Source organism: Streptomyces sp. NPDC001153, assembly GCF_053598315.1.
The window spans coordinates 1-56,495 of sequence record NZ_JBSFJZ010000054.1; the positions used below are offsets into that span (position 1 = coordinate 1).

Annotated in this window: 52 protein-coding genes, 1 pseudogene and 1 riboswitch; of the genes and pseudogenes, 32 read left to right on the forward strand and 21 right to left on the reverse strand. The window is 70.8% G+C overall.

Annotated elements, in window-relative coordinates; all coding sequences use genetic code 11:
- Positions 1 to 96 precede the first annotated feature (96 nt).
- Positions 97 to 411, reverse strand: a complete 315-nt coding sequence (locus ACWDEN_RS40830; RefSeq protein ID WP_450863030.1) for an AzlD domain-containing protein — start codon at positions 409 to 411, stop codon at positions 97 to 99.
- Positions 408 to 1,097, reverse strand: a complete 690-nt coding sequence (locus ACWDEN_RS40835; protein ID WP_450863032.1) for an AzlC family ABC transporter permease — start codon at positions 1,095 to 1,097, stop codon at positions 408 to 410. The genes ACWDEN_RS40830 and ACWDEN_RS40835 overlap by 4 nt, the downstream gene beginning before the upstream one ends.
- Positions 1,098 to 1,151: 54 nt before the next feature.
- Here ACWDEN_RS40835 and ACWDEN_RS40840 point away from each other — a divergent pair, with 54 nt between their 5' ends.
- A complete protein-coding gene (locus tag ACWDEN_RS40840) occupies positions 1,152 to 1,742 on the forward strand; it encodes a helix-turn-helix domain-containing protein (protein WP_351610150.1) in 591 nt (196 codons plus the stop codon).
- 131 nt (positions 1,743 to 1,873) lie between these two features.
- Here the strand turns inward: ACWDEN_RS40840 and ACWDEN_RS40845 are convergent, their stop codons facing one another.
- Positions 1,874 to 2,077, reverse strand: coding sequence for a cold-shock protein (locus ACWDEN_RS40845; RefSeq protein ID WP_003992177.1), 204 nt, complete (start codon positions 2,075 to 2,077; stop codon positions 1,874 to 1,876).
- A gap of 298 nt (positions 2,078 to 2,375) precedes the next feature.
- On the opposite strand from ACWDEN_RS40845, the gene ACWDEN_RS40850 reads away from it, so the two are divergent.
- The 6 genes from ACWDEN_RS40850 (at position 2,376) to ACWDEN_RS40875 (ending at position 8,568) form a co-directional block, all read left to right on the forward strand.
- Positions 2,376 to 3,224 carry a menaquinone biosynthetic enzyme MqnA/MqnD family protein gene (locus ACWDEN_RS40850; RefSeq protein WP_351610153.1) on the forward strand — a complete coding sequence of 283 codons (849 nt, stop codon included), beginning with the start codon at positions 2,376 to 2,378 and terminating at the stop codon, positions 3,222 to 3,224.
- 52 nt (positions 3,225 to 3,276) lie between these two features.
- Positions 3,277 to 5,094, forward strand: a complete 1,818-nt coding sequence (locus ACWDEN_RS40855) for a protein kinase domain-containing protein (RefSeq protein ID WP_450863034.1) — start codon at positions 3,277 to 3,279, stop codon at positions 5,092 to 5,094.
- Positions 5,095 to 5,128: 34 nt separating this feature from the next.
- Positions 5,129 to 5,872, forward strand: coding sequence for a prepilin peptidase (locus ACWDEN_RS40860; protein ID WP_351610157.1), 744 nt, complete (start codon positions 5,129 to 5,131; stop codon positions 5,870 to 5,872).
- Between the two features lie 70 nt (positions 5,873 to 5,942).
- Positions 5,943 to 7,142, forward strand: coding sequence for a cyclic dehypoxanthinyl futalosine synthase (gene mqnC / locus ACWDEN_RS40865; protein WP_351610160.1), 1,200 nt, complete (start codon positions 5,943 to 5,945; stop codon positions 7,140 to 7,142).
- 7 nt (positions 7,143 to 7,149) lie between these two features.
- The gene (locus ACWDEN_RS40870; protein WP_351610163.1) at positions 7,150 to 7,749 is read left to right on the forward strand and encodes a hypothetical protein; all 600 of its coding nucleotides are present in this window, start codon (positions 7,150 to 7,152) and stop codon (positions 7,747 to 7,749) included.
- 123 nt (positions 7,750 to 7,872) lie between these two features.
- Positions 7,873 to 8,568: a demethylmenaquinone methyltransferase gene (locus ACWDEN_RS40875; protein WP_351610166.1), complete on the forward strand. Its 696-nt coding sequence runs from the start codon at positions 7,873 to 7,875 to the stop codon at positions 8,566 to 8,568.
- 106 nt (positions 8,569 to 8,674) lie between these two features.
- On the opposite strand, the gene ACWDEN_RS40880 is transcribed toward ACWDEN_RS40875, so the two are convergent.
- Positions 8,675 to 8,983, reverse strand: a complete 309-nt coding sequence (locus ACWDEN_RS40880) for a PASTA domain-containing protein (protein WP_228625056.1) — start codon at positions 8,981 to 8,983, stop codon at positions 8,675 to 8,677.
- Positions 8,984 to 9,092: 109 nt separating this feature from the next.
- Complete coding sequence (locus ACWDEN_RS40885; protein ID WP_351610168.1) at positions 9,093 to 9,611, reverse strand: GNAT family N-acetyltransferase; 519 nt, start codon at positions 9,609 to 9,611, stop codon at positions 9,093 to 9,095.
- A gap of 97 nt (positions 9,612 to 9,708) precedes the next feature.
- Here ACWDEN_RS40885 and ACWDEN_RS40890 point away from each other — a divergent pair, with 97 nt between their 5' ends.
- Complete coding sequence (locus tag ACWDEN_RS40890; protein WP_351610170.1) at positions 9,709 to 11,001, forward strand: geranylgeranyl reductase family protein; 1,293 nt, start codon at positions 9,709 to 9,711, stop codon at positions 10,999 to 11,001.
- Positions 11,002 to 11,005: 4 nt separating this feature from the next.
- Here ACWDEN_RS40890 and def read toward each other — a convergent pair whose 3' ends face one another.
- Positions 11,006 to 11,635 carry a peptide deformylase gene (def, locus tag ACWDEN_RS40895; RefSeq protein ID WP_351610171.1) on the reverse strand — a complete coding sequence of 210 codons (630 nt, stop codon included), beginning with the start codon at positions 11,633 to 11,635 and terminating at the stop codon, positions 11,006 to 11,008.
- 163 nt (positions 11,636 to 11,798) lie between these two features.
- A complete protein-coding gene (locus tag ACWDEN_RS40900) occupies positions 11,799 to 12,605 on the reverse strand; it encodes a C40 family peptidase (RefSeq protein ID WP_351610174.1) in 807 nt (268 codons plus the stop codon).
- 751 nt (positions 12,606 to 13,356) lie between these two features.
- Between ACWDEN_RS40900 and ACWDEN_RS40905 the strand changes: the two genes are divergently transcribed.
- The 15 genes from ACWDEN_RS40905 (at position 13,357) to recQ (ending at position 31,592) form a co-directional block, all read left to right on the forward strand.
- Positions 13,357 to 13,716: an NADH-quinone oxidoreductase subunit A gene (locus tag ACWDEN_RS40905; protein ID WP_003992243.1), complete on the forward strand. Its 360-nt coding sequence runs from the start codon at positions 13,357 to 13,359 to the stop codon at positions 13,714 to 13,716.
- Positions 13,717 to 13,729: 13 nt separating this feature from the next.
- Entirely contained in the window at positions 13,730 to 14,284 is a 555-nt protein-coding gene (locus ACWDEN_RS40910) for a NuoB/complex I 20 kDa subunit family protein (RefSeq protein WP_007383964.1), read from the forward strand.
- A complete protein-coding gene (locus tag ACWDEN_RS40915) occupies positions 14,281 to 15,051 on the forward strand; it encodes an NADH-quinone oxidoreductase subunit C (RefSeq protein ID WP_450863038.1) in 771 nt (256 codons plus the stop codon). The genes ACWDEN_RS40910 and ACWDEN_RS40915 overlap by 4 nt, the downstream gene beginning before the upstream one ends.
- Complete coding sequence (locus tag ACWDEN_RS40920; RefSeq protein WP_351610179.1) at positions 15,048 to 16,388, forward strand: NADH-quinone oxidoreductase subunit D; 1,341 nt, start codon at positions 15,048 to 15,050, stop codon at positions 16,386 to 16,388. Before ACWDEN_RS40915 ends, ACWDEN_RS40920 begins: the two co-directional genes overlap by 4 nt.
- A complete protein-coding gene (nuoE, locus tag ACWDEN_RS40925) occupies positions 16,385 to 17,251 on the forward strand; it encodes an NADH-quinone oxidoreductase subunit NuoE (RefSeq protein ID WP_351610182.1) in 867 nt (288 codons plus the stop codon). The genes ACWDEN_RS40920 and nuoE overlap by 4 nt, the downstream gene beginning before the upstream one ends.
- Positions 17,251 to 18,597, forward strand: coding sequence for an NADH-quinone oxidoreductase subunit NuoF (nuoF, locus tag ACWDEN_RS40930; protein WP_450863040.1), 1,347 nt, complete (start codon positions 17,251 to 17,253; stop codon positions 18,595 to 18,597). Before nuoE ends, nuoF begins: the two co-directional genes overlap by 1 nt.
- Positions 18,594 to 21,098: an NADH-quinone oxidoreductase subunit G gene (locus ACWDEN_RS40935; RefSeq protein WP_450863042.1), complete on the forward strand. Its 2,505-nt coding sequence runs from the start codon at positions 18,594 to 18,596 to the stop codon at positions 21,096 to 21,098. The genes nuoF and ACWDEN_RS40935 overlap by 4 nt, the downstream gene beginning before the upstream one ends.
- On the forward strand, positions 21,095 to 22,459 hold the full coding sequence (gene nuoH / locus ACWDEN_RS40940) for an NADH-quinone oxidoreductase subunit NuoH (protein WP_450863043.1): 1,365 nt from the start codon (positions 21,095 to 21,097) through the stop codon (positions 22,457 to 22,459). The genes ACWDEN_RS40935 and nuoH overlap by 4 nt, the downstream gene beginning before the upstream one ends.
- On the forward strand, positions 22,452 to 23,093 hold the full coding sequence (gene nuoI, locus ACWDEN_RS40945) for an NADH-quinone oxidoreductase subunit NuoI (RefSeq protein WP_055703804.1): 642 nt from the start codon (positions 22,452 to 22,454) through the stop codon (positions 23,091 to 23,093). The genes nuoH and nuoI overlap by 8 nt, the downstream gene beginning before the upstream one ends.
- Complete coding sequence (locus ACWDEN_RS40950) at positions 23,090 to 23,932, forward strand: NADH-quinone oxidoreductase subunit J (protein WP_450863045.1); 843 nt, start codon at positions 23,090 to 23,092, stop codon at positions 23,930 to 23,932. Before nuoI ends, ACWDEN_RS40950 begins: the two co-directional genes overlap by 4 nt.
- Positions 23,929 to 24,228, forward strand: coding sequence for an NADH-quinone oxidoreductase subunit NuoK (nuoK, locus tag ACWDEN_RS40955; protein WP_023547474.1), 300 nt, complete (start codon positions 23,929 to 23,931; stop codon positions 24,226 to 24,228). The genes ACWDEN_RS40950 and nuoK overlap by 4 nt, the downstream gene beginning before the upstream one ends.
- Positions 24,229 to 24,243: 15 nt before the next feature.
- Complete coding sequence (nuoL, locus tag ACWDEN_RS40960) at positions 24,244 to 26,190, forward strand: NADH-quinone oxidoreductase subunit L (protein WP_450863047.1); 1,947 nt, start codon at positions 24,244 to 24,246, stop codon at positions 26,188 to 26,190.
- Between the two features lie 5 nt (positions 26,191 to 26,195).
- Positions 26,196 to 27,767, forward strand: a complete 1,572-nt coding sequence (locus ACWDEN_RS40965) for an NADH-quinone oxidoreductase subunit M (protein WP_450863049.1) — start codon at positions 26,196 to 26,198, stop codon at positions 27,765 to 27,767.
- A complete protein-coding gene (gene nuoN, locus ACWDEN_RS40970) occupies positions 27,764 to 29,413 on the forward strand; it encodes an NADH-quinone oxidoreductase subunit NuoN (protein ID WP_351617434.1) in 1,650 nt (549 codons plus the stop codon). Before ACWDEN_RS40965 ends, nuoN begins: the two co-directional genes overlap by 4 nt.
- A gap of 190 nt (positions 29,414 to 29,603) precedes the next feature.
- On the forward strand, positions 29,604 to 31,592 hold the full coding sequence (gene recQ / locus ACWDEN_RS40975) for a DNA helicase RecQ (protein ID WP_450863051.1): 1,989 nt from the start codon (positions 29,604 to 29,606) through the stop codon (positions 31,590 to 31,592).
- A 36-nt stretch (positions 31,593 to 31,628) separates the two neighbouring features.
- Here recQ and ACWDEN_RS40980 read toward each other — a convergent pair whose 3' ends face one another.
- The 8 genes from ACWDEN_RS40980 to fahA all read right to left on the reverse strand — a co-directional run bounded on the left by ACWDEN_RS40980 (position 31,629) and on the right by fahA (position 41,207).
- Positions 31,629 to 34,394: a fumarate reductase/succinate dehydrogenase flavoprotein subunit gene (locus tag ACWDEN_RS40980; protein WP_450863053.1), complete on the reverse strand. Its 2,766-nt coding sequence runs from the start codon at positions 34,392 to 34,394 to the stop codon at positions 31,629 to 31,631.
- Positions 34,395 to 34,405: 11 nt separating this feature from the next.
- Entirely contained in the window at positions 34,406 to 35,194 is a 789-nt protein-coding gene (locus ACWDEN_RS40985; protein ID WP_450863055.1) for an ABC transporter ATP-binding protein, read from the reverse strand.
- Positions 35,178 to 36,095, reverse strand: a complete 918-nt coding sequence (locus tag ACWDEN_RS40990; RefSeq protein WP_450863057.1) for an ABC transporter permease — start codon at positions 36,093 to 36,095, stop codon at positions 35,178 to 35,180. The genes ACWDEN_RS40985 and ACWDEN_RS40990 overlap by 17 nt, the downstream gene beginning before the upstream one ends.
- Positions 36,092 to 37,435, reverse strand: a complete 1,344-nt coding sequence (locus tag ACWDEN_RS40995; RefSeq protein ID WP_450863059.1) for an ABC transporter substrate-binding protein — start codon at positions 37,433 to 37,435, stop codon at positions 36,092 to 36,094. Before ACWDEN_RS40995 ends, ACWDEN_RS40990 begins: the two co-directional genes overlap by 4 nt.
- A 14-nt stretch (positions 37,436 to 37,449) precedes the next feature.
- Positions 37,450 to 37,677 (reverse strand): 4Fe-4S dicluster domain-containing protein, encoded by a 228-nt coding sequence (locus ACWDEN_RS41000; RefSeq protein ID WP_031166915.1) that lies wholly within the window; start codon positions 37,675 to 37,677, stop codon positions 37,450 to 37,452.
- A 47-nt stretch (positions 37,678 to 37,724) separates the two neighbouring features.
- Entirely contained in the window at positions 37,725 to 38,513 is a 789-nt protein-coding gene (locus tag ACWDEN_RS41005; protein ID WP_351617450.1) for a GntR family transcriptional regulator, read from the reverse strand.
- A 159-nt stretch (positions 38,514 to 38,672) separates the two neighbouring features.
- Positions 38,673 to 39,611, reverse strand: coding sequence for a M56 family metallopeptidase (locus ACWDEN_RS41010; RefSeq protein WP_351617453.1), 939 nt, complete (start codon positions 39,609 to 39,611; stop codon positions 38,673 to 38,675).
- 378 nt (positions 39,612 to 39,989) lie between these two features.
- Complete coding sequence (gene fahA, locus ACWDEN_RS41015) at positions 39,990 to 41,207, reverse strand: fumarylacetoacetase (RefSeq protein ID WP_351617455.1); 1,218 nt, start codon at positions 41,205 to 41,207, stop codon at positions 39,990 to 39,992.
- Positions 41,208 to 41,512: 305 nt separating this feature from the next.
- Between fahA and ACWDEN_RS41020 the strand changes: the two genes are divergently transcribed.
- The 3 genes from ACWDEN_RS41020 to ACWDEN_RS41030 all read left to right on the forward strand — a co-directional run bounded on the left by ACWDEN_RS41020 (position 41,513) and on the right by ACWDEN_RS41030 (position 44,957).
- Positions 41,513 to 42,757, forward strand: coding sequence for a carboxylate--amine ligase (locus ACWDEN_RS41020; RefSeq protein ID WP_351617489.1), 1,245 nt, complete (start codon positions 41,513 to 41,515; stop codon positions 42,755 to 42,757).
- 47 nt (positions 42,758 to 42,804) lie between these two features.
- On the forward strand, positions 42,805 to 44,007 hold the full coding sequence (locus ACWDEN_RS41025) for an FAD-dependent oxidoreductase (protein ID WP_351617457.1): 1,203 nt from the start codon (positions 42,805 to 42,807) through the stop codon (positions 44,005 to 44,007).
- A gap of 137 nt (positions 44,008 to 44,144) precedes the next feature.
- On the forward strand, positions 44,145 to 44,957 hold the full coding sequence (locus tag ACWDEN_RS41030; protein WP_450863062.1) for an HAD family hydrolase: 813 nt from the start codon (positions 44,145 to 44,147) through the stop codon (positions 44,955 to 44,957).
- 182 nt (positions 44,958 to 45,139) lie between these two features.
- On the opposite strand, the gene ACWDEN_RS41035 is transcribed toward ACWDEN_RS41030, so the two are convergent.
- A complete protein-coding gene (locus ACWDEN_RS41035) occupies positions 45,140 to 45,631 on the reverse strand; it encodes a transglycosylase SLT domain-containing protein (protein ID WP_351617461.1) in 492 nt (163 codons plus the stop codon).
- Between the two features lie 5 nt (positions 45,632 to 45,636).
- Positions 45,637 to 45,819, reverse strand: a riboswitch (cyclic di-AMP (ydaO/yuaA leader).
- 565 nt (positions 45,820 to 46,384) lie between these two features.
- Between ACWDEN_RS41035 and ACWDEN_RS41040 the strand changes: the two genes are divergently transcribed.
- From ACWDEN_RS41040 to ACWDEN_RS41055, 4 genes are all read left to right on the forward strand, one after another.
- Positions 46,385 to 47,395, forward strand: coding sequence for a polyprenyl synthetase family protein (locus ACWDEN_RS41040; protein WP_351617464.1), 1,011 nt, complete (start codon positions 46,385 to 46,387; stop codon positions 47,393 to 47,395).
- 603 nt (positions 47,396 to 47,998) lie between these two features.
- The gene (locus tag ACWDEN_RS41045; protein WP_450863065.1) at positions 47,999 to 49,213 is read left to right on the forward strand and encodes a LolA family protein; all 1,215 of its coding nucleotides are present in this window, start codon (positions 47,999 to 48,001) and stop codon (positions 49,211 to 49,213) included.
- A gap of 70 nt (positions 49,214 to 49,283) precedes the next feature.
- Positions 49,284 to 50,315, forward strand: coding sequence for an ATP-binding cassette domain-containing protein (locus tag ACWDEN_RS41050; RefSeq protein WP_450863067.1), 1,032 nt, complete (start codon positions 49,284 to 49,286; stop codon positions 50,313 to 50,315).
- Positions 50,302 to 51,201, forward strand: coding sequence for an ABC transporter permease (locus ACWDEN_RS41055; RefSeq protein WP_450863068.1), 900 nt, complete (start codon positions 50,302 to 50,304; stop codon positions 51,199 to 51,201). Before ACWDEN_RS41050 ends, ACWDEN_RS41055 begins: the two co-directional genes overlap by 14 nt.
- Before the next feature lie 2 nt (positions 51,202 to 51,203).
- Here the strand turns inward: ACWDEN_RS41055 and ACWDEN_RS41060 are convergent, their stop codons facing one another.
- The gene (locus tag ACWDEN_RS41060; RefSeq protein ID WP_450863070.1) at positions 51,204 to 51,797 is read right to left on the reverse strand and encodes a flavodoxin family protein; all 594 of its coding nucleotides are present in this window, start codon (positions 51,795 to 51,797) and stop codon (positions 51,204 to 51,206) included.
- A gap of 293 nt (positions 51,798 to 52,090) precedes the next feature.
- On the opposite strand from ACWDEN_RS41060, the gene ACWDEN_RS41065 reads away from it, so the two are divergent.
- The gene (locus tag ACWDEN_RS41065) at positions 52,091 to 53,035 is read left to right on the forward strand and encodes a hypothetical protein (RefSeq protein WP_450863077.1); all 945 of its coding nucleotides are present in this window, start codon (positions 52,091 to 52,093) and stop codon (positions 53,033 to 53,035) included.
- Positions 53,036 to 53,047: 12 nt separating this feature from the next.
- Here the strand turns inward: ACWDEN_RS41065 and ACWDEN_RS41070 are convergent, their stop codons facing one another.
- The 3 genes from ACWDEN_RS41070 to ACWDEN_RS41080 all read right to left on the reverse strand — a co-directional run bounded on the left by ACWDEN_RS41070 (position 53,048) and on the right by ACWDEN_RS41080 (position 55,563).
- Positions 53,048 to 53,527 (reverse strand): VOC family protein, encoded by a 480-nt coding sequence (locus tag ACWDEN_RS41070; protein WP_450863071.1) that lies wholly within the window; start codon positions 53,525 to 53,527, stop codon positions 53,048 to 53,050.
- A 118-nt stretch (positions 53,528 to 53,645) separates the two neighbouring features.
- Positions 53,646 to 54,596, reverse strand: coding sequence for an EamA family transporter RarD (gene rarD / locus ACWDEN_RS41075; protein ID WP_351617482.1), 951 nt, complete (start codon positions 54,594 to 54,596; stop codon positions 53,646 to 53,648).
- Between the two features lie 112 nt (positions 54,597 to 54,708).
- Positions 54,709 to 55,563 carry an SDR family oxidoreductase gene (locus ACWDEN_RS41080; RefSeq protein WP_450863073.1) on the reverse strand — a complete coding sequence of 285 codons (855 nt, stop codon included), beginning with the start codon at positions 55,561 to 55,563 and terminating at the stop codon, positions 54,709 to 54,711.
- Between the two features lie 101 nt (positions 55,564 to 55,664).
- Between ACWDEN_RS41080 and ACWDEN_RS41085 the strand changes: the two genes are divergently transcribed.
- Positions 55,665 to 56,072 (forward strand): winged helix-turn-helix transcriptional regulator, encoded by a 408-nt coding sequence (locus ACWDEN_RS41085; protein WP_450863075.1) that lies wholly within the window; start codon positions 55,665 to 55,667, stop codon positions 56,070 to 56,072.
- Positions 56,073 to 56,092: 20 nt separating this feature from the next.
- Here the strand turns inward: ACWDEN_RS41085 and ACWDEN_RS41090 are convergent.
- Positions 56,093 to 56,495: pseudogene (locus tag ACWDEN_RS41090) on the reverse strand (2-oxoacid:ferredoxin oxidoreductase subunit beta); the annotation flags it as partial.

Below are 56,495 nucleotides of genomic sequence, written 5' to 3' on the forward strand. Positions count from 1 at the left end.
CCTCCGTGCGGTGAAGATTCGACACCTCCACCACACACGGGGGCCTTCGCCACGATCAAGACCGGCCAGCGTTAACAACGCTCGTGATCAATACACCTAGGCCACCCCGGCGAGCCGCAGCAGCGCGGTCGTCGCCGCCGCGCCGAGCACCACCACCACGAACGGCGCCCGGCGCCGGGCGAGGACGGCGCCGGCCAGGACTCCGGCGGGGCGGGCCCAGCCCGCGAAGCCGCCGGACTCCGTCAGCGCACCGGTGGCCAGCAGGGCGACGAGCAGCACGACCGCCCCGGCCGAGGCCAGCTCCTGCGCCCGGGCCGGTATCTCGACCCGCCCGTGCAGCACCGGCCCCACCAGCCGGAAGGCGTAGGTGCCCACAGCCAGCGCGAGGATCACGACGACGGCGGCGTTCATACGGCGGCCTCCACGGGCTGCCGGCGGTGCAGCAAGAGCCCCGCCAGAGCGAGCAGCACCGGCACCCCGGCAGGTACGGCGGGCGTCACCGCGAGGGCGACGACCGCGCCGAGCAGGGCACACCGCCGTACCGTCGCGTCCGCCCGCAGCTGGGGCAGCACCAGGGCCACCAGTACGGCGGGAAAGGCGGCGTCGAGGCCGTACCGGGCCGTGTCGCCCAGCGCGCCCCCGGCGAGCGCGCCCGCCAGCACGCCGGTGTTCCACACGGCGAACAGACCGACCCCGGAGATCCAGAACGCCCTCCGCTGCCGTACGGGGTCGGACTGGGCGAGGGCGAAGGCCACCGTCTCGTCGGTGACCAGGTGCGCGCCGAGCAGACGGCTCGCACGGCCGGTACCGATGATGTCCGCCACCGCCAGGCCGAACGCGGCCGTACGGGTGTTGAGCAACAGCCCCGTCGCCGCGGCGGCGACCGGCCCGCCCCCGGCGAGCAACACCGCCACCGCGCTGAACTGGGCCGAGCCCGCGTACACCACCAGGGACATCACCACGGGCACCCACACCGGAAGCCCGCCCGCGACCGAGACGGCGCCGAAGGAGACGCCGACGATGCCGCTGGCGAGCCAGACGAGCGAGCTGTCACGCACCAGGGACATGTCATCGGTTGTTCGCTGTATCGAACGCATGTTTTCTACACTGGAACAAAGATCGGCTGTCCGTCAAGCCGAACGATCGTACCGATGGAGCGAACAAACATGGCCGAGCCGTCTCCCCGGACCCCCGCCCGGCTCCCGCTGGAGTGGATCGCGGCATCGCTCAAGCGCGAGCGCGCCCGCAGCGGCCTGTCCCTGTCCGAGCTGGCCAAACGCGCCGGCATCGCGAAGTCCACGCTCTCCCAGCTGGAGGCGGCGAGCGGGAACCCGAACGTGGAGACGCTCTGGGCACTCGCGGTCGCACTGGGGGTGCCGTTCAGCGCGCTGGTCGAACCGCCCGCGCCGCAGGTCCAGGTGATCCGCGCCGGCGAGGGCCCGGAGGTCGCCTCGGAGCAGGCGAACTACGTCGCGACGCTGCTGTCCGCGAGCCCTCCCGGGGCCCGGCGGGATATCTACCGCCTGCGCGCCGAGCCCGGGGCGGCCCGCACGTCTCAGCCGCACATTCCCGGCACGGTCGAGCATCTGATCGTCGGCTCGGGCCGGGTGAAGGCGGGTCCGGCGGGGGAGGAGGCCGAACTCGGTCCCGGCGATTACATGACCTATCGGGGTGATGTTCCGCACTCGTACGAGGCGCTGGAATCGGGCACGGCCTTCGTCCTCGTCATGCAGCACACGTAACAGCGGGCGGCCCACGCCGAGAATTCGCCCAGAATTCACACGCGGCGTCGGCCGCAAAGGCAGGAGCCCCGTCGCCGGAACGGCGCGGGGCTCCTTGGGTACTTCTCTCAGGTTCTGCGATCAGGCAGAGATCAGACGGGGGTGACGTTCTCCGCCTGCGGACCCTTCGGGCCCTGCGTCACGTCAAAGCTCACCTGCTGGTTCTCCTCGAGGGAGCGGAAGCCGGAGGCGTTGATCGCGGAGTAGTGAACGAAGACGTCGGGGCCGCCGCCCTCCTGGGCGATGAAGCCAAAGCCCTTTTCGGCGTTGAACCACTTCACGGTTCCGGTAGCCATAAGCCCTCCTTGGGCTCACAAAGGGTTGCCCTGCTCCAGAACCTGCAAGTGTGAAACGGTGCTGCACAACTGCATTTGTCTGAAAACGACGAGAGCCCGCGGTCACATGCTCCGCAGGCTCTGTACTGCAAGGGAAACCAAACTGCAACTTGCGGCGAGCCTAGCACGCGGGCGCCCGAAAGCAATAGAGGTCAAGATCACGTCACCCGGATGTTTGAACATCCGCTGGGCCATTTGACGGCGTGGCGACGGTGGGGCCGGTCCCGGCACCGTAGCGCACGGGGTCTAGTGTCGCGATGTGGACAATGCTCGCACCCGGCCGCGCGTCGGCCACATCCAGTTCCTGAACTGCCTGCCCCTGTACTGGGGGCTCGCGAGAACCGGCACACTCCTCGACTTCGAGCTCACCAAGGACACCCCGGAGAAGCTCAGCGAGCAGCTCGTGCGCGGCGATCTCGACATCGGCCCCGTCACCCTGGTCGAGTTCCTGCGCAACGCCGACGACCTGGTCGCCTTCCCGGACATCGCCGTCGGCTGCGACGGCCCGGTGATGTCCTGCGTGATCGTCTCGCAGGTCCCGCTCGACCGTCTGCACGGCGCACGCGTCGCCCTCGGCTCGACCTCCCGCACCTCGGTCCGCCTCGCCCAGCTCCTGCTCGCCGAGCGCTACGACGTGGCGCCCGACTACTACACCTGCCCGCCCGACCTCAGCCTGATGATGCAGGAGGCCGAGGCCGCCGTCCTCATCGGCGACGCGGCGCTGCGCGCGAACCTGCTCGACGGCCCCCGCTACGGCCTCGAGGTGCACGACCTCGGCGCGCTCTGGAAGGAGTGGACCGGCCTGCCGTTCGTCTTCGCGGTCTGGGCGGCCCGCCGCGACTACGCCGACCGCGAGCCGGACATCACCCGCCAGGTCCACGAGGCCTTCCTCGCCTCCCGCAACCTCTCCCTGGAGGAGGTCGGCAAGGTCGCCGAACAGGCTGCCCGCTGGGAGGACTTCGACGAGGCGACCCTGGCCCAGTACTTCACCACCCTCGACTTCAGCTTCGGCACCCCGCAACTCGCGGCCGTCGCCGAGTTCGCCCGCCGCGTCGGCCCGACGACCGGCTTCCCGGCGGATGTGAAGGTGGACCTGCTGCGGCCGTGAGCAGGCGTGACTAGGCTGCTCACCACTGGATGTGGGGTGGGGGGAGCGCGTCATGCAGCCGCTGGACGGGGACGAGCCGGCCACCGTCGGGCCCTACCGGCTGCTCGGCCGGCTCGGCGCCGGTGGCATGGGCCGGGTCTACCTCGGCCGCAGCGCGGGCGGCCGTACCGTCGCCGTGAAGATCGTGCACCCGCACTTCGCGCTGGACGAGGAGTTCCGCGCCCGCTTCCGGCGCGAGGTGGCCGCCGCCCGCCGGGTCGGCGGCGCCTGGACCGCCCCGGTCCTGGACGCGGACCCGGACGCGGCCGTGCCCTGGGTCGCCACCGCCTACGCGGCCGGCCCGTCCCTCGCCGCGACCGTCACCGACACCGGCCCCCTGCCCGCGCACACCGTACGGGCCCTGGGCGCGGGCCTCGCCGAGGCGCTGACGGCCGTACACGACCTGGGCCTGGTCCACCGGGACGTGAAGCCCTCCAACGTCCTGCTGACCCTGGACGGGCCCCTGCTGATCGACTTCGGCATCGCCCGGGCCATGGACGGCACGGCGTCCCTGACGTCCACCGGCGTGTCGATCGGCTCCCCCGGCTACATGGCACCCGAGCAGATCCTCGGCAAGGGCGCCACGGGCGCGGCCGACGTCTTCTCCCTCGGCGCGGTGCTGGCCTACGCGGCCACCGGCGAGCCGCCGTTTCGGGGGGACTCGTCCGCGGCCCTCCTCTACAAGGTGGTGCACGAGGAGCCCGAACTCGACGGCATGGACGGTGAACTGAGGGAGGTGACGGCCGCCTGTCTGGCCAAGGACCCCACCTCCCGCCCCACCCCCGCCGAGGTGAGCCACCGGCTCGCCCCCGAGGGCGCCACCCGCCTGACCACCGACGGCTGGCTGCCGGGCCCCCTGGTGGAACAGGTCAGCCGCAGCGCCGTACGCCTCCTCAACCTGGACACGGGCGCCCCGGAACCGGCGTCGGGGCCGGTGGCCTTCGACAGACCGGCGGAGACGGGGCCCTCGAACTCGTTCACGGGGGCCGGGGTTTTCGGGCCTGCGCCGGTGATGAGTCCAGGGGGCCCGGCCACGCCGGTCGGCGGGCCAGGGGCTCCTGCCGCACCCCTCGGTGACCTGCAGCCCCCCTCGCTCTCAAGCCACGGCACCCCGAAGGGGGTGGAGGTCTCCTCGGGACCGGCGACCGGCGTGGCCGGGGCTTCCTCCGGGCCTCCTCCCTCCGGAGTGCCGACCGTCGTGCCCGCGCAGCGTGACGCCGCGCCGCAGGGCCGGTTCTCCGTCAGCGTGGCGGCCGCCGCCACGCCGGCCGAGGGCGGTCGTGGGCGCCGACTGAGCTGCACGGTGGTGCTGGCCGTCGCCGGTGCCCTGGCCGCAGGAGGGCTGGGGCTCGGCGTGCTGCTGCAACCGTGGGCCCAGCAGGACGGCGGCGCCAGGAGCGTGGGCGGCGGCCGCCCCTCGCTCTCCCCGGCACCGAGCCAGGCCTCCGGCGGTCCCACCGGCCGAAGTGACCAGCCCGGCGCCGTCCCGGCCCGCTACCTCGGCACCTGGGAAGGACAGGCCACCGGCCTCGGCGGCAGTCTGCCCATGGGCACCTTCCGGCTCACCGTCCATCAGGCCGGCGTGGCACAGGAGTTGGGGCAGCTGCGGCAGACCGACCAGATCGGCGGCGTGTGCACCGACGTCCTCACCCTGAAGAAGGTGACGATGACCCAGATCCTCGCGACCTCGACCGGCGCTAAGGACAACCCCGGACACTGTGTACCGACCCCGCACCAGGTCGAGTTGACCCCGGTCGGCGACGACCTGAGGTTCACGTCGGACAGCTCCGCCGAGGGCAACCCGGTGGCGCGCCTGTCGAAGGCCGGATGAGCACGGTGGGCGCGCCGGGGGGCGGGGGGACCCGATGAGCACAGGGGCGCTGACGGCCGTCGCCGCGCTGTGGGGCGCGCTCGTCGGCGCGCTGCTGCCCCGCGCCGCCTACCGCTTCGCCGTACCGGCCGGTGAACCCTGGCGGGACCGCTGCCCGGACGGTCATCCGATCCGCGGCTGGATCGGCCGGATCGCGTGCGGCGCCTGCGGGGGAGAGGCCCGCCGCACGGACGTACCTCCCACCGCGGCCCTCCCCGCTGCCCTCGCCACCGCCCTGACCTGCGCCGCCCTCGCCGCCGCCACCGGCACCCGCCCCGAGCTGGCGGTCTGGCTGCTGCTCGCGCCGGTCGGGGTGCTGCTGGCCGTGGTCGACTTCCGGGTGCAGCGGCTGCCCGACCCGCTGACCCTGCCCCTCGCCGCGTCCGCCCTCGCCCTGCTGGGTCTCACCGCGCTGCTGCCCGAGCACGCCGGCCACTGGTCCACCGCGGTGTACGGCGCTGTGGCCCTCGGCGCCGGCTATTTCGTGCTGTTCCTCATCAATCCGGGTGGCATGGGCTTCGGCGATGTGAAGCTGGCCGTCGGCATGGGTGCCGTACTCGGCTGGTACGGCTGGTCCACCGTCCTGCTCGGCGCCTTCGCCGGTTTCCTGCTCGGCGCGCTGTACGGCGGAGCCCTCGTCGTCGTACGGCGGGCGGGCCGCAGGACCGCGATCCCCTTCGGGCCGTTCCTGCTGGCCGGTGCCTTCGCCGGGCTGCTGATCGGCGCGTACGCGGCCTGACGTCCGTACGGTGAAACCGCTGGCGTAGGCTGGTTCGGTCCGTCCGCACCCCTTGACGAAAGGGCCCCTGGTGACCGAGAAGGCCGACCTCCAGTCTGTCCTCGACCGTGCCGCTGCCGGTGGGCGGATCACCCCGGAAGAGGCGCTCGACCTCTACCGGGATGCCCCGCTGCACGCGCTGGGCGCCGCGGCCGACGCGGTGCGGCGGCGGAAGTACGCCGGTGTCGAGCACATCGCGACGTACATCATCGAGCGGAACATCAACTACACGAACGTGTGCGTCACGGCGTGCAAGTTCTGCGCCTTCTACGCGGCCCCCAAGGACAAGGACAAGGGCTGGACCCGCGACCTCGACGACATCCTGCGCCGCTGCGCGGAGACGGTCGAGCTGGGCGGCACCCAGATCATGTTCCAGGGCGGCCACCACCCCGACTACGGCGTGGAGTACTACGAGAAGCACTTCAAGGCCATCAAGGACGCCTTCCCGCAGCTGGTCATCCACTCCCTCGGCGCGTCCGAGGTCGAGCACATGGCCCGGATCTCCGGTGTGTCGGTGGAGGAGGCCATCACCCGTATCCACGAGGCGGGCCTGGACTCCTTCGCCGGTGCCGGCGCGGAACTGCTCCCCGAGCGGCCCCGCAAGGCCATCGCCCCGCTGAAGGAGAGCGGTGAGCGCTGGCTGGAGATCATGGAGACCGCGCACCGGCTGGGCGTGGAGTCCACCTCGACCATGCTGATGGGCACGGGTGAGACGAACGCCGAGCGCATCGAACACCTGCGGATGATCCGGGACGTACAGGACCGCACGGGCGGCTTCCGCGCCTTCATCCCGTACACCTACCAGCCCGAGAACAACCACCTGAAGGGCCGCACCCAGGCCACCCTCTTCGAGTACCTGCGGATGATCGCGATCGCCCGCCTCTTCCTCGACAACGTCCGGCACATCCAGGGCTCGTGGCTGACCACGGGCAAGGAGGTCGGCCAGCTGTCGCTGCACTACGGCGCGGACGACCTCGGCTCGATCATGCTGGAGGAGAACGTGGTCTCCTCGGCCGGCGCCCGGCACCGCTCCAACCGCCTCGAGATCATCGACCTGATCAGGAAGGCGGGGCGGGTCCCGGCGCAGCGCGCCACGACCTACGAGCACCTGGTCGTCCACGACGACCCGGCGAACGACCCCGTCGACGAGCGGGTGATGTCCCACATCTCGTCCACGGCGATCGAGGGCGGCACGGCCCACCCCGAACTGAAGCTGCTGGCGTCCAACTAGGCGCTCCGTGCTGACACTTCACGTGGCCGATCGGTCTCCCGAGACGGCGGTTCTGGTCGACGGGGCGTCCGTCGCCGCCGTCGGCCCGTACGAGGAACTGGCCGCCGCCGAGCCCCGGGCCAAGGTGCGGCGGTGGCCCGGGATCCTCACCCCAGGGCTGCTGAACCCGTACGGTCCGGAGCTGCTGGAGGCCACCTACCACCCCGATCCCCGCGAGGCCGACGTCCTCGGCACCGAGCCCATCGGCGGGCAGCGCGCCCGGGAGATCCTCCGCGGCGATCCCGCACGCCTCGGCGCGAGCGCGCGACGCGGGGTGCAGCGGATGCTGGCACACGGCACGGTGGCGGTGGCCGGGGAACTGCGGTCGCGGGCCGTGGTCGACGCGGTCCGCAGGGCCGGGCTCGCGGTGGGGCAGCGGCCCGACCGCCTTCCGGGCCCGGCAGCGCTGTCCCCGACCCCGCTGATCCTGCTGCCGCGGCTCGTCCCGGGCGGGCCCGCCCGCTTCGCCGTGTTCGACGTCGCGGACCGTGCCGAACTGGTCCGCCGCGGCGCCGGCACCTGCGTGGCGACCGTGATCGGCGGGCGGTTGGTGTACCGGGGCCGCTGATCCCGGGGCACCGGACGGGCGCGGGACCTTCGCCGGCCGGCCCGGCCCGGCCGGGCGTGCGCCGCGCGGGCGTAGGCGAGGGCGCTTCCGGAGTGCCGTACCCCCTGCTGCCACAATGAGCGGGTGACCCGCGCTTCCCTGAACAAGCAGCCGCACGAAGTCGCCTCGATGTTCGACGACGTGGCGGAACGGTACGACCTGACCAACGACGTGCTGTCGCTCGGCCAGGACCGGGTGTGGCGCAAGGAGGTGGCGAAGGCGGTCGACGCGCGCCCCGCGCAGAAGGTCCTCGACCTGGCCGCCGGTACGGCCACCTCCTCGCTGCCGTTCGCGCGCACGGGCGCGTACGTCGTCCCCTGCGACTTCTCGCTCGGGATGCTGCAGGTCGGCAAGAGGAAGCACACCTGGCTGCCGTTCACGGCCGGCGACGCGACGCGGCTGCCGTTCAAGGACGACACCTTCGACGCCGTGACGATCTCCTTCGGGCTGCGCAACGTGCAGGACACGGACGCGGCGCTGCGGGAGATGTTCCGGGTGACCCGGCCCGGCGGGCGCGTGGTGATCTGCGAGTTCTCGCACCCGACCTGGGCGCCCTTCCGGACCGTCTACACCGAATACCTGATGCGGGCGCTGCCGCCGGTCGCGCGGGCGGTGTCCTCGAACCCGGACGCGTACGTCTACCTCGCCGAGTCCATCCGTGCCTGGCCCGACCAGCCCGCCCTCGCCGAACGGCTCCGCAAGGCGGGCTGGTCGAAGGTGGCCTGGCGCAACCTCACCGGCGGCGTGGTCGCGCTGCACCGGGGCTTCAAGGAGAGCTGAGGCCCTCGCCGAGGCCTTTTACGGGGCTCGGCGGGTCCTTCACCGGGTTCGGCGGACTCTTTACCGGGTTCGGCGGTCCTTGTGCCGGGCCCGTCGGGCCGGGGTCTCAGCGGTTGATCATCTCGAAGGCGTCACCGGGCTCACCGAGTTCGCGTTGGAGGCCACCAGCGGGCGGCCGTGGGATGCGTGGCTCGCGCACGCCTCCGCCGCCCTCTCCCTCACCGAAGTCGAACCACACGTACACCATGGACTCCCGGGGCACCTCGGCGCCGGGCTGCGGGTACTGGCGTACGACGTAGTCGACGACCGCGAGGTGGAAGTCGGGGCGGTCCGGCGCATTGAGGAACAGGCCCTGCGCCCGGGCCGTTTCGCGCGCGTCCACGGCCATCAGTCCGACCAGCCGCGGCACGCGCACTTCGGGTGTTTTGGGTGTTATGCGCACAGATGTCACCCCCAGCGGTACTGGAAGGGTAACTCCCGCGCGCCCCGGCCGGAAGGAGCCGGTGTCTTTCTGTGACAGACGGCTACTCTGTGTGATCGAGGCTGAGTCGGAAGCACAGGGCGTCCTCGCCCAGCGTGGGGTGCGGATAGGTCTCCGCCGGTTCCATGCCGAGGCGCCGGGTCACCGCGATCGACCGCTCGTTGCCCGGCCGGACCATCGCCACCACCTCCTTGACCCCGGCCGCCCGCACCCGCTCGAGCGTCTCGCGCGCGGCCGCGGTCACGTACCCCTTGCCCCAGTGCGCGCGGCCGAGCCGCCAGCCGATCTCCATCTCGCCGACCGGGCCCCAGGCGGGCTGCCAGGGCTGCGCTCCGGTGAAGCCGATGACCTCACCGGACTCGTCCAGCATGGTCCACAGGCAGAAGCCGAGTTCCGCGTCGTGCCTCCGCTGCCGCGCGGTGAGCTCCTCGTAGACCGACAGCGCGGCCGGTCTGCCGCCGTAGAACTCCATGACCTCGGGGTCGTCGAAGACCCGGTGCCAGGCGATCGCGTCCTCGTGGGTGGGAACGCGCAGCCGTACCGCGGGGAGAGGTCGGTTCACAGGGCAGCCCTTCAGCCGGGTGATCAATTCTGCTGAATAGACTGCCCATGTCCAGTGCCGGTCGGCACATACATTTCGAACTTGGGGAGATCCCGCCGTGACCGTCGAGACCGAGCCCCTCTCCGAGAACACCGCCGATGTGATCGTCGTGGGCGCGGGGCCGGCCGGCTCCACGACCGCGTACCACCTCGCCAAGGCCGGCCTCGACGTCCTGCTCCTGGAGAAGACCGAGTTCCCGCGCGAGAAGGTGTGCGGCGACGGCCTCACCCCGCGCGCGGTCAAGCAACTCGTCGCCATGGGCATCGACATCTCCGAGGAGGCCGGCTGGCTGCGCAACAAGGGCCTGCGCATCATCGGCGGCGGCAGCCGCCTCCAGCTGGACTGGCCGGATCTCGCCGCCTACCCGAACTACGGACTGGTCCGCAAGCGCGACGACTTCGACGAGCAGCTCGCCCGCAACGCCCAGAAGGCCGGGGCGCGGCTGTACGAGCGCTGCAACGTGAGCGGCCCGGTCATCGACGACCGCACCGGCCGTATCACCGGCGTCACCGCCAAGCTCGGCGAGGAGAAGCGCGAGGTCACCTTCCGCGCGCCGCTCGTCGTCGCCGCCGACGGCAACTCCACCCGCCTGTCCCTCGCGATGGGCCTGCACCGCCGCGAGGACCGCCCGATGGGCGTCGCGGTGCGCACCTACTTCACCTCGCCCCGGCACGAGGACGACTACCTGGAGTCCTGGCTGGAGCTGTGGGACCGCCGCGGCGCCCAGGACCGCCTGCTGCCGGGCTACGGCTGGATCTTCGGCATGGGCGACGGCACGTCGAACGTCGGCCTCGGTGTCCTGAACACCTCCGCCTCCTTCAAGGAGCTGGACTGGCGCGAGATCCTCAAGGCCTGGTGCGCCTCCATGCCGGAGGACTGGGGCTACACCCCCGAGAACATGACCGGCCCCATCCGCGGCGCCGCCCTCCCCATGGCCTTCAACCGCCAGCCCCACTACACGCGCGGCCTGCTGCTCGTCGGTGACGCCGGCGGCCTGGTGAACCCCTTCAACGGCGAGGGCATCGCCTACGCCATGGAGTCCGGCCAGATCGCCGCCGACGTCATCGTGCAGGCACACGCGCGTGCCACGCCCGCACAGCGCGAGATCGCCCTGCAGCGCTACCCGCGCGTCCTCAAGGACACCTACGGCGGCTACTACACCCTCGGCCGTGCCTTCGTGAAGCTCATCGGCAACCCGAAGGTCATGCAGATCGCGGCCCAGCGCGGCCTCACCCACCCGATGCTGATGAAGTTCACCCTCAAGCTCCTCGCGAACCTCACCGACCCCACGGGCGGCGACGCGATGGACCGCATCATCAACGGCCTGAGCAAGGTGGCCCCGAAGGCGTGAGCCTTCACCGGGCCGGGCTCAGCTCCCCGGCCCGGGCGGCGCGGCGGGCGAACACCTCGTCCCGCCGGGCGGCCATCTGCCGCAGCGCGTCCTTTTTCTCCCGCTTGGAGAGTCGATCCAGGTAGATGTACCCGTTGGTGTGGTCGGTCTCGTGGACGAGGCAGCGCGCGAAGTACCCGGTGCCCTCGATGGCAAGGGGGTTACCGTCCTTGTCCTGCCCGCGCACGACGGCCCGGTCCGGTCGCGGTACGGCCATCACGGCACCCGGCACCGACAGGCAGCCCTCGCCCTCGTCCAGCAACCGCCGCCCTCTCGTGGGCGTTTCGAGCACCGGATTGACGATGTGTCCGACATGCCGGACTCCATCCTCATCGGGGCAGTCGTACACGAACAGCCGCAGATCGACCCCGACCTGGTTCGCCGCAAGTCCCGCCCCTTCGGCGACATACAGGGTGAGGAACATGTCGTCGACGAGGGCGGCGAGGTCGGGCCCGAACTCCGTGACGTCCCGGCACGGCTTGTGCAGGACCTCCTCGCCGACCTCGGTGATCCGGCGCACCGCGCCACGCCCGGCCTCGGGGGCGTGGCGGGGGTAGGAGTCGGCGGGCCTTCCCTGTACGAACACGCGTGGCATGACGCGGACTCCTTCGCTCATGGACGGACCGCCGGACGGCGGTCCGAGCCGAGCATGTCAGGAGCGGCGCTCCGAGGCGCCGGGAACGACGCAGGGGCCGCAGCCCCCGAGCGGCTGCGGCCCCTGTGCGCGTGACAGGCGTGCCAGAGGTACTGGGTGAGGTTCAGAGCACCCGCACGGCGCCGGTCGGCGGGTCGTACGACAGCGGCTTCTCGACGATGCCGGTGGACGGGTTCTGCGCTCCGACGAACATACCGTCGCCGACGTACACCGCCACGTGGTACGCGCTGCCCGCGCTGCCCCAGTAGAGGACGTCGCCCGGCTGCAGGTTGCTCAGCGAGACCTGCGTGCCGGCGGTCGACTGGTCCTGGGAGACGCGCGGCAGGCTGACGCCGATCTGCTTGAAGGCGGACTGCACCAGGCCGGAGCAGTCGTAGGCGCTCGGGCCGGAGGCGCCCAGGACGTAGGACTTGCCGATCTGCGCCTTCACGAAGGAGATGACGGACGCGGCCGAACCGGTGGCCGTGGACGTACTCGTGGAGGTGCTGCCGCTGTCCGCGGCGGCGAGCGTCGTCCGAGTCGCGTTGCGCGAGGCACGCTCGGCGGCGGCCCTGCGGGCGTCCTCGGCGGCCTTCTTCTTGGCCGCGGCCTGCTGCTTCGCCTCGGCGAGGTCCGCCTTGGCCTGCTTCGCGGCATTTGCGGCGGCCGCGTCACGCTCGGCCTGCAGCTGGTAGTTCGCGGCGGCCTGCTGCGTGGCGTCCGCGGACTTGGCCGCCTGGGCGGCCAGATCGGCCGTCAGGGTGGGCAGTTCGAGGGTCTGCGTCACCGGCTCGGCCGCGTTCGCCGAGCCGGACGCCCCGGCGACTGCCAGGGAGCTGAGGACGCCACCGGCAACTCCGGCCCGCATCGCGAGGGTCGACGCGCTGCGGCGGGGCTTCCGGTGGCTGCGTATGTGAGCGGTGTGGGACATGGGAATAACCGGTACCAGGGGCTCCTTCATATCTTCAAGAAACGTGTGCTGCGCCACAGTTGCTCAATCGAGACCTGAATTCCCGGGCGCGTCACTCTTTATTGACGCCGTAACGGACATTGCGGACGTCGGTGATCAAGCCCTTGATCACGGTCTTTGATCATTACGTCCGAATTGCCCCACGCCTACCACTGGTTGGGGTCATTGGCCAAGCCCGGTTCTCTGAGGCCTCTCATCGATGTGGCGGAGGTCACGGAACGGTCACCGGGAGCGCGGCGTCCCGTGCGCGCGGGCTCGTGAATGTGTGCACGCGTCCACACCCGCGTCCACATCGCACCCCGCACCTCCCTCTGATGTGTGAACGCGCTCCTTTAGCAGGCACCCACGTCCAGCGCCAATTTGCATGCAGCGGAACTCTCTTGATATTGAGACGACCCCTCCGGCCTGCGATGACAGGCGAGAATGTCACTTCTCGTGATCAACTGAACGCTTCGCGTATGAAGATCACTCATCATCCGACTTCATGATCCTTCGTCAGGTGGTGGAGATCACAAAGCTCGTGCAATACGCCGTGTCGCAGATCACAGAGCGACGGGCATAAGATGCGTGGCAACTGGGCTTGTGACCTGCTTCACATGTTCTCGATCTTCGCCCGGGACGGCGGGGCTCGTGGGACCGGTGAGGCGGAAGTGAGCGCAGTGCACCAGTGCAACCGCCAGCAGTCAGCGCCGACTGAGAGGAGCGAGGAGCGGTGAACGCGTATGCGCCCATCCTCGTACTGGGAGCCCTCGGGGCAGGCTTTGCGATCTTCTCCGTGGTCATGGCCACGCTGATCGGTCCGAAGCGGTACAACCGCGCCAAGCTCGAGGCCTACGAGTGCGGTATCGAGCCGACCCCCACGCCGGCCGGCGGCGGGCGCTTCCCCATCAAGTACTACCTGACGGCGATGCTCTTCATCGTCTTCGACATCGAGATCGTCTTCCTCTACCCCTGGGCCGTCACCTTCGACGCCCTGGGGATCTTCGGGCTCGTGGAGATGCTGCTCTTCGTGCTCACCGTCTTCGTGGCGTACGCGTACGTATGGCGGCGCGGCGGCCTGGAATGGGACTGAGGGGCCTTAGGACATGGGACTCGAAGAAAAGCTGCCGAGCGGCTTCCTGCTGACCACCGTCGAGCAGGCCGCGGGCTGGGTGCGCAAGGCGTCCGTCTTCCCGGCCACCTTCGGCCTCGCCTGCTGCGCGATCGAGATGATGACCACCGGCGCCGGCCGGTACGACCTGGCGCGCTTCGGCATGGAGGTCTTCCGCGGCTCACCGCGCCAGGCCGACCTGATGATCGTCGCCGGCCGGGTCAGCCAGAAGATGGCGCCGGTCCTGAGGCAGGTCTACGACCAGATGCCCAACCCCAAGTGGGTGATCTCCATGGGCGTCTGCGCCTCCTCGGGCGGCATGTTCAACAACTACGCGATCGTCCAGGGCGTCGACCACATCGTCCCGGTCGACATCTACCTGCCGGGCTGCCCGCCCCGCCCCGAGATGCTGATGGACGCGATCCTCAAGCTCCACCAGAAGATCCAGTCCTCCAAGCTCGGCGTCAACGCCGAGGAGGCCGCCCGCGAGGCGGAGGAGGCGGCGCTCAAGGCCCTGCCCACGATCGAGATGAAGGGGCTGCTGCGGTGAGCGACGCGAACGGCAACGGCACGGGCGGCGTGAACGGGTCCGCGAACGGGGTGAACCCCGAGAAGGACCTCTCCGCCTCCAACCTCCCTGGCCAGCGCGGCCAGGGCGGCGAGGAGATCCGCGTCCAGCGCGGCATGTTCGGCGCCAACAACGGCGGCGACACCTCCGGCTACGGCGGCCTGGTCCGCTCGGTCCGACTCCCGGGACCGGCGACCCGCCCCTACGGCGGCTGGTTCGACGAGGTCGCCGACGAGCTGGAGGGCGCCCTGGAGGAACAGGGACTCCTCCCCGGCAACGCCATCGAGAAGACGGTCGTCGACCGCGGCGAGCTCACCTTCCACATCGAACGCGAGCACCTGGTCCGCGTCGCCCGCACCCTGCGCGACGACCCGGCCCTGCGCTTCGAACTGTGCACCGGCGTCAGCGGCGTCCACTACCCGCACGACACGGGCCGCGAGCTGCACGCCGTCTACCACCTGCGCTCGATCACCCACAACCGGCTGATCCGCCTCGAAGTCAGCGCCCCCGACAGTGACCCGCACATCCCGTCGCTGGTCCCCGTCTATCCGACGAACGACTGGCACGAGCGCGAGACCTACGACTTCTTCGGAATCGTCTTCGACGGTCACCCGGCCCTGACGCGGATCATGATGCCGGACGACTGGCAGGGCCATCCGCAGCGCAAGGACTACCCCCTCGGCGGCATCCCCGTCGAGTACAAGGGCGCCCAGATCCCGGCTCCGGACCAGCGGAGGTCGTACTCGTGAGCACGCAGTCAGCATCCGCCGCGTCGGCCGCCTCGGCGCGCGAGACCACCGAGGGCACCGTATACACGGTCACCGGTGGCGACTGGGACGAGGTCGTCCAGTCCGCGACCCGCGCCGACGACGAGCGCATCGTCGTCAACATGGGTCCCCAGCACCCCTCCACCCACGGAGTGCTCCGCCTGATCCTGGAGATCGAGGGCGAGACGGTCACCGAGGCCCGCTGCGGCATCGGCTACCTGCACACCGGCATCGAGAAGAACCTCGAGTTCCGCACGTGGACGCAGGGCACCACCTTCGTGACGCGCATGGACTACCTGACGTCCTTCTTCAACGAGACCGCCTACTGTCTCGCCGTCGAGAAACTCCTCGGCATCGAGGACGACATCACCGAGCGCGCCAAGATCATCCGGGTGCTCCTGATGGAGCTGAACCGGATGTCCTCCCACCTGGTGTGCATCGCCACCGGCGGCATGGAGCTCGGCGCCACCACGATCATGATCTACGGCTTCCGTGATCGTGAAATGATTCTCGACCTCTACGAGCTCATCACGGGCCTTCGGATGAACCACGCGTACATCCGCCCCGGCGGACTCGCCCAGGACCTGCCACCCGGCGCGGTGGACCAGATCCGCGAGTTCGTGAAGAAGATGAAGAAGAACCTCCCGGAGTACGACAAGCTCGCCACCGGGAACCCCATCTTCAAGGCCCGCATGCAGGACATCGGCTACCTCGACCTCGCCGGCTGCATGGCCCTCGGCGCCACCGGCCCCATCCTGCGCTCCACCGGCCTGCCGCACGACCTGCGCAAGGCACAGCCGTACTGCGACTACGAGACGTACGACTTCGAGATCCCGACCGCCGACAGCTGCGACGCCTACGGCCGCTTCCTGGTCCGCCTGGAGGAGATGCGCCAGTCGCTCGGGATCGTCGAGCAGTGCCTGGACCGGCTCCAGCCCGGCCCGGTCATGGTCGCCGACAAGAAGATCGCCTGGCCTGCCCAGCTCGCTCTCGGGCCGGACGGACTCGGCAACTCCCTCGACCACATCAAGAAGATCATGGGCACCTCCATGGAGGCCCTGATCCACCACTTCAAGCTCGTCACCGAGGGCTTCCGCGTCCCGCCGGGACAGGCGTACGCGGCCGTGGAGTCCCCCAAGGGCGAACTCGGCGTGCACGCCGTCTCCGACGGCGGCACCCGCCCCTACCGGGTCCATTTCCGGGACCCGTCCTTCACCAACCTGCAGGCCATGGCGGCGATGTGCGAGGGCGGCCAGGTCGCCGACGTGATCGTCGCCGTCGCGTCCATCGACCCCGTGATGGGAGGCGTCGACCGGTGACCACCTCTTCTTCGGAGCGGGGCGTCAGCCTGGGCATGCCCGAACTGCCCGCTCCCGCCTACCCGGACGAGGTCCGGGCCCGGCTGGAGGCGGACGCGCGCGAGGTCATCGCGCGCTACCCGGACTCCCGGTCCGCGCTGCTCCCGCTGCTCCACCTCGTGCAGTCGCAGGAGGGCCATGTCACGCGCACCGGAATGCGGTTCTGCGCGGACATGCTGAACCTGACCACGGCCGAGGTAACCGCCGTCGCCACCTTCTACACCATGTACCGGCGCAAGCCCTCCGGTGACTACCAGGTGGGTGTGTGCACCAACACGCTGTGCGCGGTGATGGGCGGAGACGCGATCTTCGAGACCCTCCAGGAGCACCTGGGCGTCGGCAACGGCGAGACCACCGACGACGGCAAGGTCACCCTGGAGCACATCGAGTGCAACGCGGCCTGCGACTACGCGCCGGTCGTGATGGTCAACTGGGAGTTCTTCGACAACCAGACGCCGGGCAGCGCCAAGCGCCTGGTCGACGATCTGCGCGCGGGACGTCCCGTACAGCCCACGCGCGGGGCGCGGCTGTGCACCTTCAAGGAGACCGCGCGGATCCTGGCCGGCTTCCCCGACGAGCGGCCCGGGGCCGTCGAGGAGGGCGGCAGTGCGGGACCCGCGTCGCTGGTGGGCCTTCGCCTGGCAAGGGGAGAGGCCGCACCCGCGCGCGTGGTCCATCCGCGCGGAGGTCCGCATGAGGAACCGCAGGACAAGGTGCACGAGCCGTCGCCGGCCGAGCACCTCAGTTCCCATGACGCGCCGCTGGACACATCGGCCTCCGACCCGGCCCACCCGGCAGGGCCTACCGCCGAGGAGGGGGAGTGATGACCGTGGTACCCGAGGTCAAGGACACGAGCCCCGAGAAGCTGCTCGCACCCGTGCTGTCGGCCTTCTGGGACGAGGACCGGTCCTGGACTCTGGACGTCTACCGGAGGCACGAGGGGTACGAGGGGCTCCGCAAGGCGCTCGCCATGTCACCGGACGACCTGATCGCGTACGTCAAGGAGTCCGGTCTGCGCGGCCGCGGCGGCGCGGGGTTCCCGACCGGAATGAAGTGGCAGTTCATTCCGCAGGGTGATGGAAAACCGCACTATCTAGTTGTCAACGCCGACGAATCGGAGCCCGGGACCTGCAAGGACATCCCGCTCCTCTTCGCGAACCCGCACAGCCTCATCGAGGGCATGGTGATCGCGTGCTATGCCATCAGGTCGTCGCATGCCTTCATCTATCTGCGTGGTGAAGTCGTTCCCGTTCTGCGGCGGTTGCACGAGGCCGTGCGCGAGGCCTACGCGGCGGGCTACCTCGGCGAGAACATCCTGGGCAGCGGGCTCGACCTCCAGCTCACCGTGCACGCGGGTGCCGGCGCGTACATCTGCGGTGAGGAGACCGCACTGCTCGACTCGCTCGAAGGCCGCCGTGGTCAACCGCGGCTCCGTCCCCCCTTCCCTGCGGTGGAAGGCCTCTATGCCTGTCCGACTGTTGTGAACAACGTCGAGTCGATCGCGTCGGTTCCCGCGATCCTGAAAAACGGGAAAGACTGGTTCAGGTCGATGGGCAGCGAGAAGTCCCCGGGCTTCACGCTCTACTCGCTCAGCGGCCACGTCGCGAGCCCCGGCCAGTACGAGGCCCCCCTCGGCATCACGCTCCGCCAGCTCCTCGACATGAGCGGCGGCATGCGGCCCGGCCACCGCCTGAAGTTCTGGACACCGGGCGGCTCCTCGACGCCGATGTTCACCGACGAGCACCTCGACGTCCCCCTCGACTACGAGGGCGTCGGCGCCGCCGGCTCGATGCTCGGCACCAAGGCCCTGCAGTGCTTCGACGAGACGACCTGCGTGGTGCGGGCGGTGACCCGCTGGACCGAGTTCTACGCCCACGAGTCGTGCGGCAAGTGCACGCCCTGCCGCGAAGGGACGTACTGGCTGGTGCAGTTGCTGCGGGACATCGAGGCCGGCAAGGGCGCCATGTCCGACCTCGACAAGCTGAACGACATCGCCGACAACATCAACGGCAAGTCCTTCTGCGCCCTCGGCGACGGCGCCGCGTCCCCGATCTTCTCCTCGCTGAAGTACTTCCGCGAGGAGTACGAGCAGCACATCACGGGCCGGGGCTGCCCCTTCGACCCGGCCAAGTCGACGGCCTGGGCGGACCGCCCGGAGGTGAACGCATGACCGTGACCACCAGTGCTCCCGCCGGTGGGGGACAGGCGGCGGTCCCGCCGGAAGACCTCGTCACGCTGACGATCGACGGCATCGAGATCAGCGTGCCCAAGGGCACCCTGGTCATCCGTGCCGCCGAGCAGCTCGGCATCGAGATCCCCCGGTTCTGCGACCACCCCCTCCTCGACCCCGCCGGCGCCTGCCGCCAGTGCATCGTCGAGGTCGAGGGCCAGCGCAAGCCCATGGCGTCCTGCACCATCACCTGCACCGACGGCATGGTGGTGAAGACCCAGCTCACCTCGCCGGTCGCCGAGAAGGCCCAGCACGGTGTGATGGAGCTGCTGCTCATCAACCATCCGCTGGACTGCCCGGTCTGCGACAAGGGCGGCGAGTGCCCGCTGCAGAACCAGGCCATGTCGCACGGCAACGCCGAGTCCCGCTTCGACGGCAAGAAGCGCACCTACGAAAAGCCCGTACCGATCTCCACTCAGGTGCTGCTCGACCGCGAACGGTGCGTGCTGTGCGCCCGCTGCACCCGGTTCTCCAACCAGATCGCGGGCGACCCGATGATCGAGCTGATCGAGCGGGGCGCGCTCCAGCAGGTCGGCACCGGCGAGGGCGACCCGTTCGAGTCGTACTTCTCCGGCAACACCATCCAGATCTGCCCGGTCGGCGCGCTCACCTCGGCGGCCTACCGTTTCCGCTCCCGCCCCTTCGACCTCGTCTCCTCGCCGTCGATGTGCGAGCACTGTTCCGGCGGCTGCGCCATCCGCACCGACCACCGGCGCGGCAAGGTCATGCGGCGGCTCGCCGAGAACGACCCCGAGGTCAACGAGGAGTGGATCTGCGACAAGGGACGCTTCGCGTTCCGCTACGCGCAGCAGAAGGACCGCCTGGACACGCCGCTGGTGCGCAACGCCGACGGCGTCCTGGAGCCCGCCTCCTGGCCGGAAGCCCTGGAGGCGGCCGCCCGGGGCCTGACCGCCGCCCGCTCCCGGGCCGGCGTCCTCATCGGCGGCCGGCTGACCGTCGAGGACGCCTACGCGTACAGCAAGTTCGCGCGCGTGGCGCTCGACACGAACGACATCGACTTCCGCGCGCGCGTGCACAGCGGCGAGGAGGCCGACTTCCTGGCCGCCCGGGTGGCAGGCCGCGGCCGTGACCTCGACGGTACGGGCGTCACGTACGCCTTGCTGGAGAAGGCACCCGCGGTCCTGCTGGCCGGCTTCGAATCGGAGGAGGAGGCGCCCGGCGTCTTCCTGCGGCTGCGCAAAGCCTGGCGCAAGCGAAAGCAGAAGGTGTTCGCGCTGGCCACGCACGCGACCCGGGGTCTTCAGAAGGCGGGCGGCACCCTGCTGCCGGCCGCGCCCGGCACCGAGACCGAGTGGCTGGACGCCCTCGCGAGCGGCGTCGGCCTGGAGGAGCCCGGCACCCGCGCCGCCGAGGCCCTGCGCACCGAGGGCGCGGTCATCGTCGTCGGTGAGCGGCTCGCCGCGGTCGCCGGCGGCCTCACCGCCGCCGTACGCGCCGCCACCGCGACCGGTGCGCAGCTGGTGTGGATCCCGCGCCGGGCCGGTGAGCGCGGCGCCGTCGAGGCGGGCGCGCTGCCGTCGCTGCTGCCGGGTGGCCGCCCGGCGACCGACCCACGCGCGCGTGAGGAGGTCGCCGCCGCCTGGGGGCTCGGCGAACTCCCGCTGCGCTACGGCCGCGACACCCACCACATCGTCGAAGCCGCCGCCACCGGCGAACTCTCGGCACTCGTGGTCGCCGGGGTCGAGGTCGCCGACCTGCCCGACCCGGCACGCGCGCGTGAAGCGCTCGACAGCGTCGGCTTCCTGGTGTCGATGGAGCTGCGGCCCAGCGAGGTCACCGAGCGCGCCGACGTCGTCCTGCCGGTCGCCGCGGTCGCCGAGAAGGCGGGCACCTTCCTCAACTGGGAAGGCCGGGTGCGGTTCTTCGAGGCCGCCCTCAAGCCCGACCAGATGACCCGCCGCCTGGCACCGACCGACGCGCGTGTGCTGCAGATGCTGGCCGACGCCATGGACGTCCACCTGGGCCTGCCGGATCTGCGCACCACGCGCGCGGAGATCGACCGGCTCGGCCCCTGGGACGGCCCGCGCTCCGCGGACCCCCAGGAGTCCGCGGGCGCGCTGCCCCGCCCCGCAGCCGGCGAGGCCGTGCTCGCCGGGCACCGGCTGCTGCTCGACCAGGGCGTCCTCCAGGAGGGCGACGAGGCGCTCGCCGGAACCCGCCACGCCGCGCACGCGCGCGTGTCGGCGGCGACGGCCGCCGAGGCGGGCGTCAAGGAGGGCGACGCCCTCGCCGTCACCGGCCCCTCCGGCACCGTCGAACTCCCGCTGCAGATCACCGAGATGCCTGACCGGGTGGTCTGGCTTCCGCTGAACTCCGTCGGCGCGGGCGTCGCGTCCGACAGCGGGGCACGGCCCGGCTCACTCGTCCGTATCGGCCCGGCGGCATCCGCCGAACAGGCCCCCAAGGAGGTGGAGGCATGAGCCCGTACCTCGCAGCTGAAGACCTCTCGATGTTCGGCCGCGACCCCTGGTGGCTGGTCGTCATCAAGGCCGTGTTCTGCTTCGCCTTCCTGATGGTGACCGTGCTGTTCTCCATCGTCTGGGAGCGCAAGGTCGTCGCCTGGATGCAGCTGCGCATCGGCCCGAACCGGCACGGCCCCTGGGGCATGCTCCAGTCGCTCGCCGACGGCGTGAAGCTGATGCTCAAGGAAGACATCATCGTCAAGCGTGCCGACAAGGTGGTCTACGTCCTGGCGCCGATCGTGGCGGCCATCCCGGCCTTCATGGCGATCGCGGTGATCCCCTTCGGCCCGGCCGACAACGAGATCTCGATCTTCGGCACCCGCACCGCGATGCAGCTCACCGACCTGCCGATCGCGATGCTCTACATCCTCGCGGTCGCCTCCGTCGGCATCTACGGCATCGTCCTCGCGGGTTGGAGTTCCGGATCCACCTACCCGCTCCTCGGCGGACTGCGCTCCTGCGCGCAGATGATCTCCTACGAGATCGCCATGGGTGCCGCGTTCGCCTCCGTGTTCCTGTACTCGGGGTCGATGTCGACGTCCACGATCGTGGCGCAGCAGCACGACCGCTGGTACATCCTGCTGCTGCCGGTCTCGTTCATCCTCTACATCGTCACGATGGTCGGCGAGACCAACCGCGCCCCCTTCGACATGCCGGAGTCCGAGGGCGACCTGGTCGGCGGCTTCAACACCGAGTACTCGTCCATCAAGTTCGCGATGTTCATGCTCGCCGAGTACGTGAACATGGTGACGGTCTCCGCCGTGTCGACCACCCTGTTCCTCGGCGGCTGGCGCGCCCCTTGGCCGATCAGCTCCTTCTGGCAGGGCGCGAACCACGGCTGGTGGCCGCTGCTCTGGTTCGTGATCAAGGTCCAGCTGCTGCTGTTCTTCTTCATCTGGCTGCGCGGCACGCTCCCTCGCGTCCGCTACGACCAGCTGATGAAGCTCGGCTGGAAGGTCCTCATCCCGGTCTCCGTGACCTGGCTGATGCTGGTGGCGACCGTACGGGCCCTGCGCAACGAGCACTACGACTTCGCCGACATCGCCCTCTATGTGGGCGGCGGAGTCCTCACCCTGCTGCTGATCTCCTTCGTCGCCGACATGTTCCGGGAGAAGGCGGAGACGGCCGAACAGCCCGCCGCCGAGCCGACCGGATTCGACGCGATGGCGGGCGGATTCCCCGTGCCGCCGCTGCCCGGACAAGAGCTGCCGCCGGTGCCCAGGCGCCGCTCGCGCCGCGAGCGGGAGCTGATTGTCAGTGGGGGGCCGGACACTGTCAGTGACGGATCTTCGGATGGAAAGGAGGCGTCCGATGGCTGAGGAGCCCAAGGAGACCAAGCCCGGTTTCCTGAACCCTGTGGCCGGTTTCGGCGTGACCTTCAAGGCCATGTTCAAGAAGCGGCTGACCGAGCAGTACCCGGAGCAGAAGAAGACCACGGCTCCGCGGTTCCACGGACGGCACCAGCTCAACCGCCATCCGGACGGCCTGGAGAAGTGCGTCGGCTGCGAGCTGTGCGCCTGGGCCTGCCCCGCCGACGCCATCTACGTGGAGGGCGCCGACAACACCGATGAGGAGCGCTACTCGCCGGGCGAGCGGTACGGCCGCGTCTACCAGATCAACTACGCCCGCTGCATCCTGTGCGGCCTGTGCATCGAGGCGTGCCCCACGCGCGCGCTGACGATGACCAACGAGTTCGAACTGGCCGACTCCAGCCGCGCCAACCTCATCTACACCAAGGAACAGCTCCTCGCCGGTCTCGAAGAGGGCATGGTCGACACGCCGCACGCGATCTTCCCGGGGACCGACGAGCAGGACTACTACCGGGGCCTGGTGACACAGGCCGCGCCCGGCACGGTCCGCCAGGTCGCCCTGTCCAAGGGCGAGGTCCCGCAGGAGGCCGCGTCCACCTTCGGCGAGGAGGAGCCGGCCTCGGAGAAGGTGATCGGCCGATGACGACGCAGCTCGCCGCCTACACCACCTCAACCGGTGAGGCCCTCCAGTTCTGGGTCCTCGGCACCGTCGCGGTGATCGGCGCCCTGTGCACCGTCTTCATGAAGAAGGCCGTGCACAGCGCGCTCAGTCTCGCCGGGACCATGATCGTCCTGGCGGTGTTCTACCTCGCCAACGGCGCCTACTTCCTGGGCATCGTGCAGATCGTGGTCTACACCGGCGCGATCATGATGCTGTTCCTGTTCGTGGTGATGCTCGTCGGCGTGACGGCCGCGGACTCGCTGAAGGAGACCATCAAGGGCCAGCGCTGGCTGGCCCTTCTGTGCGGTGTCGGCTTCGGTGTCCTGCTGTTCGCCGGCATCGGCAACGCCTCCCTGAAGGAGTTCTCCGGCACCGGCCGGGCGAACGCCAACGGCAATGTGGAGGGCCTCGCCTCCCTCATCTTCACCAAGTACGTCTTCGCCTTCGAAATCACCGGCGCCCTGCTCATCACGGCCGCCGTCGGCGCCATGGTGCTCACCCACCGCGAGCGCACCGAGCGCGCCAAGACCCAGCGCGAGCTGGCCGAGCAGCGCGTCCGCGAGGGCACGTACGTACCGCCGCTGCCCGCCCCCGGTGTCTACGCCCGGCACAACGCCGTCGACATCGCGGGCCTGCTGCCCGACGGCACCCCGTCCGAGCTGACCGTCAGCAAGACGCTGCGCGAGCGCGGTCAGATCCGTGACGTGTCGGCGGAGGCGCTCAACGACCTGCGGGCGCTGGAACAGCGCGCGGAGGAACGCCTGGAGCGCAAGGCGATCGAACCGGCGACGTTCAAGCGGCCCGAGGAGGCGTCGAAATGAACCCGGTCAACTACCTCTATCTCGCCGCCCTGTTGTTCACGATCGGTGCGACCGGCGTACTGATCCGGCGCAACGCCATCGTGGTCTTCATGTGCATCGAGCTGATGCTGAACGCCTGCAACCTCGCGTTCGTCACCTTCTCCCGGATGCACGGCAACCTCGACGGCCAGATCATCGCCTTCTTCACGATGGTCGTCGCCGCCGCGGAGGTCGTGGTGGGCCTCGCGATCATCGTGTCGCTGTTCCGTACCCGCCACTCGGCCTCGGTCGACGACGCCAGCCTGATGAAGCTGTAAGGGGTCGGAAGAATCGTGGAGAACCTGATCGCGCTGCTCATCGCGGCGCCCCTGCTCGGAGCGGCCGTCCTCCTGGTCGGCGGCCGGCGCCTGGACCGCGTCGGCCACTGGATCGGCACACTGCTGTCGTTCGTCTCCTTCGCCATCGGCCTCGTCCTCTTCACCGACCTGCTCGGCAGGAGCGCCGAACACCGCACCCTGACACAGCACTTGTGGACGTGGATCTCGGTCGGCAGCTTCCAGGCGGACGTCACCTTCCGCCTGGACCAGCTCTCGATGACGTTCGTCCTGCTCATCACGGGCGTCGGCTCGCTGATCCACCTGTACTCGGTCGGGTACATGGAGCACGACGAGCGGCGCCGCCGCTTCTTCGGCTACCTGAACCTGTTCCTCGCGGCGATGCTGCTGCTCGTCCTAGCCGACAACTACCTGCTGCTGTACGTCGGCTGGGAGGGCGTCGGCCTCGCCTCGTACCTGCTGATCGGCTTCTGGCAGCACAAGCCCAGCGCCGCGACGGCCGCGAAGAAGGCCTTCCTGGTCAACCGCGTCGGCGACATGGGCCTGTCGATCGCGATCATGCTGATGTTCGCCACCTTCGGCACCTTCGCCTTCGGCCCGGTCCTCAGCCACACCGGCGACACCTCCCAGGGCAAGCTCACCGCGATCGGCCTGATGCTGCTCCTCGCCGCCTGCGGCAAGTCCGCCCAGGTGCCGCTGCAGTCCTGGCTCGGCGACGCCATGGAGGGCCCGACCCCGGTCTCGGCCCTGATCCACGCGGCGACGATGGTGACCGCGGGCGTGTACCTCATCGTCCGCTCGGGAGCCATCTTCAACGCCGCCCCCGACGCCCAGCTGGCCGTCACCGTGGTCGGCGCGGTCACGCTCCTCTTCGGTGCGATCGTCGGTTGCGCGAAGGACGACATCAAGAAGGCACTGGCTGGCTCGACCATGTCGCAGATCGGCTACATGGTGCTCGCCGCGGGCCTCGGCCCCATCGGCTACGTCTTCGCGATCATGCACCTGGTGACGCACGGTTTCTTCAAGGCCGGGCTGTTCCTCGGCGCCGGCTCCGTCATGCACGGCATGAACGACGAGGTCGACATGCGCCGCTACGGCGGGCTGCGGAAGTACATGCCGATCACGTTCATCACCTTCGGTCTCGGCTACCTGGCGATCATCGGCTTCCCGTTCCTGTCCGGCTTCTACTCCAAGGACAAGATCATCGAGGCGGCCTTCGCCAAGGGCGGCACCGAGGGCTGGATCCTCGGCGGCGCAGCCCTGATGGGCGCGGCCATCACCGCCTTCTACATGACGCGCGTGATGCTGATGACGTTCTTCGGAGAAGAACGCTGGCGGCACGCCCCCACCCCGTCCCCGGCCGAACCGAGCGTGGAGCCCGCCGCCGAGACGCGTGGCGAGTACGCGGAGCCGCACCCGCACGAGTCGCCCAAGGTCATGACGATCCCCATGATCGTGCTGGCTGTGGGGTCGGTGGCCTGCGGCTTCTTCTTCAACCTCGGCGACCGCTTCCTGCACTGGCTCGAGCCGGTCACCGGGCACAGTGAGGGCCACTCCCCGGTCAGCACCTGGACGGTCACCGGCGCGACCCTGGTCTGCCTGGTCATCGGCGTCGGCATCGCCTGGGCCCAGTACGGCCGCAAGCCCGTCCCCGCCGTGGCCCCGCGCGGCTCGCTGCTCACCCGCGCGGCCCGCCGCGATCTGCTCCAGGACGACTTCAACCATGTGGTCCTGGTGCGCGGCGGCGAGCACCTGACGCGCTCCCTGGTCTACGTCGACCACACCCTGGTCGACGGCGTCGTCAATGGCACGGCGGCCGGCTTCGGCGGCCTGTCCGGACGGCTCCGCCGCATCCAGAACGGCTTCGCCCGCTCCTACGCGGTCTCGATGTTCGGCGGCGCGGCACTCCTGGTCGCCGCAACCCTGCTGATGAGGGCGGTCTGATACCGATGTCCTTTCCTCTGCTGACAGCGACGGCGGCGCTCCCGGCCGTAGGGGCCGTCGCCACGGCCGCCGTACCGGCCGCCCGGCGCGCCGCCGCAAAGTGGCTGGCGCTGCTCGTCTCGCTCGCCACGCTCGCCCTGGCGATCATCGTCCTGGTCCGTTTCGACCCGGGTGGCGCCCGCTACCAGCTCACCGAGTCCCACGCGTGGATCAAGAACTTCGGGGTGAGATACGAGCTGGGGGTCGACGGCATCGCGGTGGCGCTCATCGCCCTGACCGCCGTACTGATCCCGTTCATCATCCTCGCGGGCTGGCACGACGCCGATCCGCTGGAGACCGGCAGCCGCCGCTGGCGGCCGACTCAGGGCTTCTTCGCGCTGATCCTGGCCGTCGAGGCGATGGTGCTCATCTCCTTCGAGTCCACCGACGTCTTCCTCTTCTACATCTTCTTCGAAGCCATGCTCATCCCGATGTACTTCCTCATCGGCGGCTTCGGAGACCGTGCCCACGCGCAGGGTGAGGAGGCGGCCTCGACCCAGCGGTCGTACGCGGCGGTGAAGTTCCTGCTCTACAACCTGGTCGGCGGCCTGATCATGCTGGCCGCGGTGATCGGACTCTACGTAGTGGCCGGAAACTTCAGCCTGCAGGAGATCGCGCAGGCCCGCGCGAACGGCTCGCTGCACATGGCGACCAGCACCGAACGCTGGCTGTTCCTGGGCTTCTTCTTCGCGTTCGCGGTGAAGGCGCCGCTGTGGCCGCTGCACACCTGGCTGCCCAACGCCATGCAGGAGTCCACCGCCCCGGTGGCCGTCCTCATCACCGCGGTCGTCGACAAGGTCGGCACCTTCGCGATGCTCCGCTTCTGCCTCCAGCTGTTCCCCCAGGCCAGCAAGTGGGCGACGCCCGTCATCCTCGTCCTGGCCCTGATCAGCATCGTCTACGGCGCACTGCTCGCCGTCGGCCAGCGGGACATCAAGCGCCTGGTCGCCTACGCGTCGATCTCGCACTTCGGCTTCATCATCATGGGCATCTTCGCGATGACCAGCCAGGGCCAATCCGGCGCGACGCTCTACATGGTCAACCACGGCATCTCCACGGCCGCGCTGATGCTGGTCGCCGGCTTCCTGATCTCCCGGCGCGGCTCGCGGCTCATCGCCGACTACGGAGGAGTGCAGAAGGTCGCCCCGGTGCTCGCCGGTACCTTCCTGATCGGCGGCCTCGCCACCCTCTCGCTGCCCGGACTCGCCCCGTTCGTCAGCGAGTTCCTGGTCCTGGTCGGCACGTTCACGCGCTACCCGGCGATCGGCGTCATCGCCACCTTCGGCATCGTCCTCGCCGCGCTCTACACCCTCGTGCTGTACCAGCGGACGATGACGGGCCCGGTGAAACCCGAGGTCTCGGCGATGCCCGACCTACGCGCGCGTGAACTCGTGGTCGTCGCCCCGCTGATCGTGCTGCTGATCTTCCTGGGCGTCTACCCGAAGCCCGTCACGGACATCGTCAACCCGGCGGTCAAGCAGACCATGTCCGACGTACACAAGACCGACCCCAAGCCCTCGGTGGAGGCGGCCAAGTGAGCGCAACAGCCGTCCACAGCCTGTGGACAACCGCGGCCGACCCGATCGCGAAGATCCCGGCACCGAAGATCGAATACGGACAATTGTCGCCGACGCTGATCGTCGTCGGTGCGGCGCTGATCGGCGTGCTGATCGAGGCGTTCCTCCCGCGCAAGTCCCGCTACTACGCGCAGGTTTTCGTGTCCGTCGTAGCCCTGTGCGCCGCCTTCGCGGCGGTGGTCGCGCTGGCGGCCGACGGTTACGGCACCACCAAGGCGCACATCGCGGCCATGGGGGCGATCGCGGTCGACGGCCCGTCCCTGTTCCTGCAGGGCACGATCCTGCTGGCCGGTCTCGTCGGCCTCTTCACCTTCGCCGAGCGGCGCCTCGACCCGGCCGCGCACGGCAACCGCGTCGACTCCTTCGCCGCGCAGGCCGCCTCCGTACCCGGCAGCGACAGCGAGAAGGCCGCGGTGAAGGCCGGTTTCACCACCACGGAGGCCTTCCCGCTGCTGCTCTTCGCGATCGCCGGCATGCTGGTGTTCCCCTCGGCGAACGACCTGCTGACCCTGTTCGTGGCCCTGGAGGTCTTCTCCCTGCCGCTGTACCTGCTGTGCGCGCTGGCCCGCCGCAAGCGGCTGATGTCGCAGGAAGCCGCGGTCAAGTACTTCCTGCTCGGCGCGTTCGCCTCCGCGTTCACGCTGTTCGGCATCGCCCTGCTGTACGGCTACGCGGGCTCGGTGTCGTACGCGCGCATCGCCCAGGTCGTCGACGGTACGGTCATCAACGTCGACCCGGCACTCGCCAACACCATGGGCAACGACGCACTGCTGCTCCTCGGCAGCGCCCTGATCGTGATGGGCCTGCTGTTCAAGGTGGGCGCGGTGCCGTTCCACATGTGGACGCCGGACGTCTACCAGGGCGCGCCGACCCCGGTGACCGGCTTCATGGCGGCGGCGACCAAGGTGGCCGCGTTCGGCGCGCTGCTGCGTCTGCTCTACGTCGTCCTGCCCGGGATGCGCTGGGACTGGCGGCCGGTCATGTGGGCCGTGGCGATCATCACCATGCTCGGCGGCGCGATCATCGCGATCACGCAGACCGACATCAAGCGGCTGCTGGCGTACTCGTCCATCGCGCACGCCGGATTCATCCTCGCGGGTGTCATCGCCACGTCGAAGGACGGCGTCTCGTCCGTCCTCTTCTACCTGGCCGGCTACTCGTTCGTGACCATCGGCGCCTTCGCGGTGGTCACTCTGGTGCGCGACGCGGGCGGCGAGGCGACCCACCTGTCCAAGTGGGCGGGGCTCGGCCGCCGCTCCCCGCTGGTGGCGGCGGTCTTCGCGGTATTCCTGCTGGCCTTCGCCGGCATCCCGCTGACCTCCGGCTTCGCCGGGAAGTTCGCCGTGTTCAAGGCAGCGGCGGACGGCGGCGCGGCCCCGCTGGTCGTGGTCGGTGTGATCTCCTCGGCGATCGCCGCGTTCTTCTACATCCGCGTGATCGTCCTGATGTTCTTCAGCGAGCCGAGGCCGGAGGGCCCGACCGTGGCCGTGCCGTCTCCGCTGACCATGGCGGCGATCGGTGTGGGCGTGGCGGTGACGCTGGTGCTCGGTGTGGCGCCGCAGTACTTCCTGGACCTGGCGAGCCAGGCCGGGGTGTTCGTACGCTGACGCTCACCTCGCAAGACGCCGCTGCCCGGCACCCTCGGTCAGGAGGGCACCGGGCAGCGGCGTATTTCAGGGCTTGCCAGGCGGAAGAACGGACCCAGCCTGTGGATAACTCCGAGGCTGTCGGTCCGGACCCCTATCGTGGAGGCAGTGGTCGAGGACGACACGCGGGGGACCGACGGGGGACAGGACGATGGGTGCGATGGGCGGGATCAGGGAGATGCCACAGGCGACCGAGGGGCCGGGCGCGGTCGACAGCGAGGCGCTGGCCACGCTGCACCGGGTCTTCGGATACGACGCTTTCCGGGGCGAGCAGGAAGCGGTCATCGAGCATGTCGTGGCGGGCGGTGACGCCGTCGTCCTTATGCCCACCGGCGGCGGCAAGTCACTGTGCTACCAGATCCCGGCCCTGGTCAGACCTGGTACGGGCGTGGTGATCTCGCCGCTGATCGCGCTCATGCAGGACCAGGTGGACGCCCTGCGTGCCCTCGGGGTGCGGGCCGGCTTCATCAACTCCACGCAGGACTTCGACGAGCGGCGCATGGTCGAGGCCGAGTTCCTGGCCGGCGAACTGGACCTGCTGTATCTGGCGCCGGAGCGGCTGCGCCTGGAGGGCACGCTCGACCTGCTCTCGCGCGGCAAGATCTCCGTCTTCGCGATCGACGAGGCGCACTGTGTGTCCCAGTGGGGTCACGACTTCCGCCCCGACTACCTGACGCTGTCCCTCCTCGGCGAGCGCTGGCCGGACGTCCCGCGCATCGCCCTCACTGCCACGGCCACCCGCGCCACCCACGAGGAGATCACCCAGCGGCTGAACCTGCCGACGGCCCGCCACTTCGTCGCCAGCTTCGACCGGCCCAACATCCAGTACCGGATCGTGCCCAAGGCCGACCCCAGGAAACAGCTGCTCGCCTTCCTGCGCGAGGAGCACCCGGGCGACGCCGGTATCGTCTACTGCCTCTCGCGCAACTCGGTGGAGCGGACAGCGGAGTTCCTGACCGCCAACGGCATCCAGGCGGTGCCGTACCACGCGGGCCTGGACGGAGGCCTGCGCGCCGCCCACCAGTCCCGGTTCCTGCGCGAGGACGGCCTGGTCGTGGTGGCGACCATCGCCTTCGGCATGGGCATCGACAAGCCGGACGTACGGTTCGTCGCCCACCTGGACCTGCCCAAGTCGATCGAAGGCTACTACCAGGAGACCGGCCGCGCGGGACGCGACGGACTGCCGTCCACGGCCTGGATGGCGTACGGCCTGAACGACGTCATACAGCAGCGCAAGCTGATCCAGTCCGGCGAGGGCGACGAGGCGTTCCGCCGCCGCGCATCCGCCCACCTCGACTCGATGCTCGCGCTGTGCGAGACCGCCCAGTGCCGCCGTGGCCAGCTGCTCGCGTACTTCGGCCAGGACCCTGACGCGGCGGGCTGCGGCAACTGCGACACCTGCCTCACCCCGCCGGAGACCTGGGACGGCACGATCGCCGCGCAGAAGGTGCTGTCGACGGTGGTGCGGCTGCAGCGGGAGCGCGGCCAGAAGTTCGGCGCCGTGCAGATCGTCGACATCCTGCTCGGCAAGCGCACCGGCAAGGTGATCCAGTTCGACCACGACCAGCTGTCCGTCTTCGGCATCGGGCAGGACCTCACCGAGGCCGAGTGGCGGGGTGCCATCCGGCAGCTGCTGGCGCAGGGTCTGCTCGCGGTCGAGGGGGAGTACGGCACTCTGGTGCTCACCGAGGCGAGCGGCTCCGTGCTGCGGAGCGAGCGGGAGGTACCGCTGCGCAAGGAGCCCAAGAAGCCGGCCGCCTCCCGGTCCAGGTCGGCCGGCGCCTCCGGTGGAGACCGCAAGGCCAAGGCCGCCGCGGCCGAGCTGCCCGGCGAACTCCTTCCGGCCTTCGAGGCGTTGCGTGCCTGGCGTGCCGAACAGGCCCGCGAGCAGGGCGTGCCGGCGTACGTCATCTTCCACGACGCCACCCTGCGGGAGATCGTCACCCGCAGGCCCGGCTCGGTGCGTGAGCTCGGCACGGTGAGCGGCGTCGGGGAGAAGAAGCTGGCGACGTACGGGGAGGGCGTGCTCGCCGTGCTGGCAGCCCTGGACGCCCCGGCCCCTACCGCAGGCGACGCGCAGGAGGCCGACTGGCCGGAGCCGCACGAGGAGTCGGAGCCGGAGCCGGACGACTGGATATAGCGGTCTGGTCCGGGGCGACACGCGGGAGCGTCGCCGTCACAGACCCCGAGCCGCGTACGCCCTGACGTCCGCGTCCGTGTCGACCGCGGCCGTGGCGAGGGCCGCGCGGGCCTCCTCCGTGGCCCGGTGCCGGGTCAGGGCGATCACCGCCGCCTTGCGCACGTCGGCGTTGGGGTCCGCCAGCGCCTTGGCCAGGGCGGGGACGGCGGTCCCGGGGGACGCGGCAGACAGCGCGGTGGCGGCGCCGGAGCGGACCTGCCAGGCGGGGTCGGACAGCGCGGCGACGGCACGGCGGGCGAGCGGGCCCGGGCAGCCGGTGCCGGCCAGGGCGGCGAACGCGGCCCCCCGCACCAGGGGATCGCCGTCCTCGGTGAGCCGGTCCAGGGCGGCGGCCAGCAGCTCCCGGTCGGCCGTGGCCGGGGACGCCGAGCCGACGGCGGCCAGGGCCTTGGCCACGGTGACCCGGATCTCCCGGGAGGGATCGTCCACGGCACCCGCCAGCGGTCCGACCGCGTCGACGGAGACCAGCGCTCGTACGGCTTCGGTGCGCACCGTGATGTCCGGGTCGTCCAGCGCCGCCGCGAACACCCCGGCCTCGCCGAGCCGCAGGGCGCGCAGTACGTCGAGGGCGGCGGCGCGGACCACGGGGTCGGCCGAGGCGAGCGCGCCGGTGAGGGCGGCGCCCAGGGCGGGTTCGGGAGGCAGGGTCTCGACCAGCTCGCGCAGCGAGGCAGCGGCTGCCGCGCGTACCTCGGCCTCGGGATCGGCCAGGGCGCCGGCCAGGGCCTGTCCGGTGCCGGGAGGCAGGGTCTCGGTGAGGACCGAGACGGCCGTACGGCGGACGGCGGGATCCGTGTCGGTCAAGTAGGCCTCGAACAGGGCGAGTTCGGGTTTCGCCTCGGCCAGCTCCAGCAGCTCCAGGAGCCGGGGTGAGGCGACGTCCGGCGCGCACCCCCGGTCGGCGGAGGCGGTGGCACGCGCGGACGTCGGTCCGGCCGCGACCGGCGCCACCTCACGCGGCCCGGCCGTGGCCACGTGCTCCGGACTGACCTCGCCCAGCTTCCGGGAGGGACCGCCGACCGGCGCGAACTCCTCGACCGGAACCAGGTACGGAGCCACGGGGCGCGCCGTGAACTCCATGGCACCAGAGGGGGACTTGTGCAGATCGAGATGGTGGAACCAGGAGATGTCGTCGCGGCCGGGGTGGTCGAGACGGTCGTGGTAGAGGCCCCAGCGGGACTCGGTGCGGGCGAGGGAGGCGCGAGCAGCCATCTCGGCGCAGTCACGGATGAACGTGACCTCGGCGCAGCGCATCAGCTCGTGCGGGGTGCGGGCGCCCATGGCGGCGATGTCGGCGCGCATCCGCTCGAAGGCCTCCAGGGCGAGCGAGAGCCGGGCGCCGGACTTCGGCGGTGCCACGTAGTCGTTCACGAAACGGCGCAGCTTGTACTCGACCTGGGGCTGCGGCGGGCCGTCGGGGTTGCACAGCGGGCGGTAGATCAGCTCATGCGCCTCACGCATCTGGTCCGCGGGAAGTTCACCCTCGTAGGCCGTGTACTGGGCGGCGTCCGCGCCCGCGAGGTCGCCGAAGACGAAAGCGCCGATCATGTAGTTGTGCGGGACGCAGGCGAGGTCGCCGGCGGCGTACAGGCGGGGGACGGTCGTACGGGCGTGGGCGTCGACGCGGACTCCGGAGGCGGAGTGGCCGCCGCACAGGCCGATCTCGGAGATGTGCATCTCGACGTCGTGGGTGCGGTAGTCGTGTCCGCGGCCGGCGTGGAAGGTGCCCCGGGTGGGCCGCTCGGTGGAGTGCAGGATCGACTCCAGAGCGGAGACCGACTCCTCCGGGAGATGGCTGAGCTTGAGGTAGACCGGGCCGCGGTCACTGGCGACCTCCTCGGCGAACTCGGCCATCATCTGCCCCGACCAGTAGTCGGAGTCGACGAACCGCTCGCCGTGCCGGTTGACCTGGTAGCCGCCGAAGGGGTTGGCGACGTAGGCGCAGGCCGGTCCGTTGTAGTCCTTGATCAGAGGGTTGATCTGGAAGCACTCGATGCCGGTCAGCTCGGCGCCCGCGTGGTAGGCCATGGCGTACCCGTCCCCGGCGTTGGTGGGGTTCTCGTAGGTGCCGTAGAGGTACCCGGAGGCGGGCAGGCCGAGCCGGCCACAGGCGCCGGTGGCGAGGATGACGGCGCCCGCGCGGACGGTGACGAAGGCGCCGGTGCGGGTGTGGAAGCCCGCGGCGCCCACGGCCCGCCCTTCCGCGGTCAGGACCCGGACCGGCATCACCCGGTTCTCGATCCGGATCCGCTCCCGCATCTCGTGCCGCCGCAACTGCCGGTACAGGACCTTTTTGACGTCCTTGCCCTCTGGCATGGGCAGTACGTACGAGCCGGAGCGATGCACCTGGCGCACCGCGTACTCACCGTGCTCGTCCTTCTCGAACTTGACGCCGTACGACTCCAGCCGCTGCACCATGGTGAAACCGCGGGTGGCGGTCTGGCGGACGGTGGACTGGTCCACGATGCCGTCGTTGGCGCGGGTGATCTCGGCGACGTAGTCGTCGGGTTCGGCACGGCCGGGGATGACCGCGTTGTTGACGCCGTCCATGCCCATGGCGAGCGCGCCGGAGTGACGGACGTGGGCCTTCTCCAGCAGCAGGACGTTCGCGCCGCGCTCGGCGGCGGTCAGGGCGGCCATGGTGCCGGCGGTGCCGCCACCGATGACGAGGACGTCGCAGGTCAGCTCCTCGGCGTCGGTGACGGGGGGAATCTCGGGGGAAAAGGTGGCGGGGGTGGTCACCGGGGTGCCTTTCAGGAGCCGAGCGAGGTGAGGATGTCGCGGCGCAGGGCCACGCGGGCCGGGTCGCCCAGGGCCCCGCGGTCACGTGGCCCGGGCACGTCCCGTACGGCGGCCACCCGGCCCGAGCCGAGCACGGCCACACGGTCGCCGAGGAAGAGGGCCTCGTCGACGTCGTGCGTGACGAAGACGACGGTCGCGCCCGTCCCGCGCAACACCTCCACCAGCAGGTCCTGCATGCCGGAGCGGGTCTGGGCGTCGAGGGCGCCGAAGGGCTCGTCCATGAGGACGGCGCGCGGGCTGTCGGCCAGTGCGCGGGCCAACTGGGCGCGCTGGCGCTGCCCGCCGGACACCCGGTGCGGCAACTGCCCGGCCTGCGCACTGAGTCCGACGCGGGCGAGCCAGGACTCGGCCCGGGAACCGCGTTCGGAGCGTGGTACGCCGCTGATGGCGAGCGGCAGTTCTACGTTCCCGCGCAAGGTGCGCCAGGGCAGCAGTGCGTCCTCCTGGAAGACCAGCGCGCGGTCGGCCGAGGCGCCAGCCAGCGGCCGCCCGTCCACCTCGGCGACGCCGTCCAACGGAGGCAGCAAGCCGGCGAGGGTGCGCAGCAGCGTGGACTTGCCACAGCCGGAGAGGCCGACGACGGTGAGGATCTCGCCTGGGGAGACATCCAGGTCGACGTCGTACAGCACCGGCGCGTCCGGGCGGCCGAGCACGGCGGAACGCAAGGCGAGCCGGGTGCCGCCTATGGCGCCCGATGCCGACGTGGTGGGAGCTGTGACGGTCTCAGACGAGGTGCTCATCGCGGGCCTCCTCGGCGTCCTTGTGGCCCTGTTGCTCGGGCTGGGCCTGGTGCTCGGAATCGTTGTCGGCACGAACGGAGACGGCGACAGGCCGGGGCACGCAGGTGCTGCGGCCACCGGGGACGTACGAGGTGCGGGGCAGCCAGTGGGTCAGGCGCCGGCCGAGGAGTTCCACGGCCGTGGAGGTGACCCAGCCGAGGACGCCGATCGTGACCATGCCGACGAAGACGCCCGGGTAGTTCACCACCGTGTAGTCCTGCCAGGTGCGGTAGCCGACCCCGTACTGGCCGGAGATCATCTCGGCGGAGATCACGCAGATCCACGACACGCCGATGCCGACCGACAGCCCGCCGAAGATGCCGGGCAGCGCGCCCGGCAGCACGACCGACCCGAGGATCCGCAGCCGGCCGCCGCCCATGGTGCGCACCGCCTCTTCCCAGACGGGGGTCAGCGCGCGGACCGCGTGCCGGGTGGAGACCAGCACGGGGAAGAAGGCGGCGGTGCAGGTGATGAAGACGATGCCCTGCTCGTTGGACGGGAAGAGGAGGATCGCGACCGGGACGAGGGCGATGGCCGGGATCGGGCGGATCACCTCCAGGACCGGGCCGAGCAGATCTTCGGCGAGGCGCGAGCGGGCCACGAGCACGCCGGTCGCCACGCCCAGAACGGCCGCCAGCGAGAAGCCGGTGAGGATCCGGGTGAGGCTGTCGGTGAGGTCGGTCCAGTAGTCGCTCCCGGAGAGCCGGTCCGCGAAGGCACGGGCCACGTCGGTGACCGTCGGGAACTGCGAGAAGCGCAGCCACAGGTCGACGTTCAGGCTGGTCAGCAACTGCCAAAGCCCGAGGAAAGCGGCGAGGGAGGCCGTCCGCAGCGCATAACGGACCAGGGGGCGCCGGCTCATGAGGCACGCTCCAGAGCCTCGCGGTAGGACACCGTACGGGCACCGCCGTGGGCGGCGACGTAGGTCTGCGCGGTCGCCGGTGTGACGAAGGGCAGCAGCTGGTCGCCGTCGGCCACCCACACCGCCTTGTCGGCGAACCAGAGGGTGCCGGTGGTGGGGTCAGGTACGTAGGCGGCGCGGATGTCGCCCCGGTGGCCGGCCACGTAGGTCAGCAGTTGCTTGGGGGACTTGAAGGAGACGGTCTTCTCGCTGCCCTTGGGCCATACCTCGCACGCGGCCGGCGGAGGTCCGGCGGCAAGCCGCCGGGCGTAGGAGGCGCCGAGGGCCTTCTTGATGTACCGGTCGTCGGTGAAGGAGCCCACGTCGATGTCGCCGGTCAGTTTGGCGGCCTTCAGTACGGACACGTCCTGTTTCAGCGCGGAGACCAGCTGCGGCTTGACGGCGGGGTCGAAGGTGGCGATGCCGTGGGCGCCGTTGTAGAGGTAGACGACCTCGGCGGGCAGGCCGGTGGCCTTCGCGACCTGCTCTGCGGCGGCCACGGGGTGGGAGTTGAGGTAGTCCGTCGCCTCTGCCTGGGCCTTGAGGAAGGCCTCCAGAACGCCGGGGTGCTGCTTGGCGAAGTCCTCGCGGGCGGTGACGCCGTGGAAGGTGGGCAGGTTCAGCTGGGCGCCGTCGTACAGGGCCTTCGCCTTTCCCTGGTAGGCGAGCAGGCCCGGCCAGGCGACGAACTGCGACAGGGCGTCCACGCCGCCGGAGGAGAGCGCCGAGGCGCCCACGGCAGGCTGCTGGTTGAGTTTGGAGATGCCCTTGTCCGGATCGATGCCGGCGCGTTGCAGGGCCCGTACGAGGGTGCCGTCGGCGGCGGATCCGACGCTTGTGGAGACCCTCTTGCCCGTCAGGTCCTGCAGGGAGGTGAGCTTCGATCCGGGCGCGGTGACGACGGTGTTCAGGCCGCCGCGCAGGTTGTAGCCGGTCACTGAGACCAGGTGGGTGGGGCGGCCGAGCTGTTCGCCGCGGGCCGCGTTGAGCAGCAGCGGGAAGTCGCCCATCGAGCCGATGTCGATCTTGCCCGCGGTCATCTGGGCGGTGATCGGGGCGCCGGTGGCGTAGTCCTGCCAGTCGACCTTGTAGGTGTGGCCGTCGTGCAGGGAGTCGAGCTGCTTCTCGAAGGAACCGAGGGAGCGCAGCAGAGTACCCGCGGTGACGGTGTTGATGGTTTTGGACTGGTAGCCGACGGTCACGGTGACCGTCGAGTCGCTGCCGGCCTCAGCGCTGCCGCCGCAGGCGGACAGGGGAAGGAGGAGCGCGGCGGCGGATGCGGCGACTGCCGTTCGTTTCATGGTGGTTGTACCTCTCACCGCAGCAGGTAGGGCATGTTGACCGTGACGGCTCCGGTGGGGCAGCGGGCTGCGCAGGGGCCGCAGTACCAGCACTCGTCGACGTGCATGTACGCCTTGCCGTTGGTCTCGTCGATGGCGAGGGAGTCCAGCGGGCACATGTCCACGCAGAGGGTGCAGCCGTCGATGCACTTCGACTCGTCGATGGTCACGGGCACGTCGGCCCGCTGGGGCGCCAAGGGCATGGCTGTCTCCAGGAAACGTGCAGGCAGGGGCGGGTGCGGCGGGGTGTCTACGACCGGTGGAGCAGGCCGCTCATGGTGATCCGGTCGCCGCGGAAGCGGATGAACTCCAGGTCGACGGGGCGGCCGTCGGCGAGGTGAGTGAGGCGTTCCAGCATGAGCACGGCGGCGCCGCGCGGGGCCTGGAGCACGGCGGCGGAGTGGGCGTCCGCCGTCACCGCCTCCAGGGTGATCTCGGCATGGCCGAGGGGCTGTCCGGTGATGGCTTCCAGGAGGCGGAAGACATCGGTGTTCTCAAGGTCGGCGCCGAGCAGGGCGGTGCCGATGTCGAGCGGGATGTAGGTGAGGTCGAGGGAGAGGGGGAGGCCGTTCAGGCGGCGCAGGCGTTCGATGTAGAGGACGTCGGCGCCGGCGGGGACGTGGAGGCGGTCGGCGACCGGGCTGGGCGCGGGGGCGGGGCCCATGGTGCGGACCTCGTTGGTGACGCGACCGTGCTCGCGGAGGGTTTCCGCGAGGCCCATGAGACGGTCGAGCCCGTGCGGGTATTTCCGGGCGACGACCACGGTGCCGACTCCGGGCAGCCGTTCCACCAGTCCCTCGGCCCTGAGGAGGTCCAGGGCCTGGCGAACGGTGTTGCGGGAGGCGCGGTAGTCGGCGGCGAGGGTGGACTCGTGGGGAAGGGGGCCGTTCTGGAAGGCGCCGGTGAGGATCTGGTGGCGCAACAGGTCGGCGAGCTGCCGGGCCCGGTCCGCACGCAGCCGACGACGCGTGCGGTGGGCGGCGACCGTGGTCGCGGCGCCCTGACCGGCGTGGTCTCGGGGACGGTCGGTGGGTGGCATGGCTGGAACCATACCGATGCGGTAGGGAAAGTCGTGTTGCCGAAGTGTTGCGCCAGGTGAGGGGGCGTTGGATATGCCGCTGACCTGTGGGCTCTCCTCTCCGGACGGGAAGATCTGCCACTCGGCGGCAACCTGGCGAACCCGCCCGGGACGACGCCGTCAGGACAGTGCGGTCAGTCCCGGCGCGAACGTGATGAGAAGCGGTAGCAACGGCACCAGGGCGGCCACCGCAGTCGTCAGGGCCCGGTGCCGGCGCAGCAGCCGTGGCGGCGGTTCCAGCAGCCGGTCCACGCGTTCGCCGAGGAGGCGGCGGCTGGAGTCACAGGACAGGACGCCACGGTGCTGGTTCAGCTCGATCAGCGCGAGGGCCGTGGTGAGGTGGCCGCAGCGCCGGGATGCCGTGTCGTCGGCGGCCAGCTCGACCAGGCGGTGCGTCTGGTCACAGAAGTGGGCGAACAGCGGCACGCGCGGGAAGCCCGTGGCGAGCGCGGTGGACAGGTGCAGCAGCCAGTCGTGGTGGGCACGCGCGTGCCCGCGCTCGTGGGTGAGGACGGCGTCCAGCTGGTGGTCGGTGAGCCGGTGGAGCGCGCCCGTGGTGACGACCAACTGCGGTGGGTGTCCGGGCATCCACCAGGCGTCCGGGTACTCGTCCTCCAGCACCAGCATCGGGCCGCGTGCCGCCGGCAGTCCGGCCGGCAGGTCGGGGGCGCGCTCCCGGAGCTGTGCGCGGGCCTGGCCACGGCTGCGGCGGGCTTCGAAGAGTTCCCGCGCCAGCATCGCCGTCGTCCAGGCCGCCCCGCAGGCGAGCAGCACGGTGAGGGTGGCGGCCCACACCGGCGCGGAGGAGAGGTCGTAGGCGGCGGTGACGGAGGGCGGTGCGGGGGCGAACACGCGGTCGCGGACGGTGTGGAAGACGGCCGCTGTGCCCAGGACCAGTGCGGCCAGGCAGCACAGCAGGACGGTGGCGACCAGGCACTGCCACACCCACAACGCGACCACGGGGTCCCGCTCGGGCCATGCGGCACGGGTCAGCGCGCGCGGCGCCGGCAGGGCGGCCGTCAGGGCGACGACGCTCAGCAGGAGCAGGCAGACGGTCATGCCGGGGCTCCGGTTCCTGGTCGGAGAGTTGTGCGGGTGTCAGGTGGTGCGGGTGGTGCGGGGCGATGCGCCGAGGGCGCCTCGTGGGGTCCGTGTCCGCGCCCCAGTATGACGGTGCGGGGCGGCGGGAGTCAGGGCTCGAGCAGTGATCCGTTCCGCGTATCCGGCCGCCTGTCCGCGCATCCGGCCGCCTGCTCCCCGGCTTGCCCGTTTGCCGCCCCGCAGGATGGGGAGGCCCTACGCCTCCCGGTCCCGCAGAGCCTGCCGCACCGCCTCCAGGAGTCCACGATGGTCGCTCCGGCGGACTCGTCGATCTCCTGCTACGAGGCGCCGGTCACCCCGGCGCCCCTTGTCCGACGCCGCGCGCCGCGGCGCCGCTCAGCCCGCCACGACGCGTCCGCTGACCTCCCCCAGTCCGACCCGGCGTCCGTCCGCGCCGGGGGCCCAGGCCGACAGGGTCACCACGTCGCCGTCCTCCAGGAAGGCCCGCTTGCCCTCGGGGAGTTCGAGAGGGTCGCGGCCGTTCCAGGTCAGCTCCAGCAGCGAGCCGCGCTGACGCTCCTCGGGGCCGCTCACCGTGCCCGAGCCGTACAGGTCGCCGGTGCGCAGCGAGGCGCCGTTCACCGTCATGTGGGCGAGCTGCTGGGCGGCGGTCCAGTACATGGTCGAAAAAGGCGGCTCGGAGACCACGTGGCCGTTGATGGCGATGGAAATCCGCAGGTCGTAGCCGCCGGGCTCGATGCCGGGTGCCGAGTCGTCCAGGTAGGGCAGCAGCGGGTGCGTGCGCTCCGGAGGCGCCACGCGCGCGTGCTCCAGCGCGTCCAGCGGGGTGATCCACGCCGACACCGAGGTCGCGAAGGACTTGCCGAGGAAGGGGCCGAGGGGGACGTACTCCCAGGCCTGGATGTCCCGTGCGGACCAGTCGTTCAGCAGGCACAGCCCGAAGACGTGCTCGCGGAAGTGGCCGAGCGCGACCGGCCGGCCCAGTCCGGACGGCACGCCCACGACGAAGCCGACCTCGGCCTCGATGTCCAGCCGGACCGACGGGCCGAAGACGGGTGCCGGGTCGGCCGGGGCCTTGCGCTGCCCGGACGGCCGTACGACGTCCGTGCCGGAGACGACGACCGTGCCGGAGCGGCCGTGGTAACCGATCGGGAGGTGCTTCCAGTTGGGGGTGAGGGAGTCCTCGGCGTCCGGGCGGAAGATCTGGCCGACGTTGCGGGCGTGGTTCTCCGAGGCGTAGAAGTCGACGTAGTCCGCCACCTCGAAGGGCAGGTGCAGGGTCACCTCGGACAGGGGGTGGAACAGCGGCTCGACGGCCTCGCGGTGTGCGGGGTCCGTGATCCAGGCCGTGATGGCGCGCCGTACCTCTGTCCAGGCCGGGCGGCCGGCGGCCAGCAGTGCGTTGAGGGTGGGCCGCGCGAGCAGCGTGTGGTGCGGCGAGCCGAGGGCGGCCGCCGCGGCGCCCGCGTCGAGGACCTGGTCCCCGAGCCGGACACCGACCCTCCGCTCCGTGCTGCCGGAGGGCGAGAACACGCCATAGGGAAGGTTGTGCGGGCCGAAGGGGTCGCCCTCGGGGACGTCGAAGGGGGGCATGGGGTGCTGCCTCACTCTCATCCGGGCCGTGCATGGCGCTCGTTCCATGTGGTCGCGCCACACGTTACGGCCGTGATGCGTGTCTTGGGCAGAGCCTCCTGCGACACCCGTCACGGTGTCCGAAACGTGTGTGTCGCAGGGCCTTCGAAAGGTTGCCCGCATCCTGGCTAAAGAGTTCGCAATGTCCGAATAGGCCTTGTCGGAGGCGGCAATTCCGGCTTAGCGTCCTTTGGGGACACGGACGGGGTGGGTCCGTTCCGTTGGGGGGACACGTGGGGGGACCCGTGGCCGGAGACACCGTCGGTGTGCCGTTCGAGGCGGACCGGGACGTACCAGGGCTGATCGTCAAGTTCGGCGACTATCCGCTGCACCATGGCGGTGTCGGCGCGATCCGCAGCCTGGGTCGGCTCGGCGTGCCCATGTACGCCATCACCGAGGACGCCTACACGCCCGCGGCCTCCTCCCGCTATCTGAAGAAGGCCTTCGTGTGGCCGACGACCGGCGCGGAGGACGCGGGCCGCCTGGTCGAGGGCCTGCTGCGCATCGGCCGCCGCATCGGCCGCCCCGCCGTCCTCGTCCCGACCGACGAGGAGGCCGCCGTACTGATCGCCGAGCACCAGGACGAGCTGGCCGGTTCCTTTCTCTTCCCGCGCGTCGACCCCGCGCTGCCGCGTCGGCTCGCCAGCAAGCAGGGCTTGCACGAACTGTGCCTGGAACACGGCATCGCGACCCCCGCGTCGGCGTTCCCGGAGTCGTACGAGGACATCGTCGCCTTCGCGGACTCGGCCCGCTTTCCGGTGGTGGCCAAGAACCGGGAGGCGTTCGTCCGGCGCAAACAGCCCGCCGTCAACGGCACCACGCGGATCGCCACCCGTGAGGGCCTGCTCACCCTCGCGCGTGACTGGGGCGAACGGCCGGGGGTGATCCTCCAGGAGTACCTGCCGCGCGAGGAGGCCGAGGACTGGATCGTGCACGCCTGCTTCGACCAGGACGCAAGCCCGCTCGCGCTGTTCACCGGTGTCAAGGTCCGCTCGTGGCCGCCGCACGCCGGCATGACGGCGAACGCGTACGTCGTCGACAACCCGGAACTCACCGACCTCGCCGCGCGTTTCATCAAACAGATCGGCTACAGCGGCATCATCGACCTCGACCTGCGCTTCGACCGGCGCGACGGACAGTACAAGCTCCTCGACTTCAACCCGCGCACGGGCGCCCAGTTCCGGCTGTTCGAGAACGAGTCGGGCGTGGACGTCGTACGCGCCATGCACCTGAACCTGACCGGCCGCCCCGTTCCGGAGGGGGAACAGCGCGCCGGCCACCGCTACATCGTGGAGAACATCGACCTCCCCGCCCTCCTCGCCTACCGCCGCAGCGGCTATACGACGCCGCACGCGCCGGCGAAGGCGAGCGGGACGGAGCTGGCCTGGCTCGCGGGTGACGACCCGCTGCCGTTCCTCACGATGCTCGCCCGCTTCGTGCGCCCGGGCGCGAAGCACCTCTATCAGCTGTGGCGGACCAATCGCCGCGGCAGCGGCACCTCCACGAAGTAGGCAAAGCCACACAAAGAGTGGCGCACCATGTCCTGGGGAGGGACTTCGTGACTCGACCGGTTGCAGTCATCGGGGCCGGGCCGTTCGGCCTGTCCACCGCCGCCCATCTGCGGGCGCGCGGCATCCCCGTCCGCGTCTTCGGCGACCCCATGGTCAGCTGGAGCGACCACATGCCCGAGGGCATGCTCCTGAAGTCCACGCCCGCCGCCTCGAACTTCGACTGCCCGCAGCCCGGCCACACCCTCGCCGACTACTGCGACGCGGCCGGGATCAGGCGCCTGGTGGCCGACGAGGACATCATCCCGGTGGATACGTTCATCGCCTACGGTGAGTGGTTCCAGCAGAAGCTGGTCCCCGACCTGGAGCGGGTGCGGGTCGTCTCCGTGGACCGCGACAAGAGCGGCTGCTTCGAGCTGAAGCTGGACTCGGGGGAGATGTTCACCGCGCGCGCGGTCGTCGTCGCCACCGGTCTGGCGGGCCTCGCGCACCTGCCCGCGGAGCTCGCGGGAGCCGCGGCCGACGGGCCGGCGGCCACCGGCCCGGTCTCGCACAGCTCCCAGCATCACGATTTGCGCCGTTTCGCCGGCAAGGAGCTCATCGTGGTCGGCTCCGGCCAGTCCGCGCTGGAGACGGCGGCGCTCGCCGCCGAGGCGGGGGCACGCGTGCGTGTCGTCGCGCGCGGCCGCGGCCGGGTCGCCTTCGGCGCGCCGCCCTGGGAGCAGCCGAAGCTGCGCCCCGAGTCCCCGTTCGGCCGCGCCTGGTCGCTCTGGGCGTTCAGCTACTACCCGCACCCCTACCGCTATCTGCCCGAGGCCACCCGCCACTTCCTGGTCCGCCGCGTGCTCGGACCGCTCGGCGCCTGGTGGCTGCGCGAGCGCTTCGAGAGCGCGGTGCAGGTGCAGGACGTGGCGCGAGTGGTGAGCACCGAGGCACCGGACGGCAGCCCCGTCCTCACCGTCCGCACCCACGGCGGGCACATCGAGCGGCTCACCGCCGACCACGTCATCGCCGCTACCGGCTACCGTGTCGACGTCGCGGCGATGGACTTCCTCGGCCATGAGCTGCGCACCCGGCTCGCGGTGAGCCGCGGCACACCGAAGCTCGGCCCCGGCTTCGTCTCGTCCGTTCCCGGCCTGTACTTCACCGGCCTGCCGGCGGCATCGTCGTACGGCCCGGTGATGCGCTTCGTCTGCGGCACGGAGTTCGCCTCCCCACGCCTGGCGAAACACGTGGCGTCGGCCCACGGCTGAGGCCGCCGGCCGCGCCTGAGCCCCCCGTCAACAATCATCAACGAGGAGCCGGTCGGCACTACTTGGGGTGGACCAGTACGTAAGTGCGCAGGACGACAAGGTGAGTCGGCGGGGCCCGGTATCCGTATTCTCTGATCATGGCAGCCACCCCCGCATACGCACTGATCGCCACCGACCTGGACGGAACGCTGCTGCGCGGCGACGACACCGTCTCCGACCGGTCGCTCGCCGCGCTCGCGCGGGTGGCGCGGGCCGGCGCCCGGCACCTGGTGGTGACGGGCCGCCCGGCCCCGCGGGTACGGCCGCTGCTGGCACACCTCGGCTGTACGGGGCTCGCGGTGTGCGGGCAGGGCGCACAGGTCTACGACGCCGGGACCGGCCGCCTGCTGTGGTCGGTCCGGCTGGACCGGGAGCTGGCCGAGACCGCGCTCGGCAAGATCGAGGCCGAGGTGGGGCAGGTGTACGCGGCCGTCGACCAGGACGGGGTCGAGGGGCTCACGCTCATCGAGCCCGGCTACCGGATGCCGCACCCGACCCTGCCCGCGGTCCGGGTCGGCCGGCGCGACGACCTGTGGTGCGCGCCGATCAGCAAGGTGCTGCTGCGCCACGCCGGACTGTCCGACGACGAGTTGGCGGCCATCGCACGCGCGGTGGTGGGCTCGCTGGCCACGGTCACCATGTCCGGGCCGGGGACCGTGGAGCTCCAGCCGTCCGGGGTGACCAAGGCGACCGGTCTCGCGCTGGCCGCCGAGCGGCTCGGGATCGCGGCGGAGGAGGCGCTGGCGTTCGGCGACATGCCCAACGACATCCCGATGTTCGACTGGGCCGGACACGGAGTCGCCATGGCCAACGCGCACCCCGAACTCAAGGCGGCGGCCGACGAGATCACCCTGTCGAACGAGCAGGACGGCATCGCGGTCGTCCTCGAAAGACTGTTCCCGACCGACTGACCGGCACATCAGTACAGGACCGTGCCCAGCGCCCCGGCCCGCCCTGTACACGACCGTCCTCGGTGCACGGGTGTCCCAGGTGCACGGCCGTCCCCGGAAGAGTGACGGCCGCCCGGCGCGTGCCCCTCCGTCAGGTGTGGGCACACGCCGGGCGGCCGATTCCGCGCCGGTCGGCGGGACCGTCAGTACGCGCTGAACACGTTGTCGATCGACCCGTACCGGGCGGCGGCGTAGTTGCAGGCCGCGGTGATGTTGGCGACCGGGTCGTAGGGGTCGAAGGAGGTGCCGGCCACGTGGTACGCGTTGAAGGTCGGGTCGATCACCTGGAGCAGACCCTTGGACGGGATGCCCGCGGCGGCGTTGGAGTCCCAGAGGTTGATGGCGCGCGGGTTGCCGGAGGACTCCCGCATGACGTTGCGGTAAATGCCGTTGTAGGTGCCCGGGATGCCCTTCTGGGCCATGATCGCGAGGGACTCGCGGATCCAGCCGTCGAGGTTGTTGGGGTACCCGGCGACGGTGGTGGCGGCGGTCTTGGTGGTCGTGCCGGTGGCCGCGGAGGCGCTGGTGGCGCCGACGAGCGACACAGCGAGGACGGCGGCACCGGTGCCGGCGACGGCGAAGGCACGGGCGAGGCGGGTGGTGCGGGTGCGGCGGGGCTGAGCGGCAGCGGGCATGAAGGAAGTCCTCTCCGGCGCCTGCGAGGTGAGCTGTCGGGTTCGGGCGGGGAGGTGCCCGGCCTTGCCTTCGTGCGAAGACAGGGCTTCACCCCTAGCCGTTCCGGCGCGGCGTGTGCCGTCCGGTCCGGCGGACTTACCTGGGTCCCCCGCTCCTGCCGTACGAATGAGTTCGTCGATGGGTTACGCGGGCGGCGGCAGGATTCGGCGTCCGCCCGACGGCCGGAACGTATGCGAGAGCACATGTCGGGAACAAGTACTCGATTCACACAACGCACCATTTGACCTTTGTCTGTGCCGTTTGGGGTACTTGATCCTTTGCGTTTGCCAACCCTCAACTCGCCGACAGGGGAAGGGGAGAGGAGGCCTGACGGCTCCACGGCGCCGAAGGTCGTGCGTGACTCAACTCACGAAATAACAAAGTATTTCAAATCAGACATAGGGGATTTGGGTGGGTCGGGCGGGTGGTGGTGGAACCCGCGACGCGGCGCCTGTCGTTGTCCGGGGCGTAGGTATTACTCCGCTCGCCTCCTCGGCTCGCGACAAACCGTGCCTGTTCCTGTTAAGTCGATGAATGTCCGCTCATATCACTTGATCAAAAACATACTGGTCGTGATCCGATACCGCCCAGGCTGGACCGGTGGGCGCTATCGGTGATCGAAACAGGACCGGATACGCTGACTTGAGTGATGGCAGCGACCTATCGACAAACCGTGTAATCGCCAGCAGACACCAGCAGACAGGAGACCCCTCGTGACCGTCGTCGGGCCGTTCGGGCTGAGCGTGCGGGACCAGGCTCTGGAAGCCGATGTCCAGGCCGGATTGGCGGCTGTCGAGGAAGGCTTGCTCGAGGCCACCAAGAGTGAGGTCCCGTTCATCACGGAGGCCGCGCAGCACCTCGTACGAGCCGGCGGGAAGCGGTTCCGGCCGCTGCTCGTGATGCTCGCGGCCCAGTTCGGCGACCCCTACGCGCCGGGCATCGTGCCGTCGGCCGTCGTCGTGGAGCTGACCCATCTGGCCACGCTGTACCACGACGACGTCATGGACGAGGCGGCCGTGCGGCGCGGCGTGGCCAGCGCCAACACCCGCTGGGGCAACTCCGTCGCGGTCCTCACCGGCGACTTCCTCTTCGCCCGCGCCTCCCAGATCCTCGCCGACCTGGGCCCCGAGGCGGTCCGGGTGCAGGCCCTCGCCTTCGAGCGGCTGGTCACGGGCCAGATCCTGGAGACCGCCGGCCCCTCCGACGGCCGCGACCCGGTCGAGCACTACCTGGACGTGCTCGGAGGCAAGACGGGCTCGCTGGTGGCGGTCTCCTGCCGGTTCGGCGCGATGATGTCCGGCGCCGACGAGACCGTCGTGGACGTGCTCACCCAGTACGGCGAGCGGCTCGGGGTCGCCTTCCAGCTCGCCGACGACGTCCTGGACATCGCCTCCGACTCCCACGAGTCCGGCAAGACCCCGGGCACCGACCTGCGCGAGGGCATCCCGACCCTGCCCGTGCTCCGGCTGCGCGAACGCGCCGCCCGCCTCGGTCTGCCCGAGGACATCGCGCTGTGCGACCTGCTCGACTCCGACCTCAGCGACGACGCCCGGCACGCCGAGGCGCTGGCCGCGCTGCGCGCCCACCCCGCGCTGGAGCAGGCCCGCCGCGACACCGTCCGGTACGCGGAGGAGGCCCGCGCCGCGCTGGCGCCGCTGCGGGAGTGCGACGCCAAGGCCGCGCTGCTGGAGCTGTGCGACGCGGTGGTGCACCGCGCCGGCTGACCCGGCCGCCCGCCACGCCACGCCTCTGGTTGTACGACCGGCACGCCTCCGGCTGTGCGCCGCGCCGCGTGTCGGCCGTACGTCACGGCCCGCCGCCTGCGGGGCACGCCTCCGGCTGTGCGCCGCGCCGCGTGTCGGCCGTACGTCACGGCCCGCCGCCTGCGCCGTCTGCCGCACCGCGCTTCCGGCCGTACTCCACGGCCCGCCCCGCCGCCCGCCGCGCCGCGATTCCGGCCGTGCGGATCCGGCGCGCTTCGGCCGTGCGTCGCGCGCCTTCGGCCGTGCGACCGGCCCGGATCCGTCCATCCGTACGGCCCTGCGCCATCGGTACGACCGTCCGGCCCGTGCATCCGTACGCCCCCTGCGCGCCCGTAAAGCCCCGTCCGTTCCGGTGAGACCCCTACGGGTCGGCGGAGTCGCGGCCCCCGCGTGTCATACCGCAGGCGTACGCGGAGTTGGCTCCGAGGTCTGACGCTTCCTCATGGCTGATTTGGTGAGATGGAAGCCACGGAAATCACCACTCCTCACCGATTCGGGTGAGAATGGCGGCTCTGGTGGACCAGCGTGACAACAGCCGCCGCCGACGACGGAGGTAAGGCACACATGGCACCGTACGAATCCGACGACGCAGTGGACGCCGCGCGAGTGGACGCCGCGCGTGACGAGGAGCGGCAGGCCGGGCGCCGCAGGGCCGCCCGTTACGCGGTCCCGGTCGCCGTGGTGGGGGTCGCGGCGGCCACGATCGGTCTGGTCCCGGCGCTCGCCGCCTCCGGCGACCCCGACCTGCCCAGGATCACCGCGCAGCAGCTCATCGAGAAGATCGCCAAGTCGGACGTGCAGCAACTGTCCGGCACCGTGCGGATCGACACCGACCTCGGCCTGCCCAACCTCGGCGGCCTGGCGAACAACCTGTCCTCCGCCGCCGGCAAGGGCTCCGGCGACGGCTCCTCCGCCGATCCGCAGTCCCAGCTCACCTCGCTGGTCTCCGGCACGCACACGCTGCGCGTGGCCGCCGACGGCCCCGAGAAGCAGAAGCTGTCGCTGCTGGAGAGCGGCTCCGAGTACAGCCTCATCCACAACGGCAAGAACATGTGGGGCTACGACAGCAAGACCAACGAGGTGTACCACGGCACCTCGGCCGACTCCGGCAAGGAGCACAGGGCCGAGCCCCCGGCCACGCCGAAGGACTTCGCCAACCAGGCGCTGAAGTCGGTGGACGGCACCACGTCCGTCACCGTCGACGGCACCGAGCGGGTCGCCGGGCGCGACGCCTACAAGCTGCTGATCAAGCCCAGGCAGTCCGGCACCACGGTCGGCGCCATCAGCATCGCCGTCGACGCGAAGACGGGTACGCCGCTGAAGTTCACGCTGACGCCGAAGAGCGGCGGCGCCGCCGTCCTCGACGTGGGCTTCACCCAGGTCTCCTTCGGGAGGCCGGCCGCGTCCACCTTCGACTTCGCCCCGCCCAGGGGTGCGAAGGTGACGGAGGAGAAGAAGGACTCCGCGGCTCGCAAGCACGCGCCTGAGTCCGGTGGGGACTTCGCCAAGGGCATGAACGGCGCCGAGGTCCTCGGCAAGGGCTGGACGTCCATCGCCACCTTCGACACCGGCGCCAAGGGCGGCCTGCCGACCGGCTCCCGGGGCGGTGACCTCGGCGGCTTCCTCGGCTCGCTGGGCGACAAGGTCTCGGGCAAGTTCGGCAAGGGCACGGTCTTCTCCACCCGCCTGGTCAACGCCCTGATCACCGACGACGGCAAGGTGTACGCCGGCGCGGTGACCAAGGACGCCCTGGTGAAGGCGGCGAACGCGGGAAAGTGAGCCCTTCCGGGCACTACGGACCGTGACCGTACGTTCACCCTTCACGGAGGCGCGAACCGAGGGGGAGCCGATGGACGGAACGTCCGCCACGGAGCGGGAGGCGGGAAACGCGGGGAAGCGTGCCCCGGGGCAGGTGGAGGACGCGGGGAAGCCTGCCCCGGGGCCCGCGGAGGCGAGCGTCATCGCCACCCGCGGCCTCACCAAGCGCTACCGCGGCGGACAGCTCGCCGTCGACGGCCTCGACCTGACCGTCCCGGCGGGCAGCGTCTTCGGCTTCCTCGGTCCGAACGGCTCGGGAAAGACCACCACCATCCGCATGCTGATGGGCCTGATCGAGCCCACGGCCGGCACGGTCCGCGTGCTGGGCCGCCCGATGCCCCGGGCGGCCCGGTCCGTCCTCCCACAGGTCGGCGCGCTCATCGAGGGCCCCGCGCTGTACGGCTTCCTCTCCGGCCGGGACAACCTGCTGCGCTACGACGCCGCCGACCCGACCGCCGACCCCCGCACCCGGCACGCCCGCGTCGCCGCCGCCCTGGACCGGGTGGGTCTCGCGGCCGCCGCCGGCAAGAAGGCGAAGGCGTACTCGCTGGGCATGAGACAGCGCCTCGGACTTGCCGCCGCGCTGCTCCAGCCGCGCCGGCTGCTCGTCCTGGACGAGCCCACCAACGGCCTCGATCCGCAGGGCATGCGCGAGATCCGCACCCTGATCCGTGAGCTGGCCGCCGACGGCACGACCGTCTTCCTCTCCTCCCACCTCCTCGACGAGATCGAGCAGGTCTGCACGCACGCGGCGGTCATGACGCGGGGCCGGCTCGTCACCCAGGGCGCGGTGGCCGACCTGGCGTCCGGGGCGCGCGGACGGCTGGTGGTGACCACCCCGGATCCGGCCGAGGCGGCCCGTGTGCTGAAGGAGCAGGGCGTCGGGGACGTCACCGCCGAGGGCGGGAGGGTCACCGGCGAACCGCCCGCGCGGGACCTCGCCGAGGTGAACGCGGCCCTGGTCGTGGCGGGGGTCCGGGTTCGGGGATTCACGGTCGAACGGGCCTCGCTGGAGGACGCGTTCGTGGCGCTGACGGGGGAGGGCTTCGATGTCGCGGGCTGAGACGGTCCCCGTGTCCGAGGCGGTCGCCGCATCCGCCGCCCGCAGGCCGAGCCCCCTGTGGACGCTCGGTCTGCTGCGCAGTGAACTGGTCACGACCCTCCGCCGCGGGCGCACGCTCGCCCTGCTCGGGGTGCTGGCCGCCGTGCCGGTACTGGTCGGGATCGTCGTGAAGATCCAGACGCGGGGCGGCGGGACGGCGGACCACAGCGGTCAGGGCCCGGCGTTCATGACGCAGATCACCAACAACGGTCTGTTCCTGGTGTTCACGGCACTGGCCGCGACCCTGCCGGTCTTCCTGCCGATGGCCGTCGGGGTCGTCGCGGGCGACGCGATAGCCGGCGAGGCGGGCACGGGCACCCTGCGCTATCTGCTGGTCGCCCCGGCCGGCCGCACCCGGCTGCTGCTCACCAAGTACACGACGGTGATGGCCTTCTGCCTGCTGGCCACGCTGGTCGTGGCCTGCTCGGCGCTGATCGTGGGCGCACTGCTCTTCCCGCTGGGCGACCTCACGACCATATCCGGCACCCGGATCAGCTTCACCGATGGCCTCGGCCGGGCCCTGCTGATCGCCCTGGTGGTCGCCGCCTCACTGGTCGGCATGGCGGCGCTCGGCCTGTTCGTGTCGACGCTCACGAACAGCGGCATCGCGGCGATGGCGACCACCGTCGGCATACTCATCACGGTCCAGATCCTGGACCAGATACCCCAGTTGCACGCGGTGGGCCCGTACCTGTTCTCGCACTACTGGCTGTCCTTCGCCGACCTGGTGCGCGACCCCGTCTACTGGGACGACCTGGTGAAGAACCTAGACCTCCAGGCGCTGTACGCGGCCGTGTTCGGCTCGGCGGCCTGGGCCCGGTTCACGACGAAGGACATCAGCGCGTAGGGCTAGCCGACGGACGTCTCGTACGGGAAGCGCGCGAACGGCGGATCCTGGGCGAAGAAGGTCTTCGCGCGTGCCAGCGCGTCGGTGTCCTTCAGCACGTCACCCGGGGCGCTGCCGTTGCCCAGCAGCACCCCGCCGAAGCGCATCCCCATGTAGGCGGCGGAGTTGTTGAGCGTGCCGGTGTAGGGCTCGGCGACCGACTGCTCGGTGTGGGCGAGCGCGGCGATGCCCCAGAGCGTGCGCCCGGCCAGGGTCGCCTTGAAGTCGACGCCCGGGGTGCGCAGCCAGCCCGACCAGTGGTCCAGGTAGCGCTTGGTCAGGCCGGACACCGAGTACCAGTACAACGGCGAGGCGATCACGATGTCCGTGGCCGCGAGGGTGGCGTCCAGCAGCAGTCCGGTCGCGCTGTCCGAGGGCGGTCGTACGTGCTCGCTGTCGTGCCGCAGGTCCGCGAAGTCGGGCAGCGGGTGCTCGGCCAGACGGATCCAGCGCTGTTCGACGTCACCGGGCAGCTGCTCGGCCGCCGCGCGGGCCAGCAGTTCGGTGTTGCCCTCGGCGCGGGCGCTGCCCAGGACGAAGAGAAAGCGACGGCTCATGGGTCCCCCCGGGGGCGTGCTGTCGTACGACGAATAAAGGCACATGCATTTTATGCACACGCAAGCTGTTGGCGCCAGGGCGGGGCTGGTGCGAGGCTGTGACGCTGCGGTGACGCGGAAACCGCAGGGAGGCCGACACACTGGTCGGCAGGACGCGTACGACCGGATCGCGACGCCGGGGGAGTGAGGGAAAACCGATGTCTCGAGTCAGCTTCGAGAAGAAGCGGGCGCAGCAGCCCGCCCCGCATCCGGCGGTGGTAGCGGTCCGGGTGTTCGGCGCGGGAGGCGCGTCGGTGGGCGGGACGTCGGTGGTGGCGGCGCCGGGTGAGGAGATCCAGCAGGCCGTCCTCAACCATCTCCAGCGGCTGGCCATCAGCGTCGGCACCCCCATACGCGCCACGATCCACGACGACCGCGCGGGCTGCGTGGTTCCCCTGGAGGTATCGGCGGACGGCTCCAGCCGGGTCACCGGCCGGGCGGTACGGGCGGCCGTGGCTTCCCAGGTGACCGTGCCTACGCCTGAGGAGGCGCGGGATGTGTCCCCGGTGAAGCAGCCGGCGCCCGTGCCGGCCGGGGCCGTGCAGGCGCCGACGGGGCAGTTCGGCCCCGCGCCGGTCATGTCGGTCACGAAGGCCCTGGTGCCCGTGGTCGAGCTCTCCGAGCCCGAGCCCGAGCCCGAGCCCGCCTCCACCCCGACTCCCACCCCCGCCCGCGGCTTCGACGCCGTCGCCGAGGAGGTGCTCGGGGACGTGCCCGTCACCGAGACGGCGGAGGGGGCCGAGTTGCTCACCGAGCCGATGACGCGGATCAACGAGGCCGTGCGCTCCGGCCGTATCGAGACGGCGGTGCAGCTCGCCGACCGCACGGTCACCGAGGCGATCACCCTGCTGGGCCCCGGTCATGCCGAGGTGCTGCACCTGCGGGAACTGTCCGCCTACATCGCCTACTTGGCAGGCGACCCGGTCGGCGCCTGCCGGCAGTCCCTGGACCTCGCCCGGCTGCGCCGGCAGGCGCGGGACGCGGAGGCCGCCTACGGCAACGTACAGAGCGCGACCACCGCGTGGCGGGCGGTGCGCGATCCCGAGGAGGGGCTGCGGCTGGGCCGCGACCTCATCGAGCTGTGGGCGGACCTCACCACCGAGCCGGGTCCCGCCGCCGACGACCCGCGCCCGCTGGAGTCCGCCCGCGCCCGCATGGTCCGCCTGACCGACCGAGCGGCCCGCGCCGCACAGTCGTAACCGGCGACAGCCCTACTGCACGCAGAACTCGTTGCCCTCAGGGTCCGCCATCACCACCCACTCGCCCGAGGGTTCCTTCACCTCGTTCAGCACCCGCGCGCCCAGCGCCCGAAGCCGTTCCACCTCGTCGGCGCGCCGGCCCGCGCCGGCGTGCAGGTCGAGGTGGAGCCGGTTCTTGACGGTCTTCGGCTCCGGCACGCGCTGGAACAGCAGCCGCCGCCCGAGCCCGGTGCCGCTCTCCGGGTCGTACGGGTCGTCGGGGTGCCGTACGGCGATCAGGTCGCGGAAGGCGGGCCGGCCGTGGTACTCGGCCGTGGCCTCGCCGGGCAGCGCGCCGAGGGACAGCAGCCGGTTTACCAGGGCGCTGTTGTCCTCGGCCGTGTAGTGCAGCGCGGCGGCCCAGAAGTCGGCCTGGGCGTGCGGGTCGGCCGCGTCGATGACGAGCTTCCAGTGCAGCGGGGCGGGGGCCTCGGAGGGTGGTTGAGTCGACATGCTCACCACTTATAGCGGCGGGCACTGACATCGGCGGCGAGTGCGGACATCAGCGGCGGGCACCGACGTCGGTGGCGTCCACCGGATCCCGTACCCGCCGGTTCGGAGAGCCGCCGGTTCAGGCTTCCACGGGCGCCGCGTCGGGCGTCTCCACGCGGGGCGGGCCGAGAGGCTCCCTCGGCCTGCGTGCGGCGCGCAGCGCGTCGCCCGTGAGCAGCATCAGCGCCAGCCAGACCAGCGCGAACCCGGCCCAGCGCTCGGGCGGCATGGCCTCGTGGAAGTAGAGGATGCCGAGCAGGAACTGGAAGACGGGCGCCAGGTACTGCAGCAGGCCCAGCGTGGACAGGGGCACGCGGATCGCCGCCGCGCCGAAGCAGACCAGCGGCAGTGCGGTGACGAGGCCGGTGGAGGCGAGCAGGGCGGCGTGACCGGTCCCGTCGTTCAGGAAGCCGGCCTTGCCGTGTGCGCCGAGCCACAGCAGATAGCCGAGTGCGGGCAGGAACTGGATCGCGGTCTCGGCGGCCAGCGACTCCAGGCCGCCGAGGGCGACCTTCTTCTTGACCAGGCCGTAGGTGGCGAAGGAGAACGCGAGGACGAGCGAGATCCACGGCGGGCGGCCGTAGCCGACGGTCAGGACGACGACGGCGGCGAGGCCGACGGCGACCGCGGCCCACTGCGCGGGCCGCAGCCGCTCCTTCAGCAGCAGCACGCCCATCGCGATCGTCACCAGCGGGTTGATGAAGTACCCGAGGGAGGCCTCCACCACATGGCCGGAGTTCACGGACCAGATGTAGACGCCCCAGTTCACGGTGATGACCGCGGCGGCGACGGCGATGAGCCCGAGCCGGCGCGGCTGGCGCAGCAACTGCCCGACCCACGCCCAGCGCCGTACGAAGAGCAGGGCGACGGCGACGACGACCAGGGACCACACCATGCGGTGGGCGAGGATCTCGACCGCCCCGGCGGGCTTCAGCAGGGGCCAGAACAGGGGCACCAGGCCCCACATGCCGTAGGCGGCGAAGCCGTTCAGCAGGCCTATCCGGTGCTCACCCTTGGACTTCCCGGCCATGGGCCCCTCCTTCTCGCATCAGGCACGCGAGAAGGAAGGTAGCGCCGAGCACCCCGGGCTGTCATGCCCGTATCGCCATACGGTCATGACAGTCCGAGGGATGTCGGGCGGCTCAGCCCTTGAGCGCGGCGGTGACCGCCTCCGCCAGCGGGGTGGTGGGACGGCCGATCAGTCGCGAGAGGTCCCCGGAAGGCACCACGAGCTCGCCCTTCTCGACCGAGGCGTCCACGCCGGCCAGGATGGCGGCCAGCGGCCCGGGCAGCCCGGCGCCGGTCAGGATGCCGGCGAGGGCCTCGACGGAGACCGGGGTGTAGGCGATCTCCTTGCCGGTCTGCCGGCTCAGCTCGGCCGCGTACTCGGCGAAGCTCCACGCCTCGTCGCCGCCCAGCTCGTACGTCTTGTTCTCGTGGCCCTCGCCGGTCAGCACCGCGGCCGCGGCGGCGGCGTAGTCGGCGCGGGCGGCGGAGGAGACCCGGCCGTCGCCGGCGGCCTGGACGACCGCGCCGTGCTCCAGCACCGGGGCCAGGTTCTCGGTGTAGTTCTCGTGGTACCAGCCGTTGCGCAGCAGGGTGTACGGCAGGCCGGAGGCGAGCAGCACCTCCTCCGTCGCGCGGTGGTCGTCCGCGAGCGCGGCCGTCAGGCTGCCCGGGGCGCTGGTGTAGGCGAGCAGCGCCACCCCGGCGGCCTTCGCGGCGTCGATGACGACCTGGTGCTGCCGCACCCTGCCCTTGTCGAACTCGTTGCCGGAGATCAGCAGGACCTTGTCACCCGCGGCGAACAGGCCGTCGAAGGTCTCGGGCGCGTTGTAGTCGGCGACGGCCAACGTCACCCCGCGGGCCGCGAAGTCGGCGGCCTTCGCCTCGTCGCGTACGACAGCGGTGATCTCCTCCGCGGGAACCTTCTCCAGCAGCTGTTCCACGACGTGCCGGCCGAGGTGTCCGGTGGCTCCGGTGACGACGATGCTCATGGTTCGCAACTCCTTGTGGGATGCCGTGTGTCTCGTATGACACTCACCCTAGGAGGGGCGCTAACCAAGCGAAAGTACCCACTTTGAAGTAAGGTACTGGTATGGCGGTAAGTAACGGGCGCGTTCATGAGGCCGAGGCGCTGTGCCCCTACCGGCTGGTCCTGGAGCATGTCACCAGCCGGTGGGGCGTCCTTGTCCTGATCGAGCTGCTGGAGCGGCCGTACCGGTTCAGTGAGCTGCGCCGGGCGATCAGCCGCTACGGCGGGCGGGGTGTGAGCGAGAAGATGCTCACCCACACCCTGCAGACCCTGGAGCGCGATGGCCTGGTCCACCGGGACGCCAAGCCGGTCATCCCGCCCCGCGTCGACTACTCCCTCACCGGCCTCGGCCGCGAGGCGGCGCACCAGGTACGCGCCCTCGCCGAGTGGACGCACGACCGCATGGACCGGGTGGAGCAGGCCCGCCGGGCATACGACGAGGCCCGGGACATCCAGTCCCGGGCCTCCTAGCCGAACCGAAGGCGGCGGCCTCAGCCGACGACGGTCCAGGTGTCGCCGCCGGCGAGGAGGGCTGCGAGGTCGCCCTTGCCCTTCTGCTCGATGGCGGTGTCGAGCTGGTCGGCCATGGCGGTGTCGTAGACGGGGCGGTCGACCGAGCGGAAGACGCCGATGGGGGTGTGGTGCAGGGTGTCGGGGTCGGCGAGGCGGGAGAGGGCGAAGGCGGTGGTGGGGGACGCGGCGTGGGCGTCGTGGACCAGGACTTCGGCTTCGTTCTCCGGTGTGATGGTGACGACCTCCAGGTCGCCGGTGGCCTTGTTGCGGAGGACCCCGCGTGTGCTGTCGGGGCCGAAGCGGATCGGCTGTCCGTGTTCCAGGCGGATGAGGGCTTCCTGGGCCTGTTGCTGGTCCTTGAGGGCGTCGAAGGCGCCGTCG

Excerpts from the sequence above, each read along its gene's own strand:
- ACWDEN_RS40950 (WP_450863045.1), top strand. The coding sequence starts at position 23,090 with ATGACGACGCAGCTCGCCGCCTACACCACCTCAACCGGTGAGGCCCTC.
- ACWDEN_RS41070 (WP_450863071.1), bottom strand. The coding sequence starts at position 53,527 with ATGTCGACTCAACCACCCTCCGAGGCCCCCGCCCCGCTGCACTGGAAG.
- nuoF (WP_450863040.1), top strand. The coding sequence starts at position 17,251 with ATGACCGTGGTACCCGAGGTCAAGGACACGAGCCCCGAGAAGCTGCTC.
- ACWDEN_RS41050 (WP_450863067.1), top strand. The coding sequence starts at position 49,284 with ATGGACGGAACGTCCGCCACGGAGCGGGAGGCGGGAAACGCGGGGAAG.
- fahA (WP_351617455.1), bottom strand. The coding sequence starts at position 41,207 with ATGCCCCCCTTCGACGTCCCCGAGGGCGACCCCTTCGGCCCGCACAAC.
- nuoI (WP_055703804.1), top strand. The coding sequence starts at position 22,452 with ATGGCTGAGGAGCCCAAGGAGACCAAGCCCGGTTTCCTGAACCCTGTG.
- ACWDEN_RS40935 (WP_450863042.1), top strand. The coding sequence starts at position 18,594 with ATGACCGTGACCACCAGTGCTCCCGCCGGTGGGGGACAGGCGGCGGTC.
- nuoH (WP_450863043.1), top strand. The coding sequence starts at position 21,095 with ATGAGCCCGTACCTCGCAGCTGAAGACCTCTCGATGTTCGGCCGCGAC.
- ACWDEN_RS41010 (WP_351617453.1), bottom strand. The coding sequence starts at position 39,611 with ATGACCGTCTGCCTGCTCCTGCTGAGCGTCGTCGCCCTGACGGCCGCC.
- ACWDEN_RS40830 (WP_450863030.1), bottom strand. The coding sequence starts at position 411 with ATGAACGCCGCCGTCGTCGTGATCCTCGCGCTGGCTGTGGGCACCTAC.
- ACWDEN_RS41005 (WP_351617450.1), bottom strand. The coding sequence starts at position 38,513 with ATGCCACCCACCGACCGTCCCCGAGACCACGCCGGTCAGGGCGCCGCG.
- ACWDEN_RS41085 (WP_450863075.1), top strand. The coding sequence starts at position 55,665 with ATGGCGGTAAGTAACGGGCGCGTTCATGAGGCCGAGGCGCTGTGCCCC.
- ACWDEN_RS41080 (WP_450863073.1), bottom strand. The coding sequence starts at position 55,563 with ATGAGCATCGTCGTCACCGGAGCCACCGGACACCTCGGCCGGCACGTC.
- ACWDEN_RS40990 (WP_450863057.1), bottom strand. The coding sequence starts at position 36,095 with ATGAGCCGGCGCCCCCTGGTCCGTTATGCGCTGCGGACGGCCTCCCTC.
- ACWDEN_RS40985 (WP_450863055.1), bottom strand. The coding sequence starts at position 35,194 with ATGAGCACCTCGTCTGAGACCGTCACAGCTCCCACCACGTCGGCATCG.
- rarD (WP_351617482.1), bottom strand. The coding sequence starts at position 54,596 with ATGGCCGGGAAGTCCAAGGGTGAGCACCGGATAGGCCTGCTGAACGGC.
- ACWDEN_RS41035 (WP_351617461.1), bottom strand. The coding sequence starts at position 45,631 with ATGCCCGCTGCCGCTCAGCCCCGCCGCACCCGCACCACCCGCCTCGCC.
- ACWDEN_RS41045 (WP_450863065.1), top strand. The coding sequence starts at position 47,999 with ATGGCACCGTACGAATCCGACGACGCAGTGGACGCCGCGCGAGTGGAC.
- ACWDEN_RS40965 (WP_450863049.1), top strand. The coding sequence starts at position 26,196 with ATGTCCTTTCCTCTGCTGACAGCGACGGCGGCGCTCCCGGCCGTAGGG.
- ACWDEN_RS40855 (WP_450863034.1), top strand. The coding sequence starts at position 3,277 with ATGCAGCCGCTGGACGGGGACGAGCCGGCCACCGTCGGGCCCTACCGG.
- nuoK (WP_023547474.1), top strand. The coding sequence starts at position 23,929 with ATGAACCCGGTCAACTACCTCTATCTCGCCGCCCTGTTGTTCACGATC.
- ACWDEN_RS41000 (WP_031166915.1), bottom strand. The coding sequence starts at position 37,677 with ATGCCCTTGGCGCCCCAGCGGGCCGACGTGCCCGTGACCATCGACGAG.
- ACWDEN_RS40840 (WP_351610150.1), top strand. The coding sequence starts at position 1,152 with ATGGAGCGAACAAACATGGCCGAGCCGTCTCCCCGGACCCCCGCCCGG.
- ACWDEN_RS40900 (WP_351610174.1), bottom strand. The coding sequence starts at position 12,605 with ATGTCCCACACCGCTCACATACGCAGCCACCGGAAGCCCCGCCGCAGC.
- ACWDEN_RS41060 (WP_450863070.1), bottom strand. The coding sequence starts at position 51,797 with ATGAGCCGTCGCTTTCTCTTCGTCCTGGGCAGCGCCCGCGCCGAGGGC.
- ACWDEN_RS40910 (WP_007383964.1), top strand. The coding sequence starts at position 13,730 with ATGGGACTCGAAGAAAAGCTGCCGAGCGGCTTCCTGCTGACCACCGTC.
- def (WP_351610171.1), bottom strand. The coding sequence starts at position 11,635 with ATGCCACGCGTGTTCGTACAGGGAAGGCCCGCCGACTCCTACCCCCGC.
- ACWDEN_RS40845 (WP_003992177.1), bottom strand. The coding sequence starts at position 2,077 with ATGGCTACCGGAACCGTGAAGTGGTTCAACGCCGAAAAGGGCTTTGGC.
- ACWDEN_RS41030 (WP_450863062.1), top strand. The coding sequence starts at position 44,145 with ATGGCAGCCACCCCCGCATACGCACTGATCGCCACCGACCTGGACGGA.
- recQ (WP_450863051.1), top strand. The coding sequence starts at position 29,604 with ATGGGTGCGATGGGCGGGATCAGGGAGATGCCACAGGCGACCGAGGGG.
- ACWDEN_RS40995 (WP_450863059.1), bottom strand. The coding sequence starts at position 37,435 with ATGAAACGAACGGCAGTCGCCGCATCCGCCGCCGCGCTCCTCCTTCCC.
- ACWDEN_RS40860 (WP_351610157.1), top strand. The coding sequence starts at position 5,129 with ATGAGCACAGGGGCGCTGACGGCCGTCGCCGCGCTGTGGGGCGCGCTC.
- ACWDEN_RS40835 (WP_450863032.1), bottom strand. The coding sequence starts at position 1,097 with ATGCGTTCGATACAGCGAACAACCGATGACATGTCCCTGGTGCGTGAC.
- ACWDEN_RS41055 (WP_450863068.1), top strand. The coding sequence starts at position 50,302 with ATGTCGCGGGCTGAGACGGTCCCCGTGTCCGAGGCGGTCGCCGCATCC.